52 protein-coding genes (2 of these 52 only partly in view) are annotated in these 56507 nt (G+C 64.8%); 40 read left to right on the top strand and 12 right to left on the bottom strand.

Going from position 1 to position 56507, the window contains the following annotated elements; translation table 11 throughout:
* Window positions 1–1082, bottom strand: partial view of an isovaleryl-CoA dehydrogenase gene (locus ACI48D_RS18595; RefSeq protein ID WP_435572729.1) — the 5' portion only. 103 nt of this gene lie to the left of the window's left edge; only the first 1082 of its 1185 coding nucleotides appear in the window; it begins with the start codon at window positions 1080–1082; its stop codon lies off the left edge, out of view.
* Between the two features lie 273 nt (window positions 1083–1355).
* Here ACI48D_RS18595 and ACI48D_RS18590 point away from each other — a divergent pair, with 273 nt between their 5' ends.
* The gene (locus ACI48D_RS18590; protein WP_435572728.1) at window positions 1356–2396 is read left to right on the top strand and encodes an IS110 family transposase; all 1041 of its coding nucleotides are present in this window, start codon (window positions 1356–1358) and stop codon (window positions 2394–2396) included.
* A gap of 300 nt (window positions 2397–2696) precedes the next feature.
* On the opposite strand, the gene ACI48D_RS18585 is transcribed toward ACI48D_RS18590, so the two are convergent.
* Entirely contained in the window at window positions 2697–3122 is a 426-nt protein-coding gene (locus tag ACI48D_RS18585) for a MerR family transcriptional regulator (RefSeq protein ID WP_435572727.1), read from the bottom strand.
* A gap of 156 nt (window positions 3123–3278) precedes the next feature.
* Here ACI48D_RS18585 and ACI48D_RS18580 point away from each other — a divergent pair, with 156 nt between their 5' ends.
* The 3 genes from ACI48D_RS18580 (at window position 3279) to ACI48D_RS18570 (ending at window position 5382) form a co-directional block, all read left to right on the top strand.
* Entirely contained in the window at window positions 3279–4331 is a 1053-nt protein-coding gene (locus tag ACI48D_RS18580) for an MBL fold metallo-hydrolase (RefSeq protein ID WP_435572726.1), read from the top strand.
* A gap of 280 nt (window positions 4332–4611) precedes the next feature.
* Window positions 4612–5022, top strand: coding sequence for a hypothetical protein (locus tag ACI48D_RS18575; protein ID WP_435572725.1), 411 nt, complete (start codon window positions 4612–4614; stop codon window positions 5020–5022).
* Between the two features lie 186 nt (window positions 5023–5208).
* Window positions 5209–5382, top strand: coding sequence for a hypothetical protein (locus ACI48D_RS18570; RefSeq protein ID WP_435572724.1), 174 nt, complete (start codon window positions 5209–5211; stop codon window positions 5380–5382).
* A 3-nt stretch (window positions 5383–5385) separates the two neighbouring features.
* Here ACI48D_RS18570 and ACI48D_RS18565 read toward each other — a convergent pair whose 3' ends face one another.
* From ACI48D_RS18565 to ACI48D_RS18555, 3 genes are all read right to left on the bottom strand, one after another.
* The gene (locus ACI48D_RS18565; RefSeq protein ID WP_435572723.1) at window positions 5386–5982 is read right to left on the bottom strand and encodes a UbiX family flavin prenyltransferase; all 597 of its coding nucleotides are present in this window, start codon (window positions 5980–5982) and stop codon (window positions 5386–5388) included.
* Window positions 5975–6292, bottom strand: coding sequence for a Grx4 family monothiol glutaredoxin (gene grxD / locus ACI48D_RS18560; protein WP_435572722.1), 318 nt, complete (start codon window positions 6290–6292; stop codon window positions 5975–5977). Before grxD ends, ACI48D_RS18565 begins: the two co-directional genes overlap by 8 nt.
* 175 nt (window positions 6293–6467) lie before the next feature.
* Window positions 6468–8834, bottom strand: a complete 2367-nt coding sequence (locus ACI48D_RS18555; protein WP_435572721.1) for a Tex family protein — start codon at window positions 8832–8834, stop codon at window positions 6468–6470.
* A gap of 312 nt (window positions 8835–9146) precedes the next feature.
* Here ACI48D_RS18555 and ACI48D_RS18550 point away from each other — a divergent pair, with 312 nt between their 5' ends.
* The 9 genes from ACI48D_RS18550 to map all read left to right on the top strand — a co-directional run bounded on the left by ACI48D_RS18550 (window position 9147) and on the right by map (window position 23233).
* On the top strand, window positions 9147–12257 hold the full coding sequence (locus tag ACI48D_RS18550) for a DEAD/DEAH box helicase (protein ID WP_435572720.1): 3111 nt from the start codon (window positions 9147–9149) through the stop codon (window positions 12255–12257).
* Window positions 12258–12607: 350 nt separating this feature from the next.
* Window positions 12608–13771, top strand: coding sequence for a PAS domain-containing sensor histidine kinase (locus tag ACI48D_RS18545; RefSeq protein ID WP_435572719.1), 1164 nt, complete (start codon window positions 12608–12610; stop codon window positions 13769–13771).
* Window positions 13768–14448: a response regulator transcription factor gene (locus tag ACI48D_RS18540; protein WP_435572718.1), complete on the top strand. Its 681-nt coding sequence runs from the start codon at window positions 13768–13770 to the stop codon at window positions 14446–14448. Before ACI48D_RS18545 ends, ACI48D_RS18540 begins: the two co-directional genes overlap by 4 nt.
* Window positions 14449–14507: 59 nt before the next feature.
* The gene (locus ACI48D_RS18535; RefSeq protein WP_435572717.1) at window positions 14508–14777 is read left to right on the top strand and encodes a hypothetical protein; all 270 of its coding nucleotides are present in this window, start codon (window positions 14508–14510) and stop codon (window positions 14775–14777) included.
* A 102-nt stretch (window positions 14778–14879) separates the two neighbouring features.
* Complete coding sequence (locus ACI48D_RS18530) at window positions 14880–15590, top strand: transposase (RefSeq protein WP_435572716.1); 711 nt, start codon at window positions 14880–14882, stop codon at window positions 15588–15590.
* A 212-nt stretch (window positions 15591–15802) separates the two neighbouring features.
* Window positions 15803–20524, top strand: coding sequence for a glutamate synthase-related protein (locus ACI48D_RS18525; RefSeq protein WP_435572715.1), 4722 nt, complete (start codon window positions 15803–15805; stop codon window positions 20522–20524).
* Window positions 20525–20653: 129 nt separating this feature from the next.
* On the top strand, window positions 20654–22117 hold the full coding sequence (locus tag ACI48D_RS18520) for a glutamate synthase subunit beta (protein WP_435572714.1): 1464 nt from the start codon (window positions 20654–20656) through the stop codon (window positions 22115–22117).
* 109 nt (window positions 22118–22226) lie between these two features.
* Window positions 22227–22439: a ParD-like family protein gene (locus ACI48D_RS18515; RefSeq protein ID WP_435572713.1), complete on the top strand. Its 213-nt coding sequence runs from the start codon at window positions 22227–22229 to the stop codon at window positions 22437–22439.
* Window positions 22436–23233 (top strand): type I methionyl aminopeptidase, encoded by a 798-nt coding sequence (map, locus tag ACI48D_RS18510; protein ID WP_435572712.1) that lies wholly within the window; start codon window positions 22436–22438, stop codon window positions 23231–23233. Before ACI48D_RS18515 ends, map begins: the two co-directional genes overlap by 4 nt.
* Here the strand turns inward: map and ACI48D_RS18505 are convergent.
* The 3 genes from ACI48D_RS18505 to ACI48D_RS18495 are packed head-to-tail and all read right to left on the bottom strand — an operon-like array spanning window position 23202 to window position 25634.
* Entirely contained in the window at window positions 23202–24218 is a 1017-nt protein-coding gene (locus tag ACI48D_RS18505) for a CapA family protein (RefSeq protein ID WP_435572711.1), read from the bottom strand. The genes map and ACI48D_RS18505 overlap by 32 nt on opposite strands.
* A gap of 10 nt (window positions 24219–24228) precedes the next feature.
* Complete coding sequence (locus ACI48D_RS18500; RefSeq protein WP_435572710.1) at window positions 24229–24870, bottom strand: hydrolase; 642 nt, start codon at window positions 24868–24870, stop codon at window positions 24229–24231.
* A 23-nt stretch (window positions 24871–24893) separates the two neighbouring features.
* Entirely contained in the window at window positions 24894–25634 is a 741-nt protein-coding gene (locus ACI48D_RS18495; RefSeq protein ID WP_435572709.1) for a dienelactone hydrolase family protein, read from the bottom strand.
* 297 nt (window positions 25635–25931) lie between these two features.
* Here ACI48D_RS18495 and ACI48D_RS18490 point away from each other — a divergent pair, with 297 nt between their 5' ends.
* The 25 genes from ACI48D_RS18490 (at window position 25932) to ACI48D_RS18370 (ending at window position 44215) form a co-directional block, all read left to right on the top strand.
* Window positions 25932–26735 carry an ABC transporter ATP-binding protein gene (locus ACI48D_RS18490; RefSeq protein WP_435572708.1) on the top strand — a complete coding sequence of 268 codons (804 nt, stop codon included), beginning with the start codon at window positions 25932–25934 and terminating at the stop codon, window positions 26733–26735.
* A complete protein-coding gene (gene mlaE / locus ACI48D_RS18485) occupies window positions 26732–27514 on the top strand; it encodes a lipid asymmetry maintenance ABC transporter permease subunit MlaE (protein ID WP_435572707.1) in 783 nt (260 codons plus the stop codon). The genes ACI48D_RS18490 and mlaE overlap by 4 nt, the downstream gene beginning before the upstream one ends.
* A gap of 58 nt (window positions 27515–27572) precedes the next feature.
* Entirely contained in the window at window positions 27573–28046 is a 474-nt protein-coding gene (gene mlaD, locus ACI48D_RS18480) for an outer membrane lipid asymmetry maintenance protein MlaD (protein ID WP_435572706.1), read from the top strand.
* On the top strand, window positions 28043–28903 hold the full coding sequence (locus ACI48D_RS18475) for an MlaA family lipoprotein (protein WP_435572705.1): 861 nt from the start codon (window positions 28043–28045) through the stop codon (window positions 28901–28903). Before mlaD ends, ACI48D_RS18475 begins: the two co-directional genes overlap by 4 nt.
* A gap of 51 nt (window positions 28904–28954) precedes the next feature.
* Window positions 28955–29605 (top strand): MlaC/ttg2D family ABC transporter substrate-binding protein, encoded by a 651-nt coding sequence (locus ACI48D_RS18470; protein ID WP_435572704.1) that lies wholly within the window; start codon window positions 28955–28957, stop codon window positions 29603–29605.
* A gap of 2 nt (window positions 29606–29607) precedes the next feature.
* Window positions 29608–29883: an STAS domain-containing protein gene (locus ACI48D_RS18465; protein WP_435572703.1), complete on the top strand. Its 276-nt coding sequence runs from the start codon at window positions 29608–29610 to the stop codon at window positions 29881–29883.
* Between the two features lie 123 nt (window positions 29884–30006).
* Entirely contained in the window at window positions 30007–30954 is a 948-nt protein-coding gene (locus ACI48D_RS18460; protein ID WP_435572702.1) for an ABC transporter ATP-binding protein, read from the top strand.
* The gene (locus tag ACI48D_RS18455) at window positions 30951–31718 is read left to right on the top strand and encodes an ABC transporter permease (protein ID WP_435572701.1); all 768 of its coding nucleotides are present in this window, start codon (window positions 30951–30953) and stop codon (window positions 31716–31718) included. The genes ACI48D_RS18460 and ACI48D_RS18455 overlap by 4 nt, the downstream gene beginning before the upstream one ends.
* A gap of 24 nt (window positions 31719–31742) precedes the next feature.
* Complete coding sequence (locus tag ACI48D_RS18450; RefSeq protein WP_435572700.1) at window positions 31743–31979, top strand: BolA family protein; 237 nt, start codon at window positions 31743–31745, stop codon at window positions 31977–31979.
* Between the two features lie 7 nt (window positions 31980–31986).
* On the top strand, window positions 31987–33249 hold the full coding sequence (gene murA, locus ACI48D_RS18445; RefSeq protein WP_435572699.1) for a UDP-N-acetylglucosamine 1-carboxyvinyltransferase: 1263 nt from the start codon (window positions 31987–31989) through the stop codon (window positions 33247–33249).
* Between the two features lies 1 nt (window position 33250).
* Window positions 33251–33925, top strand: coding sequence for an ATP phosphoribosyltransferase (hisG, locus tag ACI48D_RS18440; protein WP_435572698.1), 675 nt, complete (start codon window positions 33251–33253; stop codon window positions 33923–33925).
* 3 nt (window positions 33926–33928) lie between these two features.
* The gene (gene hisD, locus ACI48D_RS18435; protein ID WP_435572697.1) at window positions 33929–35275 is read left to right on the top strand and encodes a histidinol dehydrogenase; all 1347 of its coding nucleotides are present in this window, start codon (window positions 33929–33931) and stop codon (window positions 35273–35275) included.
* Window positions 35272–36105, top strand: a complete 834-nt coding sequence (locus ACI48D_RS18430; RefSeq protein WP_435572696.1) for a DNA-methyltransferase — start codon at window positions 35272–35274, stop codon at window positions 36103–36105. Before hisD ends, ACI48D_RS18430 begins: the two co-directional genes overlap by 4 nt.
* A complete protein-coding gene (gene hisC, locus ACI48D_RS18425) occupies window positions 36102–37190 on the top strand; it encodes a histidinol-phosphate transaminase (protein ID WP_435572695.1) in 1089 nt (362 codons plus the stop codon). The genes ACI48D_RS18430 and hisC overlap by 4 nt, the downstream gene beginning before the upstream one ends.
* The gene (gene hisB, locus ACI48D_RS18420) at window positions 37190–37780 is read left to right on the top strand and encodes an imidazoleglycerol-phosphate dehydratase HisB (protein WP_047821313.1); all 591 of its coding nucleotides are present in this window, start codon (window positions 37190–37192) and stop codon (window positions 37778–37780) included. The genes hisC and hisB overlap by 1 nt, the downstream gene beginning before the upstream one ends.
* On the top strand, window positions 37777–38415 hold the full coding sequence (hisH, locus tag ACI48D_RS18415) for an imidazole glycerol phosphate synthase subunit HisH (protein WP_435572694.1): 639 nt from the start codon (window positions 37777–37779) through the stop codon (window positions 38413–38415). The genes hisB and hisH overlap by 4 nt, the downstream gene beginning before the upstream one ends.
* A gap of 28 nt (window positions 38416–38443) precedes the next feature.
* The gene (gene hisA / locus ACI48D_RS18410) at window positions 38444–39220 is read left to right on the top strand and encodes a 1-(5-phosphoribosyl)-5-[(5-phosphoribosylamino)methylideneamino]imidazole-4-carboxamide isomerase (RefSeq protein WP_435572693.1); all 777 of its coding nucleotides are present in this window, start codon (window positions 38444–38446) and stop codon (window positions 39218–39220) included.
* A 114-nt stretch (window positions 39221–39334) separates the two neighbouring features.
* Entirely contained in the window at window positions 39335–40096 is a 762-nt protein-coding gene (hisF, locus tag ACI48D_RS18405; protein WP_435572692.1) for an imidazole glycerol phosphate synthase subunit HisF, read from the top strand.
* Window positions 40097–40115: 19 nt separating this feature from the next.
* Window positions 40116–40565, top strand: a complete 450-nt coding sequence (gene hisI, locus ACI48D_RS18400; protein ID WP_435572691.1) for a phosphoribosyl-AMP cyclohydrolase — start codon at window positions 40116–40118, stop codon at window positions 40563–40565.
* Window positions 40562–40897: a phosphoribosyl-ATP diphosphatase gene (locus tag ACI48D_RS18395; protein WP_435572690.1), complete on the top strand. Its 336-nt coding sequence runs from the start codon at window positions 40562–40564 to the stop codon at window positions 40895–40897. The genes hisI and ACI48D_RS18395 overlap by 4 nt, the downstream gene beginning before the upstream one ends.
* A 51-nt stretch (window positions 40898–40948) precedes the next feature.
* Complete coding sequence (locus tag ACI48D_RS18390; protein ID WP_435572689.1) at window positions 40949–41323, top strand: histidine triad nucleotide-binding protein; 375 nt, start codon at window positions 40949–40951, stop codon at window positions 41321–41323.
* A gap of 100 nt (window positions 41324–41423) precedes the next feature.
* Window positions 41424–41660, top strand: a complete 237-nt coding sequence (gene tatA, locus ACI48D_RS18385; protein ID WP_435572688.1) for a Sec-independent protein translocase subunit TatA — start codon at window positions 41424–41426, stop codon at window positions 41658–41660.
* 16 nt (window positions 41661–41676) lie between these two features.
* Window positions 41677–42183 carry a Sec-independent protein translocase protein TatB gene (gene tatB / locus ACI48D_RS18380; RefSeq protein ID WP_435572687.1) on the top strand — a complete coding sequence of 169 codons (507 nt, stop codon included), beginning with the start codon at window positions 41677–41679 and terminating at the stop codon, window positions 42181–42183.
* Window positions 42184–42936: a twin-arginine translocase subunit TatC gene (gene tatC, locus ACI48D_RS18375; RefSeq protein ID WP_435572686.1), complete on the top strand. Its 753-nt coding sequence runs from the start codon at window positions 42184–42186 to the stop codon at window positions 42934–42936.
* A 181-nt stretch (window positions 42937–43117) separates the two neighbouring features.
* Window positions 43118–44215: a fumarylacetoacetate hydrolase family protein gene (locus ACI48D_RS18370; RefSeq protein ID WP_435572685.1), complete on the top strand. Its 1098-nt coding sequence runs from the start codon at window positions 43118–43120 to the stop codon at window positions 44213–44215.
* Between the two features lies 1 nt (window position 44216).
* On the opposite strand, the gene ACI48D_RS18365 is transcribed toward ACI48D_RS18370, so the two are convergent.
* The 4 genes from ACI48D_RS18365 to ACI48D_RS18350 all read right to left on the bottom strand — a co-directional run bounded on the left by ACI48D_RS18365 (window position 44217) and on the right by ACI48D_RS18350 (window position 53290).
* Window positions 44217–45023 (bottom strand): CsgG/HfaB family protein, encoded by an 807-nt coding sequence (locus ACI48D_RS18365; RefSeq protein ID WP_435572684.1) that lies wholly within the window; start codon window positions 45021–45023, stop codon window positions 44217–44219.
* Window positions 45024–45111: 88 nt separating this feature from the next.
* Complete coding sequence (locus ACI48D_RS18360; RefSeq protein WP_435572683.1) at window positions 45112–47109, bottom strand: DUF885 domain-containing protein; 1998 nt, start codon at window positions 47107–47109, stop codon at window positions 45112–45114.
* An 83-nt stretch (window positions 47110–47192) separates the two neighbouring features.
* Window positions 47193–51356, bottom strand: a complete 4164-nt coding sequence (locus ACI48D_RS18355; protein WP_435572682.1) for a DEAD/DEAH box helicase — start codon at window positions 51354–51356, stop codon at window positions 47193–47195.
* Window positions 51353–53290, bottom strand: a complete 1938-nt coding sequence (locus ACI48D_RS18350) for a prolyl oligopeptidase family serine peptidase (RefSeq protein WP_435572681.1) — start codon at window positions 53288–53290, stop codon at window positions 51353–51355. Before ACI48D_RS18350 ends, ACI48D_RS18355 begins: the two co-directional genes overlap by 4 nt.
* 142 nt (window positions 53291–53432) lie before the next feature.
* Here ACI48D_RS18350 and hemE point away from each other — a divergent pair, with 142 nt between their 5' ends.
* Both hemE and ACI48D_RS18340 read left to right on the top strand, forming a co-directional pair.
* A complete protein-coding gene (gene hemE / locus ACI48D_RS18345) occupies window positions 53433–54512 on the top strand; it encodes a uroporphyrinogen decarboxylase (RefSeq protein ID WP_435572680.1) in 1080 nt (359 codons plus the stop codon).
* Between the two features lie 540 nt (window positions 54513–55052).
* Window positions 55053–56507: the 5' portion of a primosomal protein N' gene (locus ACI48D_RS18340; protein WP_435572679.1), read on the top strand. The gene runs 567 nt beyond the window's last position; 1455 of the gene's 2022 nt are visible here — the first part of the coding sequence; it begins with the start codon at window positions 55053–55055; its stop codon lies beyond the right edge, outside the window.

Here is a 56507-nt window from a genome sequence, read left to right as displayed (position 1 = left end):
ACCGGGTACTCGTTGATGTAGCCGTTGCCGCCCAGGGTCTGGATCGCCTCGCCGGCCATCCAGGTCGCCTTTTCGGCGCTGTACAGGATGGCGCCGGCGGCGTCCTTGCGCAGCGCGCGCACCTGCTCCGGCGAGGTAGCGCGGTCGCAGGCCTGGCCGACCGCATACACGTAGGCGCGGCAGGCCATCATGGTCGAGTACATGTCGGCGATCTTGCCCTGCATGAGCTGGAACTCACCGATTGCCTGGCCGAACTGCTTGCGCTCGTGGATGTAGGGGACCACCGCGTCCATGCAGGCCGCCATGATGCCCAGCGGGCCGCCGGACAGCACGGTGCGCTCGAAGTCCAGGCCCGACATCAGTACGTTCACGCCTTTGCCCACGCCGCCCAGCACGTTCTCGACCGGCACTTCGCAATCCTGGAACACCAGTTCGCCCGTGTGCGAACCGCGCATGCCCAGCTTGTCGAGCTTTTGCGCGACCGAAAAACCTTTAAAACCTTTTTCGATCAGGAAGGCGGTCATGCCGCGCGGGCCGGCTTCGATGTCGGTCTTGGCATACACGACCAGGGTGTCGGCGTCCGGGCCATTGGTGATCCACATCTTGGTGCCGTTCAGGACGTAGCGGTCGCCCTTCAGCTCGGCGCGCAGCTTCATGCTGACGACGTCGGAGCCGGCGTTCGGCTCGGACATGGCCAGTGCGCCGACGTGCTCGCCCGAGATCAGCTTCGGCAGGTACTTGCGCTTCTGCTCTTCGTTACCGTTGCGCTTGATCTGGTTGACGCACAGGTTCGAGTGGGCGCCGTAGGACAGGCCGACCGAGGCCGAGGCGCGCGAAATCTCTTCCATCGCGACGATGTGGGCCAGGTAGCCCATGTTGGCGCCGCCGTATTCCTCGCTGACGGTGATGCCCAGCAGGCCGAGCTCGCCCATCTTCTTCCACAGATCCATCGGGAACTGGTCGGTGCGGTCGATATCAAACGCGCGCGGGGCGATTTCGCTTGCCGCGAACTGTTGCACTGCTTCACGCAGCGCGGCGATGTCTTCGCCGTGGTCAAAGGTCAAGCCTGGGAGATGCAGCATGTCGTCCTCTCGATTGTCGTTATGGCTGGAAGGCTAAACGGGATAATAGCGCGGAGTGACGTTAACGTAAACGTCAACTAACAGCATCGTCGTTCCCGCCATGCTGAGTGTGCAGAAATGCGAACGTCGGCTATACCGGATACTCAGTATGGGGGATGAGCCCGGTGGACTCTTCCCGCCTTCGCAATGGGATGGACGCCCCCACCCGAAACGGCATCAGATGTGCCAAAGTGGAAGTGTCATGCAACCACTTAAACCGAGGGGGGCGTCACCATGAAGATTACGACACTTGGCATCGATCTGGCAAAAGATGTTTTCCAGCTGCACGGCGTGGATGGACATGGGCGCGTGGTGGTGAAACGTCAGCTCAGGCGAAAAGAGATGATCGGCTTTTTCACGAAGATCGAACCTTGCCTGGTCGGCATGGAAGCATGTGGCAGTGCACATTATTGGGCTCGGCGGCTGACTGAGCTGGGGCATACCGTGAAGTTGATGGCGCCACAGTTCGTCAAGCCGTACGTGAAGACGAACAAGCATGATATAGCCGATGCCGAGGCAATCTGTGAAGCGGTAGCCCGTCCCAACATGCGCTTTGTCCCGATCAAGACAATCGATCAGCAAGCGATCCTGGCGGTGCATCGTGTCCGGCAAGGCTTGGTCAAGGTGCGCACTGCGCAGGCGAACCAGATCCGTGGGCTGCTTGCCGAGATGGGGCTAGTGATTCCGAAGGGTATCAAGCACCTGTTTTGCCTGGTGCCGTCGCTGCTCGATGAAGCAAAGGACGTGTTGCCGGCCAGCTTCCGCCAGCTGATTGAGCGGCTGCTGACCCAGTTGAAAGAATTGAAGCGACAAGTTGACGAGTTGGAGTTGGAGTTGGAAATCCTACGCTGGCACAGGCAGAACGAAGCTTCGCGCAACCTTGAAACCATTCCTGGCGTTGGGCCGATTACGGCCAGTGCGCTAATCGCCTCAGTAGGCGATGCGCGCAACTTCAAAAATGGCCGACAGTTGGCTGCCTGGCTTGGACTGGTGCCAAAGCAGCACTCGAGCGGCGGCAAAGTCCGTTTGCAGGGCATCAGCAAGCGTGGTGACTGCTATCTACGTACCTTGCTGATCCACGGTGCGCGTGCCGTCACCAAGCATGCTGAGCGACTGCCAACACGGTATGCCTGGCTGGCCAAGTTGATGGGACGCAGGAACAAGAACGTAGCCGCGGTCGCGCTGGCGAACAAGAACGCGAGAATCGCATGGGCGTTGTTAGCCCATGAAGAAAAGTTCCGGTCTGATCATGTTGCATTGACCAGACCGGCCTGAAACTGAAATTCACGTGGTACCCGGCAGTAGACTTCACCAGTTGCGCAGGCAATCAAAGTAGTGATGGCAAAACAGGTTAGACCGTGGTTGGCATAGCCCGTAGTCCCCGCGGCACGCAAAGTGCGGCTTCGCGATCGAGGCGCCGACCAGCAAAACCCATCAGGGACAGTGGCGTATCACGACCACAACCAAAGTCCGAATGTACGGGTGCATCTTTAACCTAATGGCCGAACTGCAATGAAAGCTTGCACAAAAGGGGGCGTCCATGTACGGGGACGACGAGATAGCGTGGGCGCATACTTACGCCGCGTCCCGCTCCTGCGGCTGTCCGCTCTCTCCATCCCCGGCATCCGCCAGCAAGCGCCGGCATTCTTCTTCGTGCCCGGCGATCTCGGCCAACGACATCTCGATGTCGGCACGCTGCTGCTCCAGGGTTTCGCGCTGGTGGGACAGCACGCCGAGAAAACGGTTGATCTGGGCGACGGTGTCCCTTGGCGATTCGTACATGTCGACGATGCTCTTGATCTCCGACAAGGTCAGGCCCAGGCGCTTGCCGCGCAGGGTCAGCTTCAGGCGCGTGCGGTCGCGTGGAGTGTAGACGCGGTTGCGGCCGCCCTGGCCTTCGCGCATCGGGCTGAGCAAGCCCTGGTCTTCGTAGAAGCGGATGGCACGGGCGGTGATGTCGAATTCGCGCGCCAGTTCGGCGATGGTGTAGGTGGTGGCCATATTGTCCTGCTAGTCGAAAAGTGGCGGAGTCCGGAAGCATCCTGCGGAATCGCATAGAATCGGAGTCTGCGCCCTTGTTTCCGTTTACGTCAACGTCAATGTGAATGTTGGATGCATTGTAGCGTGCGGCGTTGTCCCAATACGAAAGAACTTCGGATGAACCTTCTCGAATCCCAACTGATCTACCCCTTCGGCGACGACATTCCCACGCCCGGCACCGTGCACGAACTCGCGCCGGGCCTGCGCTGGCTGCGCATGCCGCTGCCCTTCGCCCTCGACCACATCAACCTGTGGCTGCTGGACGACGAAGCCGGCGGCAGGGGCGGCTATTCACTGGTCGATTGCGGCGCCGGCACCGACGCCACCCGCAGCGCCTGGGAGCAGGTGTTCGACAGCGCGATGATGGGGGCGCCGCTGCGGCGCGTGTTCGCGACGCATTGCCATCCAGACCACGTCGGCTTGTCCGGCTGGCTGTGCGAGCGTTTCCAGGCGCCGTTCTGGACCAGCGCCGCCGAGTTCGGCTTCGCGCGCATGATGGCGGCCGCGCTGCCGGGCGTGGACGGGCCGTCGGCGATCCCGCACTTCCGGCGCCACGGCCTGGTCGACCCCGACCTGCTCGAGCAGATGCAAGGGCGCAAGAATTACTACCCTTCGCTGGTGCCTGCCGTGCCCCCGAGCTATACCCGGCTGCAGGATGGGCAGCGGGTGGCGATCGGCGATCGCGAATGGCGGGTGATCACGGGCTTCGGCCATTCGCCCGAGCATGTGTCGCTGTATGCCGAGGAGGGCAGGATACTGATCTCCGGCGACATGGTGCTGCCGCGCATTTCGACGAACGTGTCGGTGTTCGCGGTCGAGCCGGAAGGCAATCCGCTCGCCCAGTATCTGGACTCGCTCGGCAAATTCTCCGGCCTGCCGGACGATACCCTGGTGCTGCCTTCGCACGGCAAGCCTTTCCGCGGCTTGCACCTGCGCATCCAGCAGTTGCGCGAACACCATGTGGCCCGCCTGGATGAAGTGCGCGCCGCCTGCAGCATGCCGCGCTCCGCAGTTGACATTGTCCCGCTGATGTTCCGGCGCAAGCTCGATCCGCACCAGCTCAGCTTTGCCGTCGGCGAAGCGCTGGCCCACCTGCACAAGCTCTGGTACGACGGTATCCTCGACCGTGTAACCGGTGACGATGGGGTCATCCGCTTCAAACTGGCCTGATTTCAGCGCATTCTCACGCTGGATGGGTAGCGCAGGCGACCGCTGAGGTCGCCTGTTTTCGTTTGCACGGGTGGATTTACACAAGCAAACGTTTTCTTTTTCCTGTAGGATATTTTTCACACTTAGCTATTCTCTTAGCGAAAAGCACCGGAATTGCTGGACAGCACTGTGAGAATTGGTCAATACTCACACGTTTGTTACTTTCAGACTTTCCGCTTTTACATAAGGTCTGAACCATGGAGAAACCATGACAGCCCTGCATGAACCATTAGTACCACCGATGAATTCGACTAACGAGCGGGAAAGCTTCAGCGAGCGTCTGCAGCAAGCCCTGAAGAATGCCCATTACTCGCCGGACAGCCCGACGCGGCTGGCGCGCGAATTTAACATTCGCTTCGAAGGCCGCCCGATCACGGTCCATGCCGCGCGCAAGTGGCTGGTCGGCGAAGCCATTCCGACCCAGGAAAAGCTGCGCATGATCGCCCAGTGGCTGGGCGTGCCGGCCGACTGGTTGCGCTTCGGCGGTACCGACAGTGCCCCGGCCGGCGGCGACTCCGCCGATGCCTCGGCGCGTTTCGAATCGGCCGACGTCAAGCTGATCGCCGACCTGCAGCGCCTGGACGAACACCACAAGCAGCTGGCACGGGAGTTCATCCGCATGCTGGTGCGCATGAACCACCAGCCGAAGTAAGCCTGCCTGTATCTGCCTGTATAAAACGGCCCGGCCCGGGGACTTCCCCCGGTCGGGCCGCTGTTGTTTGTGCTGTATTGCAATTATTATTCAAGCGGGTGGCACAAATGGCCGGGTCTCGCGCATAATCTAGAACGCTACTGGCGCCCGCCAGCGTTATCGGTCATATAAGGATGCAGTGCCCTCATGATTAATAACTACAGCAATACCGCGCAGTTGAAGGACCTCATGACCGTGCCGCCGATGACGGCGACGCAGCATGCAGAAATCATGCGCAAGCGTAATGAGCAACGCAGGAAAATCGAAGACGCAAGAGAAGCAAGAAAGGCCGAGCAGGAGGCCTACGGCGAACGGCGCTGACGCTCAACCAGGAGCGCCGTCTTTCATCCCACCCCAGCGTGGGGCCAATTCGTTGTCTATTCCCAGCAGGTCGATGACGCGGGCGACCGTGTGGTCGACCATCTCGTCGATGCTGCCCGGTTTGTTGTAAAAGCTTGGCAGCGGCGGGAACACGATGCCGCCCATCTCGGTGACAGCCGTCATATTGCGCAGGTGCGCCAGGTTGAACGGCGTTTCGCGCACCATCAGCACCAGGCGCCGGCGTTCCTTCAGGATCACGTCGGCCGCGCGCGCGATCAGGTTGTCCGACAGCCCGTGCGCAACCGCCGCCAGCGTCTTCATCGAACAGGGAGCGACCACCATGCCGTCGCTCTGGAACGAACCGCTGGCGATCGAGGCGCCAATTTCCCGGTTCTTGTGCACGACGTGGGCGAGCGCTTCCACGTCGCGCCGTTGCAGGCCGACTTCCTGGTGCAGCGTGAGGGAAGCGGCGTCGGAAATGACCAGATGGGTCTCGACGCCGGGACAGGCGCGCAGCCGTTCGAGCAGCCGCACGCCGTAGACCGCGCCGGTCGCGCCGGTGATGGCGACGACGATCCGGCGGGGCCGCGGATCAGCCATTCTTTTTCAGCAGGGCCTGCAGTTCGCCGGATTCGTACATTTCCGTCATGATGTCCGAGCCGCCGACGAATTCGCCGTTCACATACAGCTGCGGGACGGTCGGCCAGTTCGAGAATTCCTTGATGCCCTGGCGGACTTCGGCGTCGTCCAGCACGTTCACGGTGGCGATGTTATCGACGCCGCAGGCCTTCAGGATTTGGATGGCGCGGCCGGAAAAGCCGCATTGCGGGAACTGGGCGGTGCCTTTCATGAACAGCACGACCGGCGTGTTGGTCACGGTGTCTTTGATCCAGGTTTGTACGTCGCTCATTTGGTTCTGCCTTCGGTGAGAAATGGGAGGGGATGGCGGCATTTTATAAGAAAATGACCCGGTAGGTTTGTCCACCGGGTCATCCCCGCGAAGGCGGGGACCCAAGTTCTGCGCGAGCAGCCGATACGCATGCAGACTTGGATCCCCGCCGGCGCGGGGACGACGAGGAACGGGGTTACTTCTTCAGCTTGGCAAACGCCGCCGCCATCGCGCCACCGCTCGGGGCGGCCGGGCGTTCCTGGCGCTGCTGGTGCTTATTTTGATGATCAGCGAGGCGCTTGCGGTCGTCGCGGTCGCCGCGTTGCTGCGGCTGCGCACCCGGTTGCGGGGCGCTGTCGGACAAGCGCATCGTCAGCGCGATACGCTTGCGCTTGACGTCGACTTCCAGCACTTTCACTTTCACCACCTGGCCGGCCTTCACCACCGTGTGCGGATCCTTCACGAAGGTATTGGAGAGGGCCGAGATATGCACCAGGCCGTCCTGGTGCACGCCGATGTCGACGAAAGCGCCGAAGGCCGCGACGTTGGTCACCACGCCTTCCAGGATCATGTCCGGGCGCAGGTCGCCGATCTCTTCCACGCCTTCCTTGAAGGTGGCGGTGGTGAATTCCGGACGCGGGTCGCGGCCCGGCTTTTCCAGTTCCTTCAGGATGTCGCTGACGGTCGGCACGCCGAATTTCTCGTCGGCGTACCTGGCCGGGTTCAGGGTCTTTACCAGTGAACCGTCGCCGATCACGCTCTTGATGTCGCGCTTGATGTCGGCCAGGATCTTTTCGACCACCGGGTAGGATTCCGGGTGCACCGCCGAGGCGTCCAGCGGATTGTCGCCGTTCATGACGCGCAGGAAGCCGGCCGCCTGCTCGAAGGTTTTATCGCCCAGGCGCGGGACGCTCCGTAAGGCCGCGCGCGAGGCGAAGGCGCCCTTCATGTCGCGGTAGGTGACGATGCTCTGGGCCACGCTGGCGGACAGGCCCGAGACACGCGCCAGCAGCGGCGCCGAGGCCGTGTTGACGTCGACCCCCACCGCGTTCACGCAATCCTCGACCACGGCGTCGAGCTGGCGTGCCAGCTGGGTCTGCGAAACATCGTGCTGGTACTGGCCGACGCCGATCGATTTCGGATCGATTTTTACGAGCTCGGCCAGCGGATCCTGCAGGCGGCGCGCAATCGACACCGCGCCGCGGATCGACACGTCCAGGTCCGGCAGCTCGCGCGAGGCGAATTCGGAGGCCGAATAGACCGACGCGCCGGCTTCCGAGACGACGATCTTGGTCAGCTTGAGCTCGGGATGCTGCTTGATCAGGTCCTGGGCCAGTTTATCCGTCTCGCGCGACGCGGTGCCGTTGCCGATCGAGACCAGCGAAACATTGTGCTTGGCAGCAAGCTTGCCCAGCACGTGCAGCGAACCGTCCCAGTCGTTGCGCGGCGCGTGCGGGTAGATGGTGGCGGTATCGACCACCTTGCCGGTCGGGTCCACCACGGCCACCTTGACGCCGGTACGCAGGCCCGGGTCCAGGCCCATGGTGGCGCGCGGGCCGGCCGGGGCGGCCAGCAGCAGCGCCTTCAGGTTGCGCGCGAACACCTGGATCGCATCGAGCTCCGCTTTTTCGCGCAATGCGCCCATCAGTTCGGTCTCGATATACATGAAGCTCTTCACGCGCCAGGTCCAGCGCGCGGTGTCGAGCAGCCATTTGTCGGCCGGGCGCCCCGCCGCCTTGATGCCGAAGCGCGCCGCGATCCGGCTTTCGCAGGGGTTGTGCGGGGCGTCCCACTTCGGCTTTTCTTCCTCGGTGTCGAGGCGCAGGCTTACGTCCAGGATACCTTCGCGGCGGCCGCGCATCAGCGCCAGCGCGCGGTGCGAGGGCACGCTGGACAGCGGTTCCGAATAAGCGAAGTAGTCGGCAAACTTCTCGCCTTCCTCCTGCTTGCCCTCGACCACCTTCGATTCGACCACGCCGTGTTCCTGCACGTATTCGCGCAGCGACTGCAGCAGTTCGGCGTCCTCGGCGAAGCGCTCCATCAGGATCTGGCGCGCGCCGTCCAGCGCCGCCTTGGTGTCGGCCACGCCCGGGTTGTTCACGCCGTCGGCATTCACGAAGGCCTCGCGCAGGTAGCGCGCGGCCACTTCCTCCGGATTCCGGGCCGGGTCGGCCAGCAGGCTGTCCGCCAGCGGCGCCAGGCCGGCCTCGATCGCGATCTGGGCCTTGGTGCGGCGCTTCTGCTTGTACGGCAGGTACAGGTCTTCCAGGCGGGTCTTGTCTTCCGCGTGGGTCAGGGCGTCGAGCAGCTCCGGCGTCATCTTGTTCTGCTCGGTGATCGAGGCGATCACCGAGGCGCGCCGCTCTTCCAGTTCGCGCAGGTAGCGCAGGCGTTCTTCCAGCAGGCGCAGCTGGATGTCGTCCAGGCCGCCGGTCGCTTCCTTGCGGTAGCGGGCGATGAAGGGGACCGTCGCCCCTTCGTCGAGGAGGGCGACGGCGGCGGCCACCTGGGCCGGTTTGGCGGACAGTTCTTGGGCGAGGCGTTGTTCGATCGAAGGCAGCATGTGCGTAAAGGTCGGGCGATGAGCGTGAGTCAGACGGGCAATGATACGCAAACCGGCCGGATGCGCCAGTCTTGACAGCGAAATCCGAACATGCGTCCGGAACCGTCGCCGACCGCGTGGTCCACGAGGAATTGGCCGTGCCCGTTCGTGTGGGGGTGGTGCAAAAGCGCGGAACCGTGTAACTTTTCTCTCTTTTGCCTTCTTTCGACCTGTAAAGATTTGTTGGCAGGGTGCGATTCCGAACAAAACAGAACGGACCGCATGAAGGATAATAACGGTTGTTGTTTTTTTAAATACAGACTCGTGAGACCCATGCACACAGTTGATCTTCATCGCGACGACACCAGCGAGGCACCGCCGGCTCGAGCTCCTGCACGCGCTCCGGCCCTGCCTGCCCCGGTGTTGAGCTGGCTGCAAAGGGTCGAAGCGGCAGCACATCCCCAGCCGAAGCTGACTGCGGAAGTCGCTGACCCCAAGGCCATCCAGTACAAATTCGTTTACGTCATGGCCCCGACCAGCGGCGGCCGCCATGTCGCGGTCTGCTTGTGCAAGGCGCGCCTGCGCCCGAACGGCGACGTGGCCGCGGCCAGCCCGGTGGGCGAGGTGTTTTCGCTGCTGTCGGCCCCGCCCGCCTACCTGGAAGGGGATGACGAGGACCTGGTCCGTTTCTTCATTGCCATGCGCAGCGGGTCGAACCAGAGCACCAGCGCTACCGAGCCGAAGGGCAAGGTCGGTGCCATCCTGCTGCAGCAACTGCTCGCGCAGGGCAAGCTGTTGTGGGCGAACTCGTGGTCCGACATGAGCAACGGCCTGCTGTATCCGCTGCAGGCCGGCCCGGTGCGCAAGGCCAGCCTGGCCTGGCGCGACGAGGGCCGCGTCGCCAAGCTCGGCTGGTCGGTGGAGCCGGCCAAGGGTGCCACGCACGCCGGCGCCGACCTGGTCGACTACATGCTGCCGACCGATCCGCCGTGGTACATCGACAACCTGTCCTGCGGGCCTCTCGAGCTGAACCGTGGCGGCATCGACATCTCGCTGGCCGAGCTGCAGGCGCTGGTGGCGCAAGCCCCGGCGCTGGGTGGCAACGACAAGAAGCGCGTGTCGCAATTGCTGCTGGCGCACGGCCTGCAGCAGCTGATGCCGCTGCCGCAGCCGCTCACGCAGCGCCTGCGCGACGACGTCAAGCCGGTGCCGCACCTGCTGCTGGACGCGATTCCGGTGGCCGAGGGCACGGGCCAGCGCTGGCAGGACTTCGCCGTCCTGGCCTTCGACTATGACGGCCAGCGTATTTCGTTCGACCCGGCCCAGCGCGTGGTGCGCCAGATCGGCGACGTCACCGAGGTCATCGCGCGCGACGAAGCCGCCGAGGCGAAGGCGCTCGACATCCTGAACAAGATGGGCTTCCGCAAGCCGGCCACCACGCCGCTGAGCTCGCTGTCCGGCGCGCTGCTGCTGGACGGCCAGGCGCAATGGCTGCGCTTTGCCGGCAACGACCTCGACTCCTTGACCGACCTCGGCTGGCAGGTGCAGAAGTCGGCCAAGTACCGCTACGACGTGGTGCCGGTCGAGGACTGGTATGCCGACATCGACGAACCGGCGGAAGCCGGCAATGCCTGGTTCGAGCTGGAACTGGGCATCGTCGTCAACCGCAAGCGCGTGCCGCTGCTGCCGGTGCTGGTCCAGCTGATCCGCAGCGCACCCCTCGATTTCAATCCCGACGTGCTGGCCGCGCACCTCGAGGCCGACCAGATGCTGGCCACCCTGCCTGACGGCGTGCGCGTGGCGCTGCCCTGGGGGCGTGTAAAACCGATTCTGTCGACCCTGGGCGAGTTGTATTTCAACGACAAGATCAAGGCGAAGGTCCGCCTGTCGACGCTGGACGCGGCGCGCCTGGAAGAGCTGGCGCGCGGCGCCGAGTTCACCTGGACCGGCGGCGAACGCCTGCGCGAAACCGGCCGCAAGCTGAGCCAGTTCGGCAAGGTCAAGAAGGTCGATGCGCCGAAAGGCCTGCAGGCGACCCTGCGCGACTACCAGCTCGACGGCCTGGCCTGGATGCAGTTCCTGCGCGAGTACGACCTGGGCGGCATCCTGGCCGACGACATGGGCCTCGGTAAAACCGTGCAGACCATCGCCCACATCCTGACGGAAAAGGAAGCAGGCAGGCTCACCAGCCCGGCGCTGGTGATCGCGCCGACCAGCCTGATGACGAACTGGATGGAAGAAGCCGCGCGCTTCGCCCCCAGCCTGAAGGTGCTGTTGCTGCAAGGTAAGGAGCGCATGGAACTGTTCGACCAGATCGAACAGGCCGACATCGTGCTGACCACCTACGCCCTGCTGCCGCGCGACGAGGAAAAGCTGCGCGAGCACCAGTACCACCTGGTGATCCTGGACGAATCGCACTACATCAAGAACACCCGCTCGAAGGCGGCGCAGACGGCCGGCTCGCTGAACGCGCGCCACCGCCTGTGCCTGTCCGGCACGCCGCTCGAAAACCACCTGGGCGAGCTGTGGTCGCAGTTCCACTTCCTGCTGCCGGGCCTGCTCGGCGACGAGAAGACCTTCAACAGCCAGTTCCGCCACCCGATCGAACGCCAGGACGATCCGGTGCGGCGCATGCTCCTGAACCGCCGCATCAAGCCTTTCCTGCTGCGCCGGACCAAGGACCACGTGGCCAAGGAACTGCCGGAAAAGACCGAAATGATCCGCCGCATCGAGCTCAGCGGTCCGCAGCGCGACCTCTACGAGACCGTGCGCCTGGCGATGGACAAGAAGGTGCGCGAGGAGATCGACCGCAAGGGCGTGGCGCGCAGCCAGATCGTGATCCTGGAGGCGTTGCTCAAGCTGCGCCAGGTGTGCTGCGACCCGCGCCTGGTGAAGGCCATGCCGTCGAAGAAGAACACGGCGGCGGTATCGGCCAAGCTGACCGACCTGATGCAGATGGTCGACGATTTGCTGGGAGAAGGCCGCAAGATCCTGGTGTTCTCGCAGTTCACCAGCATGCTGGCCCTGATCGAGGAAGAACTGCAAGCGCGCGGCATCCGTTATGCCCTGCTTACGGGCGAAACGCGCGACCGCTCGGCCCAGGTCGCCGCCTTCCAGCAGGGCGCCGTGCCGATCTTCCTGATCAGCCTGAAGGCCGGCGGCGTCGGCCTGAACCTGACCGCGGCCGATACCGTGATCCACTACGACCCGTGGTGGAACCCGGCGGCCGAGAACCAGGCCACCGACCGCGCCTGGCGCATCGGCCAGGACAAGCCGGTGTTCGTCTACAAGCTGATCGCGAAAGGCACGCTGGAAGAAAAGATCCAGCTGCTGCAGCAGAAGAAGTCGGAACTGGCGCAGTCGATCCTGGCCGAAGGCGAATCGCAGAAGATGGCGCTGACGCAGGAAGACTTACAGGCAATCTTCGCGCCCTTGGAGGATTAAGGGGTGGGGCGGCAGCCCCGCCTTGCGCCCGATCAAAGGTCCCGTCGTACGGGACCTTTGTTTTTTATCGCATCAATTTTCATAACGTCCCCCTGTGGCGGAAGTGCACAGTCCCGCCCGCTTTGCATTCCCTTTCCATTTTGCGATATCATTTTTTATTGCACCAATTTTTATAGCGGTCTGTTTGTCTTACAAAAAACCGCGATGCATGTCCGATGCAAGGGCTTGCGGCCGATGGTCTATGCAAACCAGCGGACAGAGCACTATACTCCTTGCCTGCGAATTACTTTTTTTAAGGCAACCATGACCTGCAGCGCTTCCGTCCCCTTTCCCGGTCAGGCGGAACCATCATGACTCTGGCCACGGCCGACGCCTTCCGTGCCATCGCCGAACTCGGCGGCGACCTTGCCTTCATCGTCGATTGCGCAAGCGGCCTGCCCGTCTATATCAGCCCGAACGTCAACGATATGCTGGGTTATGGCGCTTCCGATGTTCATGAATTATTCGCCACACATCGGGAAAGTCCCCTGGCGCCGCTGGTCGCTGGCCTGCAGGAACGCCTGCGCCGTTTCGCCGCGGGCGACGGCTCACGCCTGCGCGTGGCGCGCGAGTTCGAGTTGCTTCGTCCGGACGGGCGCGAGGTGCCGGTGGAAGTGATCTCGACCCTGCTGTTGGACCAGGCGGGCAGGGCGCAGGCGCTGGCCGGGATCGTGCGCGACCTGTCGGCAGGGCGCGCGCGCGAACGCGAGCAGAAACGCTTCGCCAGCATGCTGAACCATGAATTCCGCACGCCGCTGTCGACCATCGACGGCGCGATCCAGCGGCTGGAAGCGACCAACCCGGGCGCCGACGAGGCGACGCGCCAGCGCTACCGCAAGATCGCGAACGCGACCGACCGCCTGATCGCGATGCTGGACGATTACCTGTCGCCGGAGCGGATGGCGGAACTGGGACGCCAGCGCGAGGCGAACACGGTGCCGCCGCGCCTGCTGCTGGAAGAGCTGGTGGCGCAGGCGCGCGTCGCCGGCCGGCCCGTTCAGTTGCATGCGGAAGAGTTGCCGGCGCTGCTGCGCGGCGAGCCTAGCGGCCTGCGCCTGGCGCTGAAGATCCTGCTCGACAATGCGCTGCGCTATACGCCGGCCGGCAGCTCGCTCGCCGTGCTGGGGCGGCGCGCGCAAAACGGCGTCGTGCTGGCGCTGCGCGACGCGGGTTCCGGCGTGCCGCCGGCGGACCTGGCGCGCATCTTCGATAAAGGCTATCGCGGCAGCAATGCGGCCGGCCTGCCGGGCAGCGGCCTGGGATTGTACATGGCGCGCTCGGTCGTCGAAGTGCATGGCGGCACACTCGAGCATGTGGCGGCGCCGGAAGGCGGCGCCGAGTTCCAGCTGTGGCTGCCGGTACAGGAAGCGCCGGGGAAAGATCTTGCTTCAAGCGAAACCAGCAGTGATAATCGGGACGGCCTGCGAGGGGTCACCGCCTCGACAACGAATAAAGAAAACATGGCCAACCCATGACGCAAATACTGATTGTTGAAGACAATGGCGAATATGCCGGTGACATGGCTGATTTCCTCAAGGAACTTGGCCATGAGGTCACGATCGCGACCACGGCCGGCGACATGTGGGCGGCGCTGACCCGCACGCCCGCCGCGGTAGTGGTGCTCGACCTGGGACTGCCCGACGAAGACGGATTCAACGTCATCCCGCGGATGCGCCAGCTGTATCCCGAGATCGGCCTGCTGGTCCTGACCGGGCGGGTCGCGTTCGACAACCGCATCCTCGGCCTGCGCCTGGGCGCGGACCACTACCTCACCAAGCCGATCAAGTTTCCCGAGCTGGCTGCCCACATCGAGGCGCTCGACCGCCGCGTGCGTCCCCAGGAGCCGGCGCCGGCGCCGAGCAAGTGGACCTTGCGCGTGTCCGCGCGCCAGCTCGAGCTGATGGGCAAGGTCATCGACCTGACCGAAAAGGAATGCAATTTCCTGCACCTGCTGACCATCAATACCCGGCCGGTGCCGCGCCAGGTGATCGTGGCCGGCATGGGCGGCGACGATCCGGACGCCAGCCGCCGCGTCGACATGCTGGTCTACCGCCTGCGCAAGAAGGCGCGCACCGGCCTCGGCCAGGACCTGCCCTTGCGCAGCGCCTACGGCGAGGGCTACAGCCTGTCGGCCGGGTTCACGCTGGCCTGATCCGGCCCGCTGATTTCGGTTACATTGACGCTCACGCGCATCGCCTGAGCGAGGTTGCCATGAGGTTTCGCTGTCCTTGGGAAGAAGTCGACGCTTTCGTCAGCCTGGCCGAGTTCCGCAGTTTCGAACGCTGGATGCTGGGCCAGGTCAGCGGCGGGCTGGCCCGGCAGGTGCCGGTCGCCCATCCCTACCGCCACGACGACGGCGGAGAAGCCGTGCTGGTCGAGGTCTGGTATCTGCACCTGCAGAGCCGCGAGACCTGGCGGCTGGTGTGGCCGGAGCCACCCTTCGACGGCATCTTCAAGCGCATTCACGGTAATCAAGGATAACAAGGACAAGGCGCAGGGAGACCCGGGCTTTCCGTCATTAATAGGGGACAGAGCGCACGGCGCTGCGCTAGAATCGGCGTTCCGACGATCCCGCCCGACGCCATGGCCCGCCAACCCCGCCTCATCCTGCCGAACCAGCCCCACCTTATCCTCCAGCGCGGCAACGACAACCAGACCATTTTCCGCGACGACGAAGACTACGAACGCTTCCTCGGCTGGCTGAGGGAATGCGCGCGGCTGTACAAGGTGGCCGTGCACGCTTACGTGCTGATGCCAAGCCAGGTCATCCTGCTGGCCACGCCGTCCGACGAAGAAGGGCTGGCGCTGATGATGCAGAAGGCCGGCCGTCATTACGTGCCCTGGTTCAATGCCAAATATGGGCGCTCCGGAACCCTGTTCCAGGGGCGTTTTCGCACCGCGCTGGTCGATGCCGCCCCTTACCTGCTGGCCTGCAGCCGCTACGTCGAGTTCGCTCCGGTCCAGGCCGGCCTGGCGCCCACTCCGCTGGACTACCGCTGGTCCAGCTATGCCCACCATGCCGGCGTATGGTCCGATGCGCTCGTCACCGACCATATGCTGTACTGGGGCCTCGGCAATACGCCGTTCCAGCGCGAAGCCGCCTATACCGAGCTGGTGCAGCAGGGCTATGGCAGCGCGGAAGGGGAGATGATCGGCACGGCGCTGGCAAAAGGCTGGCCGGTCGGTTCTCACGCCTTCAAGGCCGAGCTGGAAAAAAAGACCAAACGGCAGATTCTGCCAGCCAAGCGTGGCCGGCCGTTCAAGGTAAAGACCCCGGCAGGGGCAGCCGAATAAGCCCCCGAATTTCGTTAAGCCCTTGATTTAATTCGCCATTGGTGCACCGGAATCAAGCCTGCATTGCCCGTTAATACTCTGTCCCCATTTATTTTCACAGCGTAGAATTCCAAATTTAATTTGACTCCGACCCTAATTATTATGGTTGATGTTTACTGGCGCCTGCTTTACTCTCGCCCTTCGATCTCTTCAAAAATGCAGCGGAGCTTCCCATGATTGCCCAAGGTTTGTACGACCCCGCCAATGAACACGACGCTTGCGGCGTCGGCTTCATCGCCCATATCAAGGGCAACAAGAGCCATTCAATTATTGAACAGGGTCTGATGATCCTGAAGAACCTGGACCACCGCGGTGCGGTCGGCGCCGATGCGCTGATGGGCGACGGGGCCGGCATCCTGCTCCAGATCCCCGACCAGTACTATCGCGACGAGATGGCCAGGCAGGGCATCGAACTGCCGCCGCCCGGCGAATACGGCGTCGGCATGATCTTCCTGCCGAAGGAGCACGCCTCGCGTATCGCCTGTGAACAGGAAATCGAGCGCGCCGTGCGCGCCGAAGGCCAGGTGGTGCTGGGCTGGCGCAACGTGCCGGTCGACGACACCATGCCGATGTCCCCGACCGTGCGCGCGAAAGAGCCGATCATCCGCCAGATCTTCATCGGCCGCGGCCCGGACGTGATGGTCACCGATGCGCTCGAGCGCAAGCTGTACGTGATCCGCAAGTCGTCGGGCCACGCGATCCAGGCGCTCAAGCTCATGCACGGCAAGGAATTCTTCGTGCCGTCGATGTCGGCGCGCACCATCGTCTACAAGGGCCTGCTGCTGGCCGACCAGGTCGGCGTCTATTACAAGGACCTGCAGGATCCGCGCTGCGTCTCCGCGCTCGCCCTGGTGCACCAGCGCTTCTCGACCAACACCTTCCCGGAGTGGCCGCTGGCCCACCCGTACCGCCTGATCGCCCACAACGGCGAGATCAACACGGTGAAAGGCAACTTCAACTGGACCCGCGCGCGCGAAGGCATGATGAAGTCGGCCGTGCTGGGCGAAGACCTGAACAAGCTGTTCCCCCTCATTTATGAAGGCCAGTCCGACACCGCCTGCTTCGACAACGCGCTCGAACTGCTGGTGATGGCCGGCTATCCGATCGCCCAGGCGATGATGATGATGATCCCGGAAGCGTGGGAAAACCATGCGACCATGGACGAGAACCGCCGCGCCTTCTACGAATACCATGCCGCGATGATGGAGCCGTGGGACGGCCCGGCCGCGATGGCCTTCACCGACGGCCGCCACATCGGCGGTACCCTCGACCGCAACGGCCTGCGCCCGGCGCGCTACGTCGTCACCGACGACGACCTGGTCGTGATGGCGTCCGAGTCCGGCGTGCTGCCGATCCCGGAATCGCGCATCGTCAAGAAATGGCGCCTGCAGCCCGGCAAGATGTTCCTGATCGACCTGGAAGCCGGCCGCATCATCGACGACAAGGAGCTGAAGGACACCTATTCGAACGCCAAGCCCTATAAAGCCTGGATCAAGTCGGTGCGCATCAAGCTCAACGAAATCAAGGTCACCGAAAGCCAGCTGAGCCAGAGCCGCGTGAAGGACACGCCGGCCCAGGGCGAGAAGGCCGCCATCTCCCTGCTGGACCGCCAGCAGTCCTTCGGCTACACCCAGGAAGACCTGAAGTTCCTGATGGCGCCGATGGCGGTGCTGGGCGAGGAAGCGACCGGCTCGATGGGCAACGACTCGCCGCTGGCAGTCATGTCGAACAAGCTGAAACCGCTGTATTCCTACTTCAAGCAGCTGTTTGCCCAGGTGACCAACCCGCCGATCGATCCGATCCGCGAAAGCATGGTGATGTCGCTGGTGTCCTTCATCGGCCCGAAGCCGAACCTGCTCGACACCAACAACGTCAACCCGCCGATGCGCCTAGAGGTCGCGCAGCCGATCCTCGGCTTCGACGACATGGCGCGCCTGCGCTCGATCAGCCTGCATACCGGCGGCAAGTTCAAGTCGTATGAGCTGAACATCTGCTACCCGACCACCTGGGGCAAGGAAGGTATCGAAGCGAGCCTGGCCTCGCTGTGCGCCGAGGCGGTCGACGCCGTCAAGTCCGGCCACAACATCCTGATCGTCTCGGACCGCGCGATGTCGGCCGAGCAGGTCGCGATTCCGGCCCTGCTGGCGACTTCCGCGGTCCACCAGCACCTGGTGATGCGCGGCCTGCGCGCTTCGACCGGCCTGGTGGTCGAAACCGGTTCGGCCCGCGAAACCCACCACTTCGCCCTGCTGGCCGGCTACGGCGCCGAAGCCGTGCACCCCTACCTGGCGCTGGAAACCCTGGTCGACCTGGCGGCCCACCTGCCGCACCCGATGTCGCCGGAAAACGCCGCCTACAACTACACCAAGGCCGTCGGCAAGGGCCTGATGAAGGTGATGTCGAAGATGGGCATCTCGACCTACATGTCCTACTGCGGCGCGCAGATCTTCGAAGCCGTGGGCCTGAACAAGTCGCTGGTCGACAAGTACTTCAAGGGCACCTCGTCGACCGTCGAAGGCATCGGCCTGTTCGAAGTGGCCGAGGAAGCGCTGCGCCTGCACCACCTGGCCTTCGGCAAGGACCCGATCCTGGCCGGCAGCCTGGACGTCGGCGGCGAGTATGCCTTCCGCGTGCGCGGCGAGGACCACCTGTGGACCCCGGACGCCATTGCGAAACTGCAGCACTCGACCCGTGCCAACAACTTCAGCACCTATAAAGAATACGCCCAGATCATCAACGACCAGAGCAAGCGTCACCTGACCCTGCGCGGCCTGATGGAATTCAAGATCGACCCGTCCAAGGCCATCCCGCTGAGCGAAGTCGAGCCGGCCAAGGAAATCGTCAAGCGCTTCGCCACCGGCGCGATGTCGCTCGGTTCGATTTCGACCGAAGCCCACGCGACCCTGGCGATCGCCATGAACCGCATCGGCGGCAAGAGCAATACCGGCGAAGGCGGCGAAGATCCGCGCCGCTACATGGGCGAGTTCAAGGGCATCAAGATCGCCAAGGGCGAGACCCTGGCCTCGATCCTGGGTTCGGACCGCGTGGTGGCCGACATCCCGCTGCAAGAAGGCGATTCGCTGCGCTCGAAGATCAAGCAGGTGGCCTCGGGCCGCTTCGGCGTCAGCGCCGAGTACCTGGCTTCGGCCGACCAGATCCAGATCAAGATGGCGCAGGGCGCCAAGCCGGGCGAAGGCGGCCAGCTGCCGGGCCACAAAGTGTCCGAGTACATCGCCTCGCTGCGCGTGTCGGTGCCGGGCGTCGGCCTGATTTCGCCGCCGCCGCACCACGACATCTACTCGATCGAGGACCTGGCCCAGCTGATCCACGACCTGAAGAACGCCAACCCGAACGCCTCGATCTCGGTGAAGCTGGTGTCGGAAGTCGGCATCGGCACGGTCGCCGCGGGCGTCTCGAAGGCCAAGGCCGACCACGTGGTCGTCGCCGGCCATGACGGCGGCACCGGCGCCTCGCCGCTGTCGTCGGTGAAGCACGCCGGCACCCCGTGGGAGCTGGGCCTGGCAGAAACCCAGCAGACCCTGGTACTGAACGGCCTGCGCAGCCGCATCCGCGTGCAGGCCGACGGCCAGATGCGTACCGGCCGCGACGTCGTCATCGCCGCCCTGCTGGGTGCCGACGAAATCGGCTTCGCCACCGCGCCGCTGGTGGTCGAGGGCTGCATCATGATGCGCAAGTGCCACCTGAACACCTGCCCGGTGGGCGTGGCGACCCAGGACCCGGTCCTGCGCGCCAAGTTCCAGGGCAAGCCGGAACATGTGGTGAACTACTTCTTCTTCGTCGCCGAGGAAGCGCGTCAGATCATGGCCCAGCTGGGCATCCGCACGTACGACGAGCTGATCGGCCGTGCCGACCTGCTCGACCAGAGCCGCGCCGTCACCCACTGGAAGGCGCAGGGCTTGGACTTCAGCAATATCTTCTACCAGCCGAAGGTCGACAGCCCGCGCGCCCTGCTGCACAGCGAAGGCCAGGACCACGGCCTGGACAAGGCACTGGACCACAAGCTGATCACGCAGGCGCGCCCGGCGCTGGAGCGCGGCGAACGCGTGTCCTTCATCTCGCCGGTGAAGAACCTCAACCGCACGGTCGGCACCATGCTGTCGGGCGAAGTCGCCAAGCGCTATGGTCACGCCGGCCTGCCGGACGACTCCATCCACATCCAGCTGCAGGGCACGGCGGGCCAGTCGGCCGGCGCCTTCCTGGCCGCCGGCATCACGATCGACCTGGTCGGCGAGGGCAACGACTACGTCGGCAAGGGCCTGTCGGGTGGCCGCATCATCGTGCGTCCGAACACGGAATTCCGCGGCTGGGCGGTGGACAACATCATTGTCGGCAACACGGTGCTGTACGGTGCGATCTCGGGCGAAGCCTTCATCAACGGCGTGGCCGGCGAACGCTTCGCGGTGCGTAACTCGGGCGCGACCGCCATCGTCGAGGGCGTGGGCGACCACGGCTGCGAATACATGACCGGCGGTACCGTGGTCGTGCTGGGCGAGACCGGCCGCAACTTCGCAGCCGGCATGTCGGGCGGCGTGGCCTATGTGTACGACCCGAAGGGCGACTTCGAACAGAAGTGCAACACGACCATGGTGAACCTGGAGCGTGTGCTGTCCGCCAAGGAGCAGGGCGACAAATCGAGCTGGCACGCGCAGACCCGCAACGGCGAGCGCGAGTCGGACGAAGCGATCCTGAAGCGCCTGATCGAACGCCACTTCAAGCACACCGGCTCGACCCGTGCGCGCAACCTGCTGGACGACTGGGCCAGCAGCCGCGGCAAGTTCGTCAAGGTGTTCCCGACCGACTACAAGCGCGCGCTGGAAGAGATGCACAATTCCAGCATGGAAGAGGCGAACGACAAGATCGAACTCGCCGCATAAGAACAGTACCTATCGTCGTCCCCGCGCAGGCGGGGACCCAAGTTCTGCCGGCGCTAGAGAAACGCGAGCAAACCTGGACCCCCGCCTGCGCGGGGGCGACGAACACCGACGGATATAAGGAAAAACATTGTGGGTAAAATCACCGGCTTCATGGAATTCCAGCGCCAGGAAGAAGACCACCTGGAACCCGCTGCCCGCCTGAAGAACTACAAGGAATTCACCCTGACCCTGAGCAACGATCAGGCGAAGGTGCAAGGTGCGCGCTGCATGGATTGCGGCATCCCGTTCTGCAATACGGGCTGCCCGGTCAACAATATGATCCCCGACTGGAATGACCTGGTCTATCACGGCAACTACCGTTACGCCGTCGAGAACCTGCATTCGACGAATAACTTCCCGGAGTTCACCGGCCGCATCTGCCCGGCACCCTGCGAAGCCGCCTGCACGCTGGGCATCAATGAGGAACCGGTCGGCATCAAGTCGATCGAGCGCAAGATCGCCGATGCCGGCTGGGAGAACGGCTGGATCGTGCCGCAGCCGGCGCTGGCGAAGACCGGTAAAAAGGTCGCGATCGTCGGCTCCGGCCCTGCCGGCCTGGCCGCCGCCCAGCAGCTGGCGCGCGTCGGCCACGACGTGACCGTGTTCGAGAAGAGCGACCGTATCGGCGGCCTGCTGCGCTACGGGATCCCCGACTTCAAGATGGAAAAGGGCCTGATCGACCGCCGCGTCGAGCAGATGAAGGCCGAGGGTGTGACTTTCCGCACCTCGACGATGATCGGCAAGGACTTCCCGACCATCGTCAGCAACATGGCGCGCGAGACCATCTTCCCGGAAGACCTGGCGAAGGAATTCGACGCCATCGTGATGGCCGGCGGCGCCGAGCAGCCGCGCGACCTGCCGGTGCCGGGCCGCGAGCTGAAGGGCGTGCATTTCGCGATGGACTTCCTGCCCCAGCAGAACCGCGTGAACGCCGGCGACAAGGTCAAGGACCAGATCAAGGCCACCGGCAAGCACGTGGTCGTGATCGGCGGCGGCGATACCGGTTCCGACTGCGTCGGCACCTCGAACCGCCACGGCGCGACGTCCGTCACCCAGTTCGAACTGATGCCGATGCCGCCCGAACACGAGAACAAGCCGCTGGTCTGGCCCTACTGGCCGACCAAGCTGCGCACCTCGTCCTCGCACGAAGAGGGTTGCAAGCGCGATTTCGCGGTGGCGACCAAGCGCTTCGAAGGCAAGGGCGGCAAGGTCGAGAAAGTGATCGCCTGCCGCGTCGAGTGGAAGGACGGCAAGATGGTCGAAGTGCCGGGCACGGAATTCGAACTGAAGGCCGACCTGGTGCTGCTGGCGATGGGTTTTGTCTCGCCGGTGCAGCAGGTGCTGGACGCCTTCGACGTGCAGAAGGATGCGCGCGGCAACGCCCGCGCCACCGTCGACGGCGAAGCCAGCTACCAGACCTCGGTGCCGAAGGTGTTCGCAGCGGGCGACATGCGCCGCGGCCAGTCGCTGGTGGTGTGGGCGATCCGCGAAGGGCGCCAATGCGCACGCGCGGTGGACGAGTTCCTGATGGGATCGTCGGAGCTGCCGCGCTGAGCGGCGCTTTTTGCCTCGACGACAAGCGGCCCTGCGGGGCCGCTTTTCATTTGTGCTCTGGCCGAAGATGAGTATATGATCCATATATAGACTATATGTGGAGCATAGTATGGGCATTGTGAACATCGACGACGAGCTGCACGACCAGATCCGCAAGGCGAGCACGGTGTCGTGCCGCTCGATCAACGCCCAGGCGGCGTTCTGGATCAAGATCGGCATGCTGTGCGAGATGAACCCGACGCAGAGTTTCAACGAGATCGTCGTGCGCGAGCTGAGGGAGGCCGGGGTCGAGGCGCTGGCCGCCAGGGTGGCGCCGTCATGATCAAGCGCCCGGAAGAAATCGCCCTGATGGCGGAGTCGGGCAGGCTGCTGGCGCAGGTGTTCGGCTACCTGGACCGCCTGCCCCTGGCCGGCATGTCGACCATGCAGGTGAACGACCTGGTCGACGGCTTCATCGTCGATCAACTCGGCGCACGCCCGGCCAGCAAGGGGCAGTACGGCTTTGCCTACGCACTGAATTCTTCCCCCAACGAGGTGGTCTGCCACGGGGTGCCGTCCACGGCCGACATCGTGCAAAGCGGGGATATCGTGAATTTCGATATCACATTGGAGAAGAACGGCTACATCGCCGATTCCAGCAAGACCTACCTGGTCGGTGAAGTGGCGGCGCCGGCGCAGCGGCTGGTGCAGGCGGCCTATGAGGCGATGTGGAAGGGCATCCAGGCGGTGCGCCCGGGCGCGCGGCTGGGCGACGTCGGGCACGCCATCGAGCGGCACGCGCGGCGCAGCGGCTATTCGGTGGTCAAGGAATATTGCGGGCACGGCATCGGCCGCGAGATGCACGAGCCGCCCCAGGTGCTGCATTGGGGGAAGCCGCAGACCGGACTGGTGCTGCGGGAAGGCATGGTGTTCACGATCGAACCGATGCTCAACCAGGGCGCCGCTGCGGTGCGCACCGAAGACGACGGCTGGACGGTGGTCACGCGCGACGGCCAGCTGTCCGCGCAATTCGAGCATACCGTGGCCGTGACGCGAAACGGCGTGCGGGTGCTGACCTTGCGCCCCGAGGAAAAGACGCCGGCTGCTATTCGTGCGGCCGCTCCATCCGCGGCCTGATCACCAGGGTATCGCCATCGATTTCCGTTGCGGTGCCCAGTTCCCCGCATAGCGAGCGCATGCGGTCAATGATCCACGCGCGCTGCGCACTATTTGCGGGAAACACCCGGCAGCGCCGGATGAACAGCGGATGCAGCACGATCCGCTCCACCGCATCCTCGCCCAGTTCCAGCGCGAACAGCAGCTGGTGATCGTTGCGGAACGCCTGGTCGACGGCGTAATCGTCGACCAGGTCGCCGGCCGCATACAGGATCGGGCAGCCCTCATGCAGTTCGACGCCGTGGAACACGTGCGCGCTGTGCCCGTACACGATCTTCCAGCCGACTTCGATCGCGGCCCTGGCCAGGCGGCGCTGGTGCGGCGCCGGTTCGCGCACCATGTTCGGCCCCCAGTGCAGCGACAGGATGGGCCAGCGTACGCCTTGCGCGCGCAGCGGCGCGAGCGCGCGTGCGAACGCGTCGATGGCGGCGGCCTCGTCGTGCAGGCCAAGCCAGGCCATGCCCGGATGATCCGGCGCGGCGGCGAAGTCGTCCTGGTGGTCGCAAAAGGCCGCCATGCCGATCCGGACACCGTGCCGTTCGACGATGGCGGGCGCCTGCGCGGCGGCCAGGTCGGTGCCGGCGCCCGCGTGCGCGACCCCGTGGGCGTCGAGGACGCGCAGGGTCTCCAGCAGGCCCTGCACGTCGTAGTCGAGGATGTGGTTGTTGGCCAGGCTGACCAGCGCGATGCCGGCCTCGCCCAGCGCCTGGCCCGCCACCGGCGGCGCCCGGAAATAAAAGGCTTTCGGGGTGCCGTGCCAGCGTTCGGCGGGGTCGCAGATCGCGCATTCGAGGTTGGCGATGGCCAGGTCAGCGCCGCGCAGCAGGGGCGTTACTGCGCCCAGCGGATAGTCGGCGCCCTCGCGCAGCAGGGCATCGCCGACCAGGCGCCCGAGCATCAGGTCGCCGCCGAACAGCAGGCGCAGCGGCGCGGGACGGCCGTCCATGGCCTGCCGCCTACGCCACGCGCTCGTAGCCGAACTGGATCCCGGCGGTGCCGCCGGTCTCGATGAACAGGTCGATGAAGGCCGGGACCGTGTCCTTGCGTTGCCAGTCGCGCTGGAGTTCGCAGAACAGTTGCGCCACGCTGATCATCTGGCCGCCGGCCTGTTCGATCCGGCGCAGCGCCATCTCGTGGGCGGTGACGGAGGTGCCCCCCACGGCGTCCGCGACCACATAGACTTCGTAGCCTTCGCGCAGCGCGTCGAGCGCCGGGAAGCACAGGCAGGCCTCGGTCCACAGCGCCGTCATGATGAGTTTCTTGCGGCCGGTCGCCTCGACGGCCTGCTTGAATTCGACGTCTTCCCAGGAATTGATGCTGGTGCGGTCGCAGGTCGGATAAGCGCCCAGCACCTTGCGCAGCTGGCCGATCGGCGGCTTGTTCAGCCCGGTTTTCACGTTGACCGTCGAGTGAACGATGGGAAGCCCATAGGCGAGCGCGGCTTTCGCGGTGCCGACGATGTTATTCACGAGCAGTTGCCGGTCCATCGAGGCGATCGAGTTCACCTGGACCGGCTGGTAGTCGATGATGATGAGTGCGGCGTTCTGGGGCGTCAGCAGATGGTCCTGGCGCGGGTCGCGGATTGCTTCGCTGGTCATGTCGCTTTCCTTTGACTAAGGGATCACCCCGCATCGCGCGCGAAGTGCCCGCTGAACCAGATGCTGGCCAGCCGCGCCACTTCTTCCAGCGCGCCCGGCTCCTCGAACAGGTGGGTGGCGCCGGGGACGATCGCCAGCTCACGCGGGCAGCGCAGTTCGGCGAAGGCTTGCCGGTTCAGGTCGATCACGCCGTCGTCGTTGCCGCCCACGATGAGCAGGGTCGGCGCCGTCACGCCATGCAGGGCGGACACGCCGGCCAGGTCGGGCCGGCCGCCGCGCGAGACCACGGCGGTGATCGACGGATACGGTCCGTTGGCTTGGGGGCGGCCGGGGATCAGCTGGCCGACGTAGGGCTCGCCCAGATGCGGCTCGCCCGCCAGCCGCAGCGCGGCGGCGGCGCCGGTACTGGCGCCGAACAGTCCCAGCGGCAGCTGCGCCGTGGCCGGTTCGCGCCTCAGCCAGCGCGCTGCGGTGCGCAGGCGCAGGGTCAGCAGGGCGATGTCGAAACGATGGTGGGGATCGGCTTCTTCGTCGGCACTGAGCAGGTCCAGCAGCAGGGTGCCGACACCGGCCTCGCGCAGAATGCGGGCCACGTAGTTGTTCCGCGGACTGAGCCGGCTGCTGCCGCTGCCGTGCGCAAACAGGACGATGCCGAGCGCCTCGTGCGGCAGTTCCAGCATGCCTTCCATGCTGATCTTGTCGTGCTGGATGTGGATCAGTGCCTTGGCGTTCACGGTAGGCTTCTCCCCCGATTTTTCGACCATGATGCGCCTGAAAATTCAGCATGTCGATACCTTCACGTGACGGAGCATCGGCGCCCACCGCTTACAGGCCAGGGGGATGTTTCCGTAAGGAATTTGTTAACAAGTCTTATTAAAATGCAACAATTCTACATATACATATTTCATTTAAAACAAATACTTACGTTAAGAAAATATCTGACTCATTGTTCAGTAGTGTTGTAATATCACGTCGATAAGCAAAGCGGAAATGGGCCGTCTCCAGCAGGGATTGCTGTTTCTGCACTACAATACGAGCTTCACCAAATACCACTGTCCACTGTGTCCAACCTTGTCGAAATCCGCGATCTGCATTTTTCGTATGGAGATCGCCCCATCCTGTCGAATTTGAGCATGGATTTCCCACGCGGCAAGCTGATCGCCGTGATGGGCGGCTCCGGCTCCGGCAAGACGACGGTGCTGCGCCTGATCGGCGGCCAGATCCGTCCGCAGCGCGGCACGGTCTCGGTGGACGGCGAAATCGTCCACCAGCTCGACACGGAAAACCTGTACCGCCTGCGCCGCAAGATGGGCATGCTGTTCCAGTTCGGTGCCCTGTTCACCGACCTCACCGTATTCGAGAACGTGGCCTTCCCGCTGCGCGAACACACGGACCTGCCGGAAGAAGTGCTGCGCGACCTGGTGCTGATGCGCTTGAATGCGGTCGGCCTGCGCAATGCGGCACAGCTCAAGCCGAACGAGATCTCGGGCGGCATGGCGCGCCGCGTGGCGCTGGCGCGCGCGATCGCGCTCGATCCGGAACTGATCATGTACGACGAGCCGTTCGCCGGCCTCGACCCGATTTCGATGGGCGTCACCGCCAACCTGATCCGCAACCTGAACGACACGCTCGGCTCGACCTCGATCCTGGTCTCGCACGACGTGAACGAAACCTTCAGCATCGCCGACTACGTGTACTTCCTGTCCGACGGAAAAATCGTTGCCCAGGGCACGCCGGAAGCCATGCGCGCTTCGAGCGACCCGTACGTCAAACAGTTCGTCAACGCCGAGCCGGACGGCCCGGTACCCTTCCATTATCCGGGTAAATCGCTGGCCGAAGACCTGGGCCTGGGAGGCAAGCGATGATCGCGCGTTTCCTGGCATTCATCGGCGCCTACGTGCTGGATACCTTCGCCCGCATCGGCTTCGTCACCCGTTCCTTCGCCAAGCTGGTGGGCAGGCTGCCTGGCGCGCTGAAGCGTCCGACCCTGATCTCGGAACAGATCCACTTCATCGGCAACTACTCGCTGCTGATCATCGTCGTGTCCGGCCTGTTCGTCGGCATGGTGCTGGGCCTGCAGGGCTATTACACGCTGAGCCAGTTCGGCGCCGACGAAAAGCTCGGCCAATTGGTGGCGCTGTCGCTGCTGCGCGAACTCGGCCCGGTCGTCACCGCGCTGCTGTTCGCAGGCCGTGCCGGCACCTCGCTGACGGCGGAAATCGGCCTGATGAAGGCCGGCGAGCAGCTGTCGGCCATGGAAATGATGGCGGTGAACCCGATCCAGCGCGTGCTGGCGCCGCGTTTCTGGGCCGGCCTGATCGCCATGCCGGTCCTGGCCACCGTGTTTTCGGCGATCGGCGTGATCGGCGGCTACCTGGTCGGCGTGCAGCTGATCGGCGTGGACGAAGGCGCGTTCTGGTCGCAGATGCAGAGCAATATCGACGTGCGCCGCGACATCATGAACGGCGTCCTGAAGAGTTTCGTGTTCGGCGTGGCCGTCACCTTCACCGCCCTGTTCCAGGGCTATGAGGCGCAGCCGACACCGGAAGGCGTGTCGCGCGCGACCACCCGCACCGTCGTGATCGCGTCGCTGATGGTCCTTGGCCTGGACTTCGTCATGACCGCCTTAATGTTCAACAAATAAGTGTCAAATAAGTTGAGAACTTTGGCTGATAAATCGCCGCTATATATTGGGAAATCTTATGCATCGCAAAACTATTGACGTCTGGGTCGGACTTTTCGTGCTGTTGGGTGCGTTATCGCTCCTTTTCCTTGCACTCAAGGCAGGTAACATGAGCACCATCTCGTTCAGCAAGACGTATGCGATCGTCGGCAAGTTCGACAATATCGGCGGTCTCAAGCCGCAATCGCCCGTCAAGAGCGCGGGCGTGGTCGTGGGCCGGGTCGGCGATATCGCCTTCGACGACAAGAGCTTCCAGGCACTGGTCCGTCTCGACATGAATCCGGCGTACAAGTTTCCGAAAGATAGTTCGCTGAAGATTCTGACTTCCGGCCTGCTGGGCGAGCAGTACGTCGGCATCGAAGCCGGCGGCGACACCAAAAACCTGGTCGAGGGCGACCGCATCTCCCGCACGCAATCGGCGGCGGTGCTGGAGGACCTGATCAATCAATTTATTTATAGCAAGGCCGCAGAAGGAAAGGACGGTGGGAAATGAGCATCCGTAATGCATTGACGCTGGCTGCCGGTGCTGCCGTACTGCTGAGCGGCTGCGCGAGCACCGTCACCAATCCGCGCGATCCATTCGAGAAGTTCAACCGGGCAGTGTTCAGCTTCAACGACGCGGTCGACCGTACCGCGCTGAAGCCGGCGGCCACGGTCTACAAGAACTATACCCCGGACTTCCTGCAGACGGGCGTGAACAATTTCTTCGGCAACCTGTCGGACCTGTGGAGCTCGGTCAACAATTTTGCCCAGCTCAAGGGCCAGGACGGCCTCAACGATTTCACCCGCTTTGCCGTGAACTCGACCCTGGGCCTGGTTGGCGTGCTCGACATCGCAACCCCGGCCGGCTTGCGCAAGCACAACGAAGACCTGGGCCAGACCCTGGGTTACTGGGGCGTGCCGAGCGGCCCCTACTTGATGTTGCCGCTGTTGGGCCCATCTACGGTCCGTGACACCGTGGCCCTGCCCGGCGACTTGTGGGGCGACCCGTGGGACCACGTGAATGACATTCCGTGGCGCAACAGCGGAATCCTGGTGCGTGCGGTCGACCAGCGCGCCAGCGTGCTGGACGCCTCGAACCTGCTCGAAGACGCTGCCCTCGACCGCTACGAATTCATCCGCGACGGCTACCTGCAGCGCCGCAGCAGCAAGGTATTGGACACCGACAAGGCCCAGGTCCGCGCCGAGAAGGTCCAGGAAAAGCTCGACAAGGTGCAGGAGAAGGTCCAGGAAAAGCTGGGCGTGAAGAAGGCGCAGAACCCGGACGACCACACTCCGGAACAGCAGGATTCGGCGCCGAATAATCCGCCGGCACCGGCACCGGTGTCATCCGAACCGGTGCAGAAGTAGTTAATGGAATAAATATCGAAGGCACTGCCTCAACCAAGACAAAGGAAGCGTATGAAGCCTATCGCACAACTGATCGTGACCGCCGCCGTGGCGGCCTTCTCCACCAGCGTGATCGCTGCCCCGGCCCCGGCCACCAACGAAGCGCCGGACCTGCTGGTCAAGCGCGTCAGCACCGAGGTGATCGACGCGGTCAAGGCCGACAAGGACATCCAGGCCGGCAACAGCCGCAAGATCATCGAGCTGGTCAACACCAAGATCCTGCCGTATGTCGATGCTGACAAGATGACCGCGCAGGCGGCCGGCCGCTTCTGGCGCCAGGCCACCCCGGAGCAGCAGAAACAGCTGTCGGAAGAATTCCGCCAGCTGCTGATCTACACCTATTCCGGCGCGCTCTCGCAGATCAAGAACGAAACCATCGAGTTCAAGCCCTTCCGCGCCGACCCGGCCGACACCGAAGTCGAGGTGAAATCGCAGGTCAACCTGACCCGCGGCGAGCCGATCACCCTGAACTACCGCCTGAGCAAGGGCGCGCAGGGCTGGAAGATCTTCGACCTGAACGTGATGGGCGCCTGGCTGGTCGAGACCTACAAGTCGACCTTCGCTTCCGAAATCAGCAAGGGCGGCATCGATGGCCTGATCAAGAAGCTGCACGATCGTAACCAGCAGCTGGCCAACAAGCCGCTGAAGGCCCCGCAGAAGTAAGCATGGCCGAATCCAATCCCATGCTTTCGCTGGATGCCCTGACCTTCCAGAACGCCCAGGCGGCGCTGGAGCAGGGCTGCGCGGCCCTCGGCGCCGGCGAAACCGTGTTCGATCTCGGCGGCGTGCGCGCCGCCGATTCCTCGGCCCTGGCGCTGATGCTGGCCTGGCAGCGCCGCGCCCAGGCGCAGGGGCGCAAGCTTTCCTTCGTCAACGTGCCGGCCAACGTCGATGCGCTGGCGCGCCTGTATGGCGTCGATGGGCTGATCGGCGGCGCGTAAGCGTCGTGGCGGGCACGGCCTGCCCGTCCAACGGATGGGCTCCGCCGAACCGCTCATGACGTTTTCTTCTATAATGGCTCGTTTCCCCTGCACGGTCCGCCGCTCCGGCGCGTCCCCTTTCGCATGACAGCAGCCATCCAGATAGACAGCGTCGAGAAAAGCTACAAGGGCTTCAAGGCCTTGAAGGGCGTTTCCCTGAGCATCGAACAAGGCGAGTTCTTCGGCCTGCTCGGGCCGAACGGCGCCGGCAAGACCACCCTCATTTCCTGCATCGCCGGCCTGATCCGGCCGGACGTGGGCAGCGTGCGCGTCCACGGCCACGACGTCACCAGGGATTTCCGTTCCGCCCGCATGGCGCTCGGCGTGGTGCCGCAGGAGCTGGTGTTCGATCCCTTCTTCACGGTGCGCGAGACGCTGCGCCTGCAGTCCGGCTACTTCGGCCTGAAGAACAACGACAAGTGGATCGACGAGATCATGGAAAACCTCGACCTGATGCCGAAGGCCGACGTCAACATGCGCGCCCTGTCCGGCGGCATGAAGCGCCGCGTGCTGGTGGCCCAGGCCCTGGTGCACAAGCCGCCCGTGATCGTGCTGGACGAGCCGACCGCCGGCGTCGACGTCGAACTGCGCCAGACCCTGTGGAAGTTCATCTCGCGCCTGAACCGCGAGGGCCATACCGTGGTCCTGACCACGCACTACCTGGAAGAGGCACAAGCCATGTGCCAGCGCGTGGCGATGCTCAAGACCGGCAACGTGGTGGCGCTGGACACCATGTCGCAGCTGCTGCGCCGCGTGTCCGGTTCCTCGCTGATCGTGCACCTGAAGCACGGCGGCCTGCCGGAAGGCCTGCGCCACCTGGTCTCGCATGACGAGCACGACGAAGGCAAGGGCAACGGCGGCAACAAGTACACCCTGCGCGTGAACGAGTACGCGGAAGTCGAAGGCATCCTGGCGCGCCTGCGCGAGTCCGGCGCCGAGATCGACGAGATGCAGCTGCAGCAGGCCGACCTGGAAGACATCTTTATCCAGATTATGGAAGGCGAATCTCAAGCTGGAGCATCTGTCCGATGAATCTCGTCTCCGTGGGTTTCAAGACCCTGTTCTACAAAGAGATCCTGCGCTTCTGGAAGGTCGCCACCCAGACCATCGCCGCGCCCATCGTCACCTCGATGCTGTACCTGCTGATCTTCGGCCACGTGCTCGAAGGCCGCGTGCAGATGCTCGAAGGCGTCGACTACACCGCCTTCCTGGTCCCGGGCCTGGTGATGATGAGCGTGCTGCAGAACGCCTTCGCCAACTCCTCGTCCTCGCTGATCCAGTCGAAAATCACCGGCAACCTGGTGTTCATCCTGCTGCCGCCGCTGTCGCACTGGGAGATCCTGTCGGCCTACGTGACGGCCTCGGTGGTGCGCGGGCTGTCGGTCGGCCTGGGCGTGTTCGTCATCACCGCCTGGTTCGCGCACCTGTCCTTCACCTTCCCGCTGTGGATCATCGTGTTCGCCCTGCTCGGCGCGGCGATCCTCGGCACGATGGGCGTGATCGCCGGGATCTGGGCCGAGAAGTTCGACCAGCTGGCCGCGTTCCAGAACTTTTTGATCATGCCTGCAACATTTTTGGCCGGCGTGTTCTATTCGATCAAGAAACTGCCTCCGTTCTGGCTGGCGGTCTCGCATTTCAACCCGTTCTTTTATATGATTGACGGGTTCCGTTACGGTTTCTTCGGCAAGTCGGACGTCTCGCCCTGGACCAGCCTGGCCATCGTCGCCGTGTTCTTCGTGGTGCTGGCGGGCGTCGCCATCAACCTGCTCCGCCGCGGCTACAAGCTGCGTCACTAAGCCTTATCCAAATTTATACGCATCATGGCTACCACTCCTGAACTCATCCACGGCTATATCCAGGCCGGCCTGGAAACCACCCACCTCGAAGTCGAGGGCGACGGCCAGCACTTCAGCGCCGTTATCGTATCAAAGGCATTTGCGGGAAAAAGCCGCATCCAGCGCCACCAGATCGTCTACGCCGCGCTCGGCGACCGCATGCGCGAGGAAATCCACGCGCTGTCGATGAAGACCCTCACCCCCGACGAGTACCAAGGATAAGACAAGCATGGACAAGCTCCAGATCACCGGCGGCAAGCGCCTGAACGGCGAGATCGTCATCTCGGGCGCCAAGAACGCCGCACTGCCCATCCTGTGCGCCGGCCTGCTGACCGCGGGCGACCTCGAACTGTCGAACGTCCCGCGCCTGCACGATGTGCGCACCATGCTCAAGCTGCTCGCACAGACCGGCCTGAAAGTGACCCAGGGAGAAGGGGACGCCAGCGAGAACGTCACCCTGAACGGCGCCAATATCGACAAGCTGGAGGCACCCTACGAGCTGGTGAAGACCATGCGCGCCTCGATCCTGGTGCTGGGTCCGATGCTGGCGCGCTTCGGCGAAGCCAAGGTGTCGCTGCCGGGCGGCTGCGCGATCGGTTCGCGTCCGGTCGACCAGCACATCAAGGGCCTGCGCGCGATGGGCGCCGAGATCACCATCGAAGGCGGCTACATCCATGCGAAATGCCCGAAGCTGAAGGGCACGCGCATCCTCACCGACATGATCACCGTGACCGGCACCGAGAACCTCCTGATGGCCGCCGTGCTGGCCGAGGGCGAGACCGTGCTGGAGAACGCCGCGCGCGAACCCGAAGTCACGGATCTCGCCAACATGCTGGTGGCGATGGGCGCCAGGATCGACGGCATCGGCACCGACCGCCTGGTGATCCAGGGCGTGGATTCCCTGCACGGCACCAGGCACGCCGTGATCTCGGACCGCATCGAAGCCGCGACTTTCCTGTGCGCGGTGGCGGCGACCGGCGGCGACATCCGCATCACCAATACCCGCACCGACATCTTCGACGTCGCCATCGACAAGCTGCGCGAGATGGGGGTGCAACTGAGCGTGGAGGGTGATTCGATCCGCGCGCGCATGGACGGCCGTCCGCGCCCGGTGTCCTTCCGCACCACCGAGTATCCTGGCTTCCCGACCGACATGCAGGCCCAGTTCATGGCGGTGAACACCATCGCCGACGGCCCCAGCCGCGTGACCGAGACCATTTTTGAAAACCGCTTCATGCACGTGCAGGAGCTGAACCGCCTGGGCGCCCAGATCTCGACCGAGGGCAACACCGCCTTCATGCGCGGCGTCGGCCGCCTGGTCGGCGCGCCGGTGATGGCGACCGACCTGCGCGCCTCGGCTTCGCTGGTGATCGCCGGCCTGGCCGCCGAGGGCACGACCATCGTCGACCGCATCTATCACCTGGACCGCGGCTACGACCGCATGGAAGCCAAGCTGTCGGCGGTGGGCGCCGACATCGTGCGTATCAAATAACATGACTACACCAACTCAGGCCGATAACTCCCAGCTGATCCTCGCTCTCTCCAAGGGCCGCATCTTCGAAGACACGCTGCCGCTGCTGGCCGCGGCCGGCATCGAGGTGCTGGAAAATCCGGAAACCTCGCGCAAGCTGATCCTGGCCACCAACGACCCCGGCGTGCGCGTGCTGATCGTGCGCGCCACCGACGTGCCGACCTATGTCCAGTACGGCGCCGCCGACTTCGGCGTGGCCGGCAAGGACGTGCTGCTCGAGCATGGCGGCGAAGGCCTGTACCAGCCGGTCGACCTGCGCATCGCCTGCTGCCGCATGTCGGTGGCGGTGAACGCCGGCTTCGACTACGAGACCGCGGTGCGCCAGGGCGCGCGCCTGCGCGTGGCCACCAAGTTCGTGGAAACCGCGCGCGAGCACTTCGCCAAGAAGGGCGTGCACGTCGACCTCATCAAGCTGTACGGCTCGATGGAGCTGGCGCCGCTGGTCGGCCTGTCCGACGCCATCGTCGACGTGGTCTCGACCGGCGGCACGCTGCGCGCCAACAACCTGGTCGAAGTCGAGAAGATCATGGAAATCTCCTCGCGCCTGGTGGTCAACCAGGCCGCGCTCAAGCTCAAGCGCGAGCGCCTGCAACCCATCATCGAGGCGTTCGAACGCGCCTCCAGGCAGCAAGGCTAAGCAATGACTGTACAGATCCGCAAGCTCGATTCCACCGCACCCGACTTCAAGCAGCAGCTGACGAAACTGCTGGCCTTCGAGGCCGAGACCGACGACGCCATTGAATCCGCGGTCGCGAAGATCCTCGCCGACGTCAAGGCGCGCGGCGATGCGGCCGTGCTGGAGTATACGAACAAATTCGACCGTATTCCGAATGGCGCCGCCAGCATGGCCGCCTTCGACCTGCGGCAGGATGAGCTGCAGCGGGCCCTGGACGCGCTGCCGGATGCCCAGCGCGCGGCCCTGCAGACCGCCGCCGAACGCATCCGCGTGTTCCACGAGCGCCAGAAGCAGGAACTGAACGGTTTTACCTATACCGAGCCGGACGGCACCGTGCTGGGCCAGCGCGTGACGCCGCTGGACCGCGTCGGCATCTACGTCCCGGGCGGCAAGGCCGCGTACCCGTCGTCGGTGCTGATGAATGCGATTCCCGCGCAGGTCGCCGGCGTCAAAGAGATTGTGATGGTGGTGCCGACCCCGGATGGCATCAAGAACCAGATGGTGCTGGCGGCAGCAAGCATCGCCGGCGTGACCCGCGTGATCACCATCGGCGGCGCCCAGGCCGTCGGCGCGCTGGCCTACGGCACCGGGACGATTCCCGCGGTCGACAAAATCGTCGGTCCGGGCAATGCCTACGTCGCCAGCGCCAAGCGCCGCGTGTTCGGCACGGTCGGCATCGACATGATCGCCGGCCCGTCCGAAATCCTGGTGCTGTGCGACGGCAGCACCGATCCGGACTGGGTGGCGATGGACCTGTTCTCCCAGGCCGAGCACGACGAGCTGGCCCAGGCCATCCTGCTGTGCCCGGACGCCGGCTACATCGCCAAGGTCGAAGCCAGCATCCACAGGCTGCTGCCCACCATGCCGCGCAAGGACACGATCACCACCTCGCTGAGCGACCGCGGCGCATTGATCAAGGTACGCGACATGGAAGAGGCCTGCGCGATCGCCAACGACATCGCCGCCGAGCACCTGGAGATCTCGGCCGCGGAGCCGCAGCAGTGGGCCGACCAGATCCGCCACGCCGGCGCGATGTTCCTGGGCCGCTTCTCGTCGGAGTCGCTGGGCGATTACTGCTGCGGCCCGAACCACGTGCTGCCGACCTCGCGCACGGCGCGCTTCTCGTCGCCGCTGGGCGTGTACGATTTCCAGAAACGCTCGTCGGTGCTGTTCGTGTCCGAAGCGGGCGCCCAGACCCTGGGCAAGGTTGCGGCCGAGCTGGCGTATGGGGAAGGGCTGCAGGCGCATGCGCGCAGTGCAGAACTAAGGATCAAGCAGGACGGCTCGGCCTCCGCCTCCGGGTCCGAATGATGGACTGGGTCGACCGGGTCTATTGCGAGGATGCGCTGGCCGGGATGGCGCGCATCCCCGATGGGTCCATCGACCTGATCCTGACCGACCCGCCGTACAACCTCGGCAAGGACTACGGCAACGCTTCCGACCAGCAGAGCGTGGACGACTACCTGGCCTGGACCGAGCGCTGGATCGACATCGCGCTGCCCAAGCTGAAGGCCAACGGCAGCCTGTACATCTTCCTCACCTGGCGCTTCGCTCCCGAAATCTTCGTCATGCTGAAGAAGCGCATGACCATGATGAACGAGATCATCTGGGACCGCCGCGTGCCCTCGATGGGAGGGAGTGTCCGCAGCTTCAGCTCGGTGCACGACACGATCGGCTTTTTCGTGAAGCGCAAGGATTATTATTTCGACCTGGACGCCGTGCGCATCCCCTACGACGCCGAGACCAAGAAGGCACGCTCGCGCTCGATTTTTATCGGCGCCAAGTGGCTGGAGGTCGGCTACAACCCGAAGGACCTGTGGAGCGTATCGCGCCTGCACCGCGAGCACGCGGAGCGGGTCGACCATCCGACCCAGAAGCCGCTCGAGATCATCGAACGCATGCTGAAGGCCTCGTGCCCGGCGGGCGGCGTGGTGCTCGACCCCTTCATGGGCAGCGGCACCACGGCACTGGCGGCACGCCGGCTGGGGCGGCATTTCGTCGGGTTCGAGCTGAACCAGGCGTATTGCGAAGTCATTCAGCAGCGCCTGGCGATGCCCGCGGCGCCGGTGAAGAAAAAGGCTGGCAGCGTTCGCAAGAAACCCCCCATTTTGGAAAAGACCACTGAAGGAAGCGCACCATGACCGACATCGACATCCTCATCGCCAACACGATCCGCGAAGACGTCCGTGCCGGCCATAGCTACACCGTGCCCGACGCCAGCGGCTACATCAAGCTCGACGCCATGGAGAATCCGTACGAGCTGCCGGAAAACCTGCGCCGGGAACTGGCCACGCGCCTGGCCGACGCCGTGCTGAACCGCTATCCGGTGGCGTCTTACGCGACCCTGAAACAGAAGATCCGCGACAATCTCGGCGTCCCGGCCGGCTACGACGTCATCCTCGGCAACGGCTCGGACGAGATCATCTCGATCATCGCCATGGCCACCGCACGCCAGGACACACGCGCGGTACTGATGGCGCCCAGCCCGGCCTTCGTGATGTTCCAGCGCTCGGCCCAGTTTGCCGGCATGGACTACGTCGGCGTGCCTTTGAAGGCCGATTTTTCGCTCGACCGCGAGGCGATGCTGGCGGCGATCGCCAAACACAAGCCGGCGGTGGTGTTCCTGGCCTACCCGAACAACCCGACCGGCAACCTGTATGACGCCGACGACATGGTCGCCATCATCGAGGCGCTGGGCGAGACCGGCATCGCCGTGGTCGACGAGGCGTATCAACCGTTCGCCCGCACCAGCTTCATGGGTCGCCTGCCGCAGTACCCGAACCTGATGGTGATGCGCACGCTGTCGAAGCTGGGCCTGGCCGGCATCCGCCTCGGCTACCTGGCCGCCGCGCCGGCCCTGCTGCAGCAGTTCGACAAGGTGCGCCCGCCCTACAACATCAACGTGCTGACCCAGGTGGCCGCCGAGTTCGCCCTCGACCACGTCGCCGTGCTGGACGAGCAGGCCGCCCGCCTGAACGAAGCGCGCGGCGAGCTGGCCGCGGCCCTGGCGGCGCTGCCGGGCGTGACGGTGTTCCCGTCGAGCGCGAATTTCATTACCCTGCGCGTACCGGACGCCGAGCGGACCTGCGCTAAACTGTTCGAAGAACGGGTATTGATCAAGAATTTGAGTAAAATGCACGAACTGCTGGCCAACTGCATCCGCGTAACGGTCAGCACCCCGGAAGAAAATTCCGTATTCCTGAATGCCCTGAAGGCTTCCCTGTAATGACCCGCACCGCAGAAATCACACGCAACACCAGCGAAACGCAGATCCGTGTCGCGCTGAATCTCGACGGCACCGGCCGCCAGAAACTCAACACCGGCGTCCCGTTCCTCGACCATATGCTGGACCAGATTGCCCGCCACGGCCTGATCGACCTCGAGGTCGAGGCCGTCGGCGACCTGCACATCGACGACCACCATACCGTCGAGGACACCGGCATCACGCTGGGCATGGCCGTCGCCAAGGCGATCGGCGACAAGAAGGGCATCCGCCGCTACGGCCACGCCTACGTGCCGCTGGACGAGGCGCTGTCGCGCGTGGTCATCGATTTTTCCGGCCGCCCCGGCCTGGAATGGCATGTGCCGTTCACCCGCGCCACGATCGGCCGCTTCGACGTCGACCTGACGATCGAGTTCTTCCGCGGCTTCGTCAACCACGCCGGCGTGACCCTGCACGTGGACAACCTGCGTGGCGTGAACGCCCACCACCAGTGCGAGACCGTGTTCAAGGCCTTCGGACGCGCGCTGCGCATGGCCTCCGAGCTCGACGAGCGCGCGCTCGGCACGATTCCGTCGACCAAGGGCAGCCTGTGAGCAAGATCGTCGTCGTTGATGGGCTGGGCAACCTGCGCTCCGTGGCGCAGGCGCTGCGTGCCGCCGCTCCCGAAGCGGACGTGATCGTCTCGAACCAGGCGGCCGACATCGACGCCGCCGACCGGGTCGTGCTGCCGGGGCAGGGCGCAATGCGCGACTGCATGCGCAGCCTGCGCGAATCCGGCGCCGAGGAAGCGCTGCTGCGCGCCATGAAGACGCGTCCGGTGATGGGCGTGTGCGTGGGCGAGCAGATGCTGTTCGACGCCAGCGAAGAAAACGACGGCACGCCCGGTCTCGGTATCCTGCCCGGCAAGGTCGTGCGCTTCCAGCTCGACGGCAAGCTGCAGGCCGACGGCTCGCGCTTCAAGGTCCCGCAGATGGGCTGGAACCGCCTGCGCCAGGTGCGCGCGCACCCGCTGTGGGAAGGCGTCGAGGATGGCGCGTACTTCTACTTCGTGCACAGCTATTACGCCCAGCCGGCCAACCCGGCAGATACGATCGGCGAGGCCGACTACGGCGGCCCCTACTGCTGCGCGGTCGCCCGCGACAACCTCGTCGCCACCCAGTTCCACCCCGAGAAAAGCGCAGCCGCCGGCCTGCGCCTGTACCGCAATTTCATCCACTGGAATCCGTGATTCAACCGTCAACCAACCGACTACGACCATGCTGCTGATCCCCGCCATCGACCTGAAAGACGGTCACTGCGTTCGCCTGAAACAGGGCGATATGGAACTCGCCACCGTGTTCTCCGAAGATCCCGCCGAGATGGCGCTGCACTGGCTGAAGAAGGGTGCGCGCCGCTTGCACCTGGTCGACCTGAACGGTGCCTTCGCCGGCAAGCCGAAGAACGAGAGCGCCATCAAATCGATTCTGCAGGTGGTGCAGGACTACGCCACCGAGAATGACCTGGACGAGATCCCGGTCCAGCTCGGCGGCGGCATCCGCGACCTCGACACCATCGAGCGCTACCTGGACGACGGCATCACCTACATCATCGTCGGCACCGCCGCCGTGAAGAACCCGGGCTTCCTGCACGACGCCTGCGGTGCCTTCCCGGGTTCGATCATCGTCGGCCTGGACGCCAAGGACGGCAAGGTCGCGACCGACGGCTGGAGCAAGATGTCGGGCCACGAAGTCATCGACCTGGCCAGGAAGTTCGAGGGCTACGGCGTCGAATCGATCATCTACACCGACATCGGCCGCGACGGCATGATGGGCGGCGTGAACATCGAAGCCACCGTGCGCCTGGCGCAGGCCGTCAAGATCCCGATCATCGCTTCCGGCGGCCTGCACAACCTGGCCGACGTCGAAGCCCTGTGCGCGGTGCAGGACGAAGGCATCGAAGGCGTGATCTGCGGCCGCTCGATCTACGAAGGCACGCTCGACCTGGCCAGCGCCCAGGAACGCGCCGACGAGCTGACCGAAGGAGCGCAGGCTTAACCCCACCGTCGTCCCCGCGAAGGCGGGGATCCAAGTCTTGCCTTCATCTCGACTGAGCATGCAAAATTGGGTTCCCGCCTGCGCGGGAACGACGTTTGAAAGCTGACTTACTATATGCTCGCAAAACGCATCATCCCCTGCCTCGACGTTACCGGCGGCCGCGTGGTTAAGGGCGTCAATTTCACCGAGCTGCGCGATGCCGGCGACCCGGTCGAGATCGCACGCCGCTACGATGGCCAGGGTGCCGACGAGATCACCTTCCTCGACATCACCGCGTCGAGCGACGGCCGCGACCTGATCCTGCCGATCATCGAGGCGGTGGCCTCGACCGTCTTCATCCCGCTGACGGTGGGTGGCGGCGTGCGCAAGGTCGAAGACGTGCGCCGCCTGCTGAACGCCGGCGCCGACAAGGTGTCCATGAATACCTCGGCCGTCACCAACCCGCAACTGGTGTTCGACGCCTCGCAGAAGCACGGCTCGCAGTGCATCGTGGTGGCGATCGACGCCAAGCAGGTCGCGCCCGGCAAGTGGGAAGTGTTCACCCATGGCGGCCGCAACGCGACCGGCCTCGATGCCGTCGAGTGGGCGCGCAAGATGGAAAGGCTGGGCGCCGGCGAGCTGCTGCTGACCAGCATGGACCGCGACGGCACCAAGTCCGGCTTCGACCTCGGCCTGACGCGCGCCGTTTCGGACGCGGTCGGCATTTCCGTGATCGCTTCCGGCGGCGTGGGCGGCCTGCAAGACCTGGCCGACGGCGTCCTGGAGGGACATGCGGACGCGGTGCTGGCCGCCAGCATCTTCCACTACGGCCAGCACACGGTCAGCGAGGCCAAGCGCTTCATGCAGGCGCGCGGCATTCCTGTGCGCCTGGATTAACGAACAACCCAAGGATACGATGGTAACCCCGACGACGACGCCGACGATTCCGGCCCAGCCGTGGCTGAAGAAGGTCAAATGGGACGAGCACGGCCTGGTGCCGGTGATCGCCCAGGAAGCGGCGACCGGCGACATCCTGATGTTCGCCTGGATGAACCGCGAAGCCCTGGCCAAGACCGTGGAGCTGGGCGAAGCGGTGTACTGGAGCCGTTCGCGCAAGAAGCTGTGGCACAAGGGCGAAGAGTCCGGCCACGTCCAGAAAGTACAGGAAATCCGCCTCGACTGCGACGAGGACGTGGTGCTGCTGAAGGTCGAGCAGGCCGGCGGCATCGCCTGCCATACCGGACGCCATTCCTGCTTCTTCCAGAAGTTCGACAAGGGCGACTGGATCGAGGCCGAACCGGTGCTGCGCGATCCCGATACCATCTACACCAACCCGAAGAAGACGTTTCAAAAGAAAGACCTATGAGCACTATTCTCGACCGCCTGGCGGAAGTGATCGAATCGCGCAAGCCGGAAAACGGCGGCGATCCGGACAAATCCTATGTCGCCCGCCTGTTCGCGAAAGGTGACGACGCGATCCTCAAGAAGATCGGCGAAGAAGCGACCGAGACCGTGATGGCGGCCAAGGACGTGCGCGCCGGCGCCGACGCCTCCAAGCTGCTGTACGAAGTGGCCGACCTGTGGTTCCATTCCGCCGTGCTGCTGGCCCGTTTCGGCCTGAGCCCGCAGCAGGTGCTGGACGAGCTGGCGCGCCGCGAAGGCCTTTCCGGCATCGAAGAAAAGGCTGCGCGCAAGTGACAAAGTCGCCCCCGCGCAGGCGGGGGCCCAACTAGCTTCTTTGGAGAGAACATGGACAACTGCATCTTCTGCAAGATCGCTGCCAAGCAGATTCCGGCTGGCGTGGTGTACGAGGACGACGAACTGCTCGCGTTCAAGGACATCAACCCGGCCGCGCCGGTCCACCTGCTGATCATCCCGAAGCAGCACGTGGCCACGCTGTCCGATTGCACGGACGCGCACGCGGCGGTCCTCGGCAAGATGCTGGCGCTGGCACCGAAGCTGGCGGCCGAACATGGCATCTCCGTCAAGCAGGGCCCCGACGGCCAGCGCAGCGGCGGTTACAAGACGCTGATCAACTCCGGTCCGGACGGCGGCCAGGAGGTGTACCACCTGCACCTGCATGTGTACGGCGGTCCACGTCCGTGGCGCGGCCTCGGAACTTAAAAGGGCTTCCGACCGGGAAAGAAACCATTCCAGTTGTGCATCGCTTATACTGGGCGTAAGCTTCATGCGAATTCGGGCAAGCGCCCGCAAGGAGAAAACAATGGGTTCGTTGAGTATTTGGCACTGGCTGATCGTGCTGGTGGTGGTGGTGCTGGTATTCGGTACCGGCAAGCTGAAGAACGCGGGTTCCGACCTGGGCAAGGCCGTGAAAGGCTTCAAGGACGGCGTCAAGGGCGGCGAAGAAGAACGCCAGGCAAATGTGCCGCCGCAGCAGCAGGTGGCCGACAAGTCCCCAACCACGATCGACGTCGAGACGCGCGAAAAGAATCGTTCCTGATCCACACTGATCCTCCATGATCGATCTCGGGCTTTCCAAACTCGCCGTCATCGGTGTGGTCGCGCTGATCGTGATCGGCCCCGAGCGCCTGCCCAAGGTGGCGCGCATGGCCGGCACGCTGTACGGCCGCGCCCAGCGCTACCTGCACGAGGTGAAGTCGGAAGTTTCGCGCGAGATCGAAATGGAAGAGCTGCGCAACCTGCACAAGGAAGTGCAGGAGACCGCGCACAGCTTCAAGACCGAGGTCGAGAGCTTCGGCTCCGAGGTCGAGAACACGGTTTCTTCCCATCTCGGCGAGGTCGAATCCGCCTGGCGCGGCGACAGCGTGGCATCGTCGCCGCCGGTCACCCCGGACGACATCGAGCGCAAGGCGCGCGAATTCCGCCGCAAGAAGCTGGTCAAGACCTCCAGCGTTCCCGCCTGGTACAAGAATCGCCACGGCAGCCGCCACCATGTGCTGTCGGGTGCGGCGCGCGTGCGCAAGTTCCGCCCCGGCGCCAAGTCCAACACTTCCTTTTTCTAGATGACTGACGAAGCTGCAGGCGAAACTTTTATTTCGCACCTGGTCGAATTGCGCGACCGCCTGGTCCGGGCCGTGATCGGGATCGCCATCGCCTGCGTCGTCCTGATGCTGTGGCCGGGGCCGGATCGCATCTACGATTTCCTGGCCGCCCCCATGCTGGCCTCGCTGCCGCCCGGCGCCAAGATGATCGCCACCGGCGTCAGCGCGCCCTTCCTGGTGCCGATGAAGGTGACCCTGGTGCTGGCGCTGATCCTCGCGCTGCCTTGGGTGTTCTACCAGGCCTGGGCCTTCATCGCGCCCGGCCTGTACGCGCACGAGAAGCGGCTGGTGCTGCCGCTGGTGATTTCGTCCTCGCTGCTGTTCATTGCCGGCGTCGCGTTCTGCTACTTCCTCGTGTTCGGACGGGTGTTCCACTTCATCGCCAACTTCGCGCCCAGCTCGATCGCGGTCATGCCCGACATCGAGAACTACCTCGATTTCGTGATCTCGATGTGCCTGGCCTTCGGCGCCACCTTCGAGGTGCCGGTGGTGGTCGTGATCCTGGTGCGGATGGGTTTCATTACCGTCGAGAAGCTGAAGTCGGTGCGCCCCTACGTCATCGTCGGCGCCTTCGTGATCGCCGCCGTCGTCACCCCGCCGGACGCGGTCAGCCAGCTGGCCCTGGCGATTCCGATGTGCCTGCTGTTCGAGCTCGGCCTGCTGCTGGCGCCGGTGTTCGTGCGCGTCACCCGTGCCCCGGAAGAGCACGCCTAATTCCGGTCCGGCACATGGTTCAGCGAAAACGGCGCCCTCGGGCGCCGTTTTTCATTTTGTACCTGATGCAGACCAGCAGATAGCTATTGTTATTTTTATGCAACATTTTCTCCAGTGCAGGAAACAGCGCAGCTAGAATGGGGTGAGATGAGTTTTGCCATAACGACAAGGAGACGTTCAAATGGATTCAAACCGTCGCAACCTGCTGAAAGCCGGCGCATCCGCAGCTGTGGGTAGCCTCCTCGCAGCCACCCAGGCCCAGGCCCAGGCCCAGACCCAGACCCAGACCCAGACCACTCCCGCAGCACCTGCATTGTCTGTCCCTCCGCTGGCCGGCAGGATCGGCATGCGGCTCGCCACCTGCACGCTCGCATCCGGCGCTGCGCCGACGGTGGTGGCGGTCCTCGACAACGGCAAGATGATCGACTTGCAGGCCGAAGCAAAGCGCCAGAAGCGCGCGCTGCCCTTCGATGCCTCGTCGATGCTCGCGCTGATCAAGAGCGGCAATGCCGGCCTCGAACAGGTGCGCGGACTGGTCGAGCACGCGCTCGGCAAGCCGGCCTCGCTGCTGTCCGTCGACAGTGCCCGCTTCATGTCGCCGATTCCGCGGCCCGACCGCAACATCTACTGCGTCGGCTGGAACTACCTCGACCACTTCGAGGAGGGCAAGCAGGCCCGCTTCGACAAGTCGACCGAAAAGCTGCCGGATCACCCGGTGTTCTTCACCAAGGGCACGCATACGATGAACGGGCCGTTCGCCCCGATCCCGCATGACCCCAGCTATTCGAACACCACCGACTGGGAAGCGGAACTGGCTGTCATCATCGGCCAGACCGGGCGCAACATTCCGGAAGAGCGGGCGATGGATTACGTGTTCGGCTACGCGCCCTACAACGACACCACGGTGCGCGAGGCCCAGCAGAAGATGCATGGGGGCCAGTGGTTCAAGGGCAAGAGCCTGGACGGTCACGGGCCGATGGGGCCCTGGATCGTCACCGCGGCCGGCGTCAAGCTCGACGACCTGCGCGTGATCTGCCGCGTGAACGGCGTCGAAAAGCAGAACGCCAGCTACAAGCAGATGTACTTCAAGATCCCGCGCATCATCGCCGAGCTGTCGCGCGGCCTGACGCTCGAGGCGGGCGACATCATCGCCACCGGCACGCCCTCGGGCGTCGGCTTTGCGCGCAAACCGCCCGAGTTCCTGAAGAACGGCGACGTCATCGAGACCGAAATCACGGGCCTCGGCGTGATGCGCAACACGATCCGCGCCGAAGCCTGATTCAGTTGGTCTTCAACACGCCACCATTGCCCAGCCCGCCTTCAACGGACTGGGCCTTGTAGGCGCGCACGGCCTTGACCATCTGGTTATAGGAATCCATGAAAGACGCCGCCAGCACCTTGCCTTCCGGAGTGCTGCTGAAGCCGCTGGCGCCGGCGAAGCCATGCTGGAAGAAGCCGGCCATGCCACCAATATCCCAGTTGCGCGCGCTGCCCTCGGCCGCGGCCAGCTGGATGCCCGAACGGTTGTCGGTCAGCAGCAGCATGGTCGAGGCTTCGTTCGACTTCGCCGAACCGCCGATCAGCGAAGCCACCGCGCCGATGCGCCCGCCCAGCAGGCCATTGACGCCGCTGCTTCCCTTCTGGCTGAAGGTGATCGAGGGCGTCATCGTGTAGTCGGCGGCCACCATCTGGCCCTTGCCGATATGACTGGTTTTGCGCAGCTCGCCGGACTGCATCAGTTCGCGCTCGCCCTGTATCTGGCGCATGGCCTGGCCGCGTTCAACGATCACGAAGCAGTTCGACTGCTGGATGATCATGCGCAGCAGCGGCACCGTGCTCTGCGTACGATATTGCGCGGTCAGCTGGCTGACCCAGGGTTGGTTGGACTCCTCGACGATCGCCAGCGTGCCCAGCGAGCGGTCGCAGCGTTCGAGCCGGCTGTTGGCGTCGACCGCATTCGCGCCACCGGCCGCCCCGGTGGCGACGGTCTTGGCGCCCGAGGCACCGATGCTGGGGGAAGTGGAGCAGGCCGCCAGGGACAGCAGCAGGGGAATCAACAGGCAGGCCGGACGGTATGAAACCTTCATGGGGATCCTTTGCGATGGACGGGAAACCGCGCCATCCTAAGGTCCTGCCGGCCGTGCCTGCTTGTCTGTCCTCAAGCAGCGGGCAAAATTACTGCATCAACTGTCCGATGATCCGCACCGGCGCATTGCCGTAGCCGAGGAACTGGTCGTGGAACTCCTTCAGGTTGAAGCGTTCGCCCAGCTGCTGCTTGCGGCGCTCGCGCAGTTCCATGATGTCGCTGTAGCCGCTGAAGTAGCTGGTCAGCTGCACCGATGACAGCTGCACGCGGCGCCACTTCTCGGCCGCTTCCTGCGGAGTCTGGAAGGCCTGGCGCACCAGCAGGTCCATGGCCTGCTCGCGCGTCATGCCGAGCACGTGCACGCTGTAGTCGAGGATGGTGTTGGAGACGCTGCGCAGGTTCCACTTGCACCACATCAGCCACAGTTCCGGGGCATTGTTGCCATAGCCGGAGTCGAGCATCATGCGCTCGCCATACACGGCCCAGCCTTCGATCATGGCGCCGTTCCCGAACAGGGTCTTGACCAGCGAGGGCGAACGGTTGGCGTTCATCAGCTGGGTGTAATGGCCGGGGATCGCCTCGTGGATGTTCAGGATCTGCAGCATCCAGTTGTTGTACTCGCGCAGGCTGCTCTCGGCCTGGGCCGGCGTGAGGCCGTCCAGCGGCGTCACGTTGTAATAGGTCTTGTCCTTCGGGCGGTACGGGCCCGGGGCGTCGATGCTGGCGCCGGCCACGCCGCGCTGGTACAGCGGAGTCTCGCGCACCACCAGCGGTTTGCTCGGGTCGATCGTCACCAGGTTGTTCTTGACGACCCAGTCCTGCAATTGCGGGATCTGGCGCCGGATCTCGGGCAGGAACTCGGCGGGGGTGACGTGCTGCAGCGAGAGCTTGTCGATCACCATGCCGATCTTTTGGAAGCGGTCGTTCGGCTTCGATGCATTACCCATGGTCTGGGCCCACAACTGGTCGGCCAGGCCGTCCATGCGGGTCAGGAGTTCTTCGCGCGCGGCCAGGGCCTTGCGGTAGGTCTGCTCGGCCGTGCTGGCGGACTGGATCTCGAAGGCGAACTTCTGTTCGTACAGCTCCTTGCCGATGCGGAACGAGCGCGCATGCCGCATCTGCTCCTGCGATTTATCGAGGTCGCCCAGGTAGTCGACCCAGGCCAGCACCGCGCTGCCGGCGTTGGCGATGCGCTGGGCGAAGATCGCCTTTTCCTGCAGCGTCAGCTGGCTTGACTCCTGCGCCGCCTTGCCGAGGTCGGCCAGCACCACCAGCGTGCCCGGCGCCTGCGAGATCGCGAGCCGGGTGTGCTCGCGGGTCGGGTTCACGATCGAGGACTGCGCCGCCTGGTAGTAGGCCGGCACGTCGGCCAGGCGCTTGAGGATGGTGCGTAGGCGCTGCGGCTTGGCCGCATACTCGGTGTTCAGGATCAGGTCGAGCGGCTGGGCCACGTTGTACTGGGCCGGGTTCCATTCGAAGTCGCGCAGCACCGTCAGCTGCCAGCGGTCTTCCTGCAGCTTGTTGATCAGGACCGCGAGGTCGGTGCGCTGGTTGGGCGAGAGCTTGTCCGCGTTCAGCTTGCGGAACTTGCCCAGCCACTCGTCGATGAAGGCCAGCTGCCTGGCGCGGGTCGCGGCGTCGGGGATGGTCAGCTTGGCGGCGGCGTCGAACTTGCCGACGTAAATCGCGCCTTCCGGATCGATGCGCCACAGCGCGGTCAGGAACTGCATCGACTGCGAGTCCATGAAACGGTCGTTGCGGTTCTGCGAGGCCGCTGCGGAAACCGGCGCGGAAGCGGTCAACTGCGCCGGTGCGGGCGCGGCGGCTACGGCAGCGGCGGCGGCGGCGGCGGCCGGAGCGGCAAGGGCTGCCGCCTTGCCTTTACGCTTGGCGGATTTGCTGTCGGCCTTGGCGGACTTCGACGCGTGTCTGCCCGAGTCCTTCGCTGTCGACGACGGCTTGGCCTTGGCGCTGCTGGTGTGCTTCGGCCCGGCCGTCTTGCTGGTGCGCGCAGCGGCCGGCGCCAGGACGAAGCTGGTGAGCAGGACCGCAAGAGCAAGTTGCGGCGCGAGTTTCGTTTTCATCATCGTGATCTGTCTGCCTGATTAAAAAAATGGCGGGCGCCAGATTAGCACCAATCCCAGCCTTTGCGGAAACTTGAAACAATACGTCACGTATCGAGCGGTAGCGGACGTCCGCCCGCCAGGCCGGCCTGCAGCATGGCCAGCATGTCGTTCGGGGACATGCGCGCCGACACGTCGCTGCCCTCCAGCAGGCTGTCGGCCAGGTCGCGCTTGTGGCGGTGCAGGTCGACGATGCCTTCCTCGATCGTATGCCGCGCCACCAGGCGATAGATGGTCACGGGCCGCTGCTGGCCCATGCGGTGGGCGCGGTCCGAGGCCTGGTCTTCGACCGCCGGGTTCCACCACGGGTCCATGTGGATCACATAGTCGGCCGCGGTCAGGTTGATGCCGACCCCGCCGGCCTTCAGCGAAATCAGGAACAAATCGCCGTCGCCGGCCTGGAAGGCGTCCACGCGGCGCTTGCGTTCCTGCATCGGGGTCGAGCCGTCCAGGTACTGGTAGCGGATGCCGCGCTCGTCCAGGTGGCGGCGCAATAGGCTCAGGTGATCGACGAACTGGCTGAACACCAGCGCCTTGTGGCGGTTTTCGAGCAGCTCCTCGACCAGGCGCGCGAAGGCTTCCAGCTTGCTGCTGCGGATGCCGCTGTCGGGCGCCACCAGCTGCGGATTACAGCAGGCGCGGCGCAGCTTCATCATCTCGGCCAGGATCTGGATCTGCTTCTGGCTCTGCGGTGCCTCCAGGCTCGCGATGCGTTCCAGCGCGTCGCGGCGCAGCGATTCGTACAGCGCCGTCTCTTCCTGGCTCAGCTCCACCGGCAGCACGATCTCGGTGCGCGGCGGCAGTTCGGACAGCACCTGGGCCTTGGTTCTGCGCAAAATGAAAGGCTGCGTCAGGCGCCGCAGGCGCGTGCGCGCGGCCAGCTCGGCGCGCTTGTCGCTTGCCTTTTCGATCGGACCGGCGAAGCGCAGGTTGAACTGGTCGCTGGTGCCGAGCAGGCCCGGGTTGATGAACCTGAACAGGTTCCACAATTCGCCCAGGTGGTTTTCCAGCGGGGTGCCGGTGGCGGCCATGCGGAAGTCGCCGCGCAGGGCCATGACGGCCTGCGAGCGGCGCGTGTGCGCGTTCTTGATCGCCTGCGCCTCGTCCAGCACGATGGTGTGCCAGCGCACGTCCTTGAACAGTTCCGCTTCCAGTTGCAGCAGGCCGTAGCTGACGACGACGACGTCGAACGGGCCGGCATCCTTCAGCATCGCCTCGCGCTTGCCCGGACCGAACAGCTTCATGTTGAGGGTGGGGGCAAAGCGCTCGGCCTCGGCCATCCAATTGGTGGCGACCGAGGTCGGCGCCACCACCAGGGTCGGGCCGCCGGGGGCGCGCGACAGGATCAGGGCCAGCGCCTGCAGGGTCTTACCCAAGCCCATGTCGTCGGCCAGGCAGGCGCCGACGCCCCAGTGCGCCAGGCGGGACAGCCATTCGAAGCCCTCGACCTGGTAGTCGCGCAGCTCGGCCTGCAGCGTGGTCGGCAGCTGCGGCCGGTAGTCGGCGTTCGCCGCCATGTGCTGCAGGTGCTTGCGCCAGGCCGCATCGGCATCGACTTCGCCGGCGTCCAGTGCCATCTCTTCCAGCGCGAAGCTGGCCAGCGGATGGAAGCGCAAGGCCTCGTCGTCCGCATCGGTATAGGCCGACAGGTCCGTCAACCTGCGGTGCAGCTCGTCGGTCAGCGCCAGGAACTGGTTGTCGCCCAGGGCGATAAAACGGTCCTCGCGCAGGCGTCCGAGCAGTTCGCGCAAGTCCATCACCTTGTTCTCGTCGACCTGGATCTCGCCGTTGGCGGCGAACCAGTCCTTGTCGCGCCGGATGGTCAGGCGCACCGACTTCGACGACACCTTCTTCGTGATGCGGAACGATTCGCCTTCCGGCCAGCCGACCACGACCCGCGACGCGGGAAGCTCCTGCAGCTCGGTCAGCAGCTCCAGGCAGTGGAAGGGCTGGCCCAGCAGCCATTCGCCGTGCTCGTCCTCGGCGTTTTCGAGCGCCTTGCAATCGGCCAGCAGCTGGCGCTCGGCCTCGCGCTCGGCATTCAGGTTACGCTGCGCTTCCATGCGCACGCCGTTCACGTCCGCGATGATGCTCTCCGCGCCGTCGCCGGGGCGCAGGTAGGGCCCGGCATCCGGCAAGGGACGCACCAGCACGCGTACGCGCAGGCCCTGCTGGTAGGGCAGCAGGTGCAGGTGCAGGCGCATGTCGGCCGCCACCTGCTCGATGTCGGCCGGGCTGCCGCCGATGTCCGACTGCACCGTCACGATCGAGGAGATCGCGCTGATCGCCTGCAGCACGCGCTTTTCCGCCGCCAAAGGCACTTCCAGCCCGTCGCCGACGATGGCGCCGATGCGCTTGTGCTCGTCCTTGATGCGCACGATGCGCAGCCGGTTCGGCGTCTCCTTCGTCACCACGACGTCGCCCTGCTGCTCGCGCATCGGCGGATTCAGCGAGATGGTGACCTTGCCGCCGCCGGCGCGCACCATCAGCTGGGGCTCGCCGGGCAGGAGTTCGATGCGGGTGCCGGGCGAATCCATCCAGAACAGCAGCGGGTGGCCGGCGAGCAGCGCCACCGCCTTGTCGAGGTCGAACTCGTAGCGCATGCCGGTGCCGCTGTAGTAGCGGTAGGCGCCGATGGTGCTGGCCACCTGCACGTCCTGCGCGCTCAGGAAGTCGAGTTCGGCCGCTTCCTCGGCCAGTCGTTTCAGGCCGAGCGGACGCCCGCGGGTCCAGCCGCCCTGCGCGTCGCGCTTCTGCTCGCGCGGTTCGAGCGCGCGCACGCCCAGGTGCGGGTCCCAGCTCAGCAGCCAGGCCAGGCGCGATTCCTTCACCACCTCGACGTTGACGGCCGGCTGCAGGTTGATCAGGGCATTGAGCTGGCGCTCCCAGGGCTGCTCGCGCTCGAACCAGAGCGCCATGTCGGTGAATCGGTGGCGCTGGCGCAGGGCGATCGCACGCTGCTCGATACCGACCATGCCGAGCTGGCCCAGCACGGAAGCGATCTGCGCCGCGATGAAGTCGAAGCCGGCCGCTTCGGCCGTCTCCATCTGCTGCTCCAGGAAGGCCTTGCGCTCGGCCAGCTGCGGCATCCCGAGCCACCAGTGGAGCAGGGCACGGAACATGACCGGCTGCAGCGCGGTCTCCCAGTTGCGCGAAGGGAGCACCTCAGCGTCGACGGTGCCGCTGCGGATCTGGCGCAGCATCGACAGCTGCTGGTAGACGGCGGTGTCGTGGCTCTGCACGGCGCGGGTGGCGGAATCGAGGTAGGCGTCGAGCGCCTTGGCGTGCTTCGGGTCGCTGCTGCGCAGCAGGGCGGTGATGTACAGGTGGCCGCCAATGCCCTCGAAGATGGCCTTGCGCTTGCCGGTTTCCTTGCGCAGCGCCTTCAAGGCCTTGTCGAAGCCGGCCAGGGCATCCATGGTATCGCCGCGCAGCAGCAGCAGCACGCTGCGGTAGTACAGGGTCGCGGATTCGTCGAGCTCGTGCAGCAAGTCGCCGGCGGCGTCCAGGCGGCCGCACAGGATCAGGTGCTCGGCCAGCGCGGTGCGCAGCGCCATCGAGGCGCCGCCCTGGGCCACGTGTTCCTCGGCGTAGGCACGTACCTGCGGCGCGCTGGCCGGTTCGCGCTGGACGTGGTTGACCAGCACCGCCAGCACCTCGTCGCGCACCGCGCCGTTGATGCGCTCGATGAGTTCCGGCTCGAAGGGACGGGCGCAGATGTCGACCAGCGGATGCAGGTAGGCCGCCTCATGGCAGCGCAGGCAGGCCGCCAGCAGCGGCGCGATGGTCTTCGGTCCTTCCCCGGCCAGCAGGGCCATGCGCAGCAGCGCCACGCCCTGGCGGTAGCTGCGCAGCATCGGCGTGCCCTGCCAGTCGAGGCGCAGCGGCGTCACGGTCTGGTAGACCTCGCGCAGTTCGTTCAGGCGCCGTCCGCGCAGGGTCCAGGCCGTCGCCGGCCATGCCAGGTCGGGCGTGACGACGTAGCCGCGCGAGGGCAGCTCGGCGATCAGGCCGTCCGCACGCAGCGCTTCCAGGTCGTCGGCCAGGTCGTCTTCCACGGCGCTTTCGCCGAGCGGCGCAAGGTGCTCGTGGATGCGCCGCCGTCCCATCGGCTCGCCGGACAGGGCCAGCAGCGCCAGGATCAGCTTGCGCTTCTCATTGCACGCTTCGAAGATCGCGCCGAGTACCTCCGCATTCACCAACCGGGTCATGCCGCCAGGTTCTCGATCTCGACTGCAGGCAGATCGCCTGGCACCGGAATGCCGAATACACGTAGATAAAAAACCAGCTCCGCTTCGAGCGTGCGCACGATGCTGTCCGCCTTGCGGAAGCCGTGGCCTTCGCCTTCGAGCGTCAGGTAGGCTACCGGCACGGCGCGCCGGCGCAGGGCCTCGACCATCACCTCGGACTGCGGCGGCGGCACCACCTTGTCGTCCAGGCCCTGGAAGAAGATCATCGGGCGGCGCAGTTTTTCGGTATGGTTGATCGGCGAGCGTTCCGCATACACGGCATCCGCACGCTCTTTCGGCGCGATCAGGTATTCGTTGTAGTGCGACTCGAACTTGTGCGAATCGGCGTCCAGGCCCTTCAGGTCGGACACGCCGTAGTAGCTGGCGCCGGCCTTGAACACGTCGTGGAAGGCGAGGGCGCACAGCGTGGTCAGGCCACCGGCGCTGCCGCCGCGGATCACCAGGCGCTCGCGGTCGACCAGGCCCTGGTCGGCCAGGTAGCGTGCGCCGGCCACGCAATCCTCGACGTCGACCACGCCCCACTGTTCCTTCAGCAGGTCGCGGTAGGTGCGTCCGAAGCCGGTGCTGCCGCCGTAGTTCACGTCCAGCACGGCGATGCCGCGGCTGGTCCAGAACTGGGTCGCCAGCTTCAGCGTGCTGCTGGCCATGCTGGTCGGGCCGCCGTGGCCGATCACCATCAGCGGCGGCAGCTCGCCCGGCAGCGGCTCGTGGTCGGCATTCGTCGGCGGGTAATAGAAGGCGTAGGCCGTGCGTCCGTTTGCACTCGGGTAGCCGATCGATTGCGGCACCGACAAATAGCCGACCTCCGGCAGCTGCTCGATCGAGCGCGCCAGCACTTCCCTGCGGCCGCTGGCCAGGTCGATGCGCGCTACCTCTGCCGCGATGGTCGGCGCGCCGGCCAGCAGGACCAGGGTGTCGCCGGCCACGCGCAGCTCGCGGATCTCCTGGTAGGGGTTGTCGATGGCGGTCAGCAGCCCGTTGTTCGTGTCCAGGCGCGCCAGACGGCTGACGCCAGCTTCGATATAAGTGCAGACGATCTCGCTGTCGGAGCGGAAGCCATACATGCTATTGCCGAAGACCCAGTGCGGACCGCCGAATTCGGCCTCGCGCGGGCAGATCGGATGCACCACGCCGTGGTCGTAGCGGTGCAGGTTCCACCAGCCGCTGCGGTCGGACGCGAAGTGCAGGGTCCCGCCCGGCGACCATTCCGGCTGCACGATGGCTTCATGCTCTCCGCCGGCGATCAGGCGGCCATTCATCAGGGTGCCGTCCGCGGCGACGTCGGCCAGCCACAGTTCGGTACCTTGCCAGGGCATGCGCGGATGGTCCCAGCTCAGCCAGGCGAGCTGTCTGCCGTCGGGCGACAGGCGCGGGGACGAATAAAAGTCGTTGCCGTCGACCAGCACCATTTCAAGGCCGTCGAAACCGATCGCGCAGATCGTGTTGACCGGGTAGGTCGCGCCGGCCGAATGGTCTTCGCGCACGCCGACCAGGCGCCGGCGCGTGGCATCCAGCACGAAGTCGGCATAGCGCAGATCGCCGCCGGCGCTGAGCGGCTGCGGCTCTCTGTCACCTTCGACACGGTAAATACGGTTGTCGGCGAAATGCGAGAACCACACTGTCCCGCCCGCGGCCAGTGCCGCGCCACCGCCGTACTCGTGCACGCGGGTGCGCACGTTGAAGGGCGCCGGCGTGAGTTCGTCGATGTGGCCGTCGCGCTGGCGCAGCAGGGTCGTGCGGCCGCCTTCGCTGGCGCGGCCGGCCAGCCAGTAGAGGTCGGCGCCGTCCAGCAGCACGCCGGACAGCGGCGTCGAGCCGGCGGCCACCAGGGCGGCAGTGATCGGTGAGGTCCAGGCGCCACAGGGGGCGGCCTGCTTGCGGGATTGGTCTGGCATGGGATCGGTCCTGGCAAGGGATGGATGCCCATTATAAGTGCGCATTCAGCCGTCACGAAGGATGCGTACGGATGGGCCAGTAGTGCGATAATAGAGGTTTGCCCGCGCGCCGGGTGCCTATTCTTTGATCAGGTTGCCACCCATGCCACAATTCGCCCCGCTCCAGAACGACACCTTCCTGCGTGCGCTGCTGCGCCAGCCGACCGACTACACGCCGGTGTGGCTGATGCGCCAGGCGGGGCGCTACCTGCCGGAATACCGTGCCACGCGCGCGCGCGCCGGCTCCTTCCTGGGCCTGGCCAAGAATCCGGATTACGCCACCGAAGTGACGCTGCAGCCGATCGACCGCTATCCGCTGGATGCCTCGATCCTGTTCTCGGACATCCTGACGGTGCCGGACGCGATGGGCCTGGGCCTGTATTTCGAGGATGGCGAAGGCCCGAAATTCGAGCGCACCGTGCGCACCGAGGCAGACGTCGCCAAACTGCAGGTGCCGGACATGGCGCTGCTTTCGTACGTGTTCGACGCCGTGACCCAGATCCGCACCGCCCTGAACGGCCGCGTGCCGTTGATCGGCTTTTCCGGCAGCCCCTGGACCCTGGCCTGCTACATGGTCGAAGGCGGCGGCTCGCGCGAGTTCCACACGATCAAGAAGATGCTGTACGCGCGCCCCGACCTGATGCACCGCATCCTGGACGTGACCGCGCAGGCCGTGATCCAGTACCTGAACGCCCAGATCGACGCCGGCGCCCAGGCCGTGATGATCTTCGATTCCTGGGGCGGGGCGCTGGCCGACGGCGCCTACCAGGCGTTCTCGCTGGCTTACATGCGCAAGATCGTGGCCGGTCTGCAGCGTGAAAAGGATGGCGTGCGCATTCCGGCGATCGTCTTCACCAAGGGCGGCGGCCTGTGGCTGGACGAGATGGCGGACATCGGCGCCGACGCGCTCGGTCTGGACTGGACCGTGAACCTGGGCCGCGCCCGCGCCCTGGTCGGCGACCGCGTCGCCCTGCAGGGCAACCTCGACCCGGCGGTCCTGATGGCCGGCCCGGACCAGATCCGTGCGGAAGTGGAAAAGGCGCTGGGCAGCTACGGCACCCCGGCGGCCGGCCACGGCCACGTGTTCAACCTGGGCCACGGCATCTCGCAATTCACCCCGCCGGAGTCGGTGACGGCGATGGTGGAGGCAGTGCACAACTTTAGCCGCCGCCAGCGCGCCTGAACCCGGCTGCTGCCAAAGCGCACCATCCTCACACTTATTCACAAAACCGTGAACACGCTCGGTCCAGCCTGTGGAAATGTACAGTACTGGGTTTGTTTATATAAGTAATTGATTCTATTGAGTTTCGTGCCGGCGTGACGGAGCGCGCAGGAAGGCTGTTCATTGGTCCGGCGGCGGCTTGCCCACGTTGGCAGCACATTGTTCACAAAGTTATGCACAGCTTCTGTGAATAATGTCGAAAAGTGCTTGGTTTACCGGGGTTTACGCGATTTCCTCAAGTGTTGCATCAAGTTTATGTTGCACTGCGCTTGAGTTCTTCACCGGAAATGCCCAGTTATGCACAGAAGCGGCCGAGCGATGCCGAATTTCGGGATCAGGAAGGTCGAACAGGCAAGTGCCTGAATTTAAAAGAGAAAATTTTTTGTGAACTTAGGGAATTGCTAAGTGCTTTGAGCTAACGTAAACCTTTGTCCCGGTCAAGTTTTCCATTTTCCACAAAGTTTTCCACAGTTCTCCACAGCTCTCCCGTAAAGGTCCGGTTTGCCGTATTGCATCTTACAAATCGCGCTCGACACGCCGCTCGACAGCGTGTTCGACTACCGCTGGGAATGTGAGCCCGGCAGCGAGCCTGCGGTCGGGCAACTTGCGCTGGTCAACTTCGGGCGGCGCGAAGCCGTTGGCGTGATCGTCGCCGTCAAGCACCAGACCGAGGTTCCGCTGGACAAGCTCAAGGATGCGCTGGCGGTGCGCAGCCAGTTGCCGCCGCTGTCCGGACAATGGCTGGCGCTGGCGCGTTTTGCCGCCGACTATTACCACCGGCCGCTCGGCGAGGTGGCGCTGCCGGGCCTGCCGAAAAACCTGCGCCTGGGCAGCACGGTGGCGCTGGACCGTGCCCTCAAGAAGCTGGCCAAGCTCGACGAGTCGCACGACCCGGCCCCGGTCGCGATGCCGGTATTGAATGGCGCCCAGCAGCAGGCCGCCGACGCCATCGGCCAGGCGCAAGGCTTCACCCCGCTGCTGCTGTACGGCGTGACCGGCAGCGGCAAGACCGAGGTCTACCTGCAGGCCTGCGCCCAGGTGCTGGCGCGCGAGGCGGAGGCCCAGATCCTGATCCTGGTCCCGGAAATCAACCTGACCCCGCAGCTCGAAGCGAACATCCGCGCGCGTTTTCCGGGCGTGATGCTGGCGACCCTGCACAGCAGCCTGTCCGAGGGCGAGCGCATGCTGCACTGGCTGGCCGCGCACCAGGGCCGCGCGCGCATCGTGCTCGGCACCCGGCTGGCGATCCTGGCTTCGCTGCCGCATTTGAAACTGATCGTGATCGACGAGGAGCACGACCCCTCGTACAAGCAGCAGGAAGGCCTGCGCTATTCGGCGCGCGACCTGGCCGTGTGGCGCGCCCACCAGCTCGGCATTCCGATCGTGCTGGGCTCGGCCACGCCCTCGCTGGAGAGCTGGCACCACGCGCAGACGGGCCGTTACCGCAAGCTGGAACTGCGCGAGCGCGCCGTGAAGGATGCCGTACTGCCGCGCGTCAAACTGGTCGACATGGAAAAGGACAAGCCGAAGGAGGGATTGACTTCGGCCCTGATCGCGGCGCTGCGCTACCGGATGGAGCGCGGCGAACAGTCGCTGCTGTTCCTGAACCGGCGCGGCTATGCGCCGGTGCTGTCCTGCGACGCCTGCGGCTGGATCAGCAACTGCACCCGCTGCACCGCCTTCATGGTCCTGCACCGGCCCGAGCACCGGCTGCGCTGCCACCACTGCTCGCTGGAGCTGCGGATTCCGCATTCCTGCCCGACCTGCGGCAACATCGACCTGCAGCCGCTCGGGCGCGGCACCCAGCGCATCGAGGAAGGCTTGCAGTCGCTGTTCCCGGAGGCGCGCGTGCTGCGCATCGACGCCGATTCCACGCGCCGCAAGGGCAGTGCCCAGGCCGCTTTCGACACCGTGCACCGCGGCGACGTCGATATCCTGATCGGCACGCAGATGGTC

Origin of the sequence: Massilia sp. LXY-6, from assembly GCF_051233485.1 — a bacterium.
GTDB lineage: Bacteria > Pseudomonadota > Gammaproteobacteria > Burkholderiales > Burkholderiaceae_D > Telluria.
This window is presented reverse-complemented; position numbering and strand designations above follow the sequence as displayed.

Excerpts from the sequence above, each read along its gene's own strand:
- ACI48D_RS18590 (WP_435572728.1), top strand. The coding sequence starts at position 1,356 with ATGAAGATTACGACACTTGGCATCGATCTGGCAAAAGATGTTTTCCAG.
- ACI48D_RS18585 (WP_435572727.1), bottom strand. The coding sequence starts at position 3,122 with ATGGCCACCACCTACACCATCGCCGAACTGGCGCGCGAATTCGACATC.
- ACI48D_RS18580 (WP_435572726.1), top strand. The coding sequence starts at position 3,279 with ATGAACCTTCTCGAATCCCAACTGATCTACCCCTTCGGCGACGACATT.
- ACI48D_RS18575 (WP_435572725.1), top strand. The coding sequence starts at position 4,612 with ATGAATTCGACTAACGAGCGGGAAAGCTTCAGCGAGCGTCTGCAGCAA.
- ACI48D_RS18570 (WP_435572724.1), top strand. The coding sequence starts at position 5,209 with ATGATTAATAACTACAGCAATACCGCGCAGTTGAAGGACCTCATGACC.
- ACI48D_RS18565 (WP_435572723.1), bottom strand. The coding sequence starts at position 5,982 with ATGGCTGATCCGCGGCCCCGCCGGATCGTCGTCGCCATCACCGGCGCG.
- grxD (WP_435572722.1), bottom strand. The coding sequence starts at position 6,292 with ATGAGCGACGTACAAACCTGGATCAAAGACACCGTGACCAACACGCCG.
- ACI48D_RS18555 (WP_435572721.1), bottom strand. The coding sequence starts at position 8,834 with ATGCTGCCTTCGATCGAACAACGCCTCGCCCAAGAACTGTCCGCCAAA.
- ACI48D_RS18550 (WP_435572720.1), top strand. The coding sequence starts at position 9,147 with ATGCACACAGTTGATCTTCATCGCGACGACACCAGCGAGGCACCGCCG.
- ACI48D_RS18545 (WP_435572719.1), top strand. The coding sequence starts at position 12,608 with ATGACTCTGGCCACGGCCGACGCCTTCCGTGCCATCGCCGAACTCGGC.
- ACI48D_RS18540 (WP_435572718.1), top strand. The coding sequence starts at position 13,768 with ATGACGCAAATACTGATTGTTGAAGACAATGGCGAATATGCCGGTGAC.
- ACI48D_RS18535 (WP_435572717.1), top strand. The coding sequence starts at position 14,508 with ATGAGGTTTCGCTGTCCTTGGGAAGAAGTCGACGCTTTCGTCAGCCTG.
- ACI48D_RS18530 (WP_435572716.1), top strand. The coding sequence starts at position 14,880 with ATGGCCCGCCAACCCCGCCTCATCCTGCCGAACCAGCCCCACCTTATC.
- ACI48D_RS18525 (WP_435572715.1), top strand. The coding sequence starts at position 15,803 with ATGATTGCCCAAGGTTTGTACGACCCCGCCAATGAACACGACGCTTGC.
- ACI48D_RS18515 (WP_435572713.1), top strand. The coding sequence starts at position 22,227 with ATGGGCATTGTGAACATCGACGACGAGCTGCACGACCAGATCCGCAAG.
- map (WP_435572712.1), top strand. The coding sequence starts at position 22,436 with ATGATCAAGCGCCCGGAAGAAATCGCCCTGATGGCGGAGTCGGGCAGG.
- ACI48D_RS18505 (WP_435572711.1), bottom strand. The coding sequence starts at position 24,218 with ATGGACGGCCGTCCCGCGCCGCTGCGCCTGCTGTTCGGCGGCGACCTG.
- ACI48D_RS18500 (WP_435572710.1), bottom strand. The coding sequence starts at position 24,870 with ATGACCAGCGAAGCAATCCGCGACCCGCGCCAGGACCATCTGCTGACG.
- ACI48D_RS18495 (WP_435572709.1), bottom strand. The coding sequence starts at position 25,634 with ATGGTCGAAAAATCGGGGGAGAAGCCTACCGTGAACGCCAAGGCACTG.
- mlaE (WP_435572707.1), top strand. The coding sequence starts at position 26,732 with ATGATCGCGCGTTTCCTGGCATTCATCGGCGCCTACGTGCTGGATACC.
- mlaD (WP_435572706.1), top strand. The coding sequence starts at position 27,573 with ATGCATCGCAAAACTATTGACGTCTGGGTCGGACTTTTCGTGCTGTTG.
- ACI48D_RS18475 (WP_435572705.1), top strand. The coding sequence starts at position 28,043 with ATGAGCATCCGTAATGCATTGACGCTGGCTGCCGGTGCTGCCGTACTG.
- ACI48D_RS18470 (WP_435572704.1), top strand. The coding sequence starts at position 28,955 with ATGAAGCCTATCGCACAACTGATCGTGACCGCCGCCGTGGCGGCCTTC.
- ACI48D_RS18465 (WP_435572703.1), top strand. The coding sequence starts at position 29,608 with ATGGCCGAATCCAATCCCATGCTTTCGCTGGATGCCCTGACCTTCCAG.
- ACI48D_RS18460 (WP_435572702.1), top strand. The coding sequence starts at position 30,007 with ATGACAGCAGCCATCCAGATAGACAGCGTCGAGAAAAGCTACAAGGGC.
- ACI48D_RS18455 (WP_435572701.1), top strand. The coding sequence starts at position 30,951 with ATGAATCTCGTCTCCGTGGGTTTCAAGACCCTGTTCTACAAAGAGATC.
- ACI48D_RS18450 (WP_435572700.1), top strand. The coding sequence starts at position 31,743 with ATGGCTACCACTCCTGAACTCATCCACGGCTATATCCAGGCCGGCCTG.
- murA (WP_435572699.1), top strand. The coding sequence starts at position 31,987 with ATGGACAAGCTCCAGATCACCGGCGGCAAGCGCCTGAACGGCGAGATC.
- hisG (WP_435572698.1), top strand. The coding sequence starts at position 33,251 with ATGACTACACCAACTCAGGCCGATAACTCCCAGCTGATCCTCGCTCTC.
- hisD (WP_435572697.1), top strand. The coding sequence starts at position 33,929 with ATGACTGTACAGATCCGCAAGCTCGATTCCACCGCACCCGACTTCAAG.
- ACI48D_RS18430 (WP_435572696.1), top strand. The coding sequence starts at position 35,272 with ATGATGGACTGGGTCGACCGGGTCTATTGCGAGGATGCGCTGGCCGGG.
- hisC (WP_435572695.1), top strand. The coding sequence starts at position 36,102 with ATGACCGACATCGACATCCTCATCGCCAACACGATCCGCGAAGACGTC.
- hisB (WP_047821313.1), top strand. The coding sequence starts at position 37,190 with ATGACCCGCACCGCAGAAATCACACGCAACACCAGCGAAACGCAGATC.
- hisA (WP_435572693.1), top strand. The coding sequence starts at position 38,444 with ATGCTGCTGATCCCCGCCATCGACCTGAAAGACGGTCACTGCGTTCGC.
- hisF (WP_435572692.1), top strand. The coding sequence starts at position 39,335 with ATGCTCGCAAAACGCATCATCCCCTGCCTCGACGTTACCGGCGGCCGC.
- hisI (WP_435572691.1), top strand. The coding sequence starts at position 40,116 with ATGGTAACCCCGACGACGACGCCGACGATTCCGGCCCAGCCGTGGCTG.
- ACI48D_RS18395 (WP_435572690.1), top strand. The coding sequence starts at position 40,562 with ATGAGCACTATTCTCGACCGCCTGGCGGAAGTGATCGAATCGCGCAAG.
- ACI48D_RS18390 (WP_435572689.1), top strand. The coding sequence starts at position 40,949 with ATGGACAACTGCATCTTCTGCAAGATCGCTGCCAAGCAGATTCCGGCT.
- tatA (WP_435572688.1), top strand. The coding sequence starts at position 41,424 with ATGGGTTCGTTGAGTATTTGGCACTGGCTGATCGTGCTGGTGGTGGTG.
- tatB (WP_435572687.1), top strand. The coding sequence starts at position 41,677 with ATGATCGATCTCGGGCTTTCCAAACTCGCCGTCATCGGTGTGGTCGCG.
- tatC (WP_435572686.1), top strand. The coding sequence starts at position 42,184 with ATGACTGACGAAGCTGCAGGCGAAACTTTTATTTCGCACCTGGTCGAA.
- ACI48D_RS18370 (WP_435572685.1), top strand. The coding sequence starts at position 43,118 with ATGGATTCAAACCGTCGCAACCTGCTGAAAGCCGGCGCATCCGCAGCT.
- ACI48D_RS18365 (WP_435572684.1), bottom strand. The coding sequence starts at position 45,023 with ATGAAGGTTTCATACCGTCCGGCCTGCCTGTTGATTCCCCTGCTGCTG.
- ACI48D_RS18360 (WP_435572683.1), bottom strand. The coding sequence starts at position 47,109 with ATGATGAAAACGAAACTCGCGCCGCAACTTGCTCTTGCGGTCCTGCTC.
- ACI48D_RS18355 (WP_435572682.1), bottom strand. The coding sequence starts at position 51,356 with ATGACCCGGTTGGTGAATGCGGAGGTACTCGGCGCGATCTTCGAAGCG.
- ACI48D_RS18350 (WP_435572681.1), bottom strand. The coding sequence starts at position 53,290 with ATGCCAGACCAATCCCGCAAGCAGGCCGCCCCCTGTGGCGCCTGGACC.
- hemE (WP_435572680.1), top strand. The coding sequence starts at position 53,433 with ATGCCACAATTCGCCCCGCTCCAGAACGACACCTTCCTGCGTGCGCTG.